This window comes from Niallia taxi (assembly GCF_004005475.1).
GTDB classification, from domain to species: Bacteria; Bacillota; Bacilli; order Bacillales; family Cytobacillaceae; genus Niallia; species Niallia taxi.
The window spans coordinates 115,343-173,013 of record NZ_RZTZ01000006.1; the positions used below are offsets into that span (position 1 = coordinate 115,343).

General features: G+C 35.9%; 58 protein-coding genes and 7 tRNA genes (1 of these 65 cut by a window edge). 13 read left to right on the plus strand and 52 right to left on the minus strand.

Going from position 1 to position 57,671, the window contains the following annotated elements; genetic code table 11:
* Window positions 1-300: 300 nt before the first annotated feature.
* Window positions 301-846 (minus strand): SMI1/KNR4 family protein, encoded by a 546-nt coding sequence (locus tag EM808_RS16170; RefSeq protein ID WP_164849688.1) that lies wholly within the window; start codon window positions 844-846, stop codon window positions 301-303.
* A gap of 238 nt (window positions 847-1,084) precedes the next feature.
* On the opposite strand from EM808_RS16170, the gene EM808_RS16175 reads away from it, so the two are divergent.
* The 3 genes from EM808_RS16175 to EM808_RS16185 all read left to right on the plus strand — a co-directional run bounded on the left by EM808_RS16175 (window position 1,085) and on the right by EM808_RS16185 (window position 4,702).
* Complete coding sequence (locus EM808_RS16175; RefSeq protein ID WP_127739251.1) at window positions 1,085-2,488, plus strand: glycoside hydrolase family 1 protein; 1,404 nt, start codon at window positions 1,085-1,087, stop codon at window positions 2,486-2,488.
* A 24-nt stretch (window positions 2,489-2,512) separates the two neighbouring features.
* Complete coding sequence (locus EM808_RS16180) at window positions 2,513-3,838, plus strand: PTS sugar transporter subunit IIC (RefSeq protein WP_127739252.1); 1,326 nt, start codon at window positions 2,513-2,515, stop codon at window positions 3,836-3,838.
* Window positions 3,839-3,979: 141 nt separating this feature from the next.
* Window positions 3,980-4,702, plus strand: coding sequence for a GntR family transcriptional regulator (locus tag EM808_RS16185; protein ID WP_127739253.1), 723 nt, complete (start codon window positions 3,980-3,982; stop codon window positions 4,700-4,702).
* A 535-nt stretch (window positions 4,703-5,237) separates the two neighbouring features.
* Here EM808_RS16185 and EM808_RS16190 read toward each other — a convergent pair.
* From EM808_RS16190 to EM808_RS16215, 6 genes are all read right to left on the minus strand, one after another.
* Window positions 5,238-5,882, minus strand: coding sequence for a response regulator (locus EM808_RS16190; protein ID WP_127739254.1), 645 nt, complete (start codon window positions 5,880-5,882; stop codon window positions 5,238-5,240).
* Complete coding sequence (locus EM808_RS16195; RefSeq protein WP_127739255.1) at window positions 5,869-7,077, minus strand: sensor histidine kinase; 1,209 nt, start codon at window positions 7,075-7,077, stop codon at window positions 5,869-5,871. The genes EM808_RS16190 and EM808_RS16195 overlap by 14 nt, the downstream gene beginning before the upstream one ends.
* Before the next feature lie 135 nt (window positions 7,078-7,212).
* Window positions 7,213-9,384 carry an MMPL family transporter gene (locus EM808_RS16200; RefSeq protein WP_127739256.1) on the minus strand — a complete coding sequence of 724 codons (2,172 nt, stop codon included), beginning with the start codon at window positions 9,382-9,384 and terminating at the stop codon, window positions 7,213-7,215.
* A gap of 362 nt (window positions 9,385-9,746) precedes the next feature.
* On the minus strand, window positions 9,747-10,346 hold the full coding sequence (locus EM808_RS16205) for a histidine phosphatase family protein (protein ID WP_127739257.1): 600 nt from the start codon (window positions 10,344-10,346) through the stop codon (window positions 9,747-9,749).
* A 487-nt stretch (window positions 10,347-10,833) separates the two neighbouring features.
* On the minus strand, window positions 10,834-12,189 hold the full coding sequence (locus EM808_RS16210) for a TrkH family potassium uptake protein (protein WP_127739258.1): 1,356 nt from the start codon (window positions 12,187-12,189) through the stop codon (window positions 10,834-10,836).
* Between the two features lie 535 nt (window positions 12,190-12,724).
* The gene (locus EM808_RS16215) at window positions 12,725-13,534 is read right to left on the minus strand and encodes a helix-turn-helix transcriptional regulator (RefSeq protein WP_127739259.1); all 810 of its coding nucleotides are present in this window, start codon (window positions 13,532-13,534) and stop codon (window positions 12,725-12,727) included.
* 266 nt (window positions 13,535-13,800) lie between these two features.
* Between EM808_RS16215 and EM808_RS16220 the strand changes: the two genes are divergently transcribed.
* From EM808_RS16220 to EM808_RS16230, 3 genes are read left to right on the plus strand one after another with little or no spacing between them, the layout of a single operon-like run.
* Window positions 13,801-14,961: a Gfo/Idh/MocA family protein gene (locus tag EM808_RS16220; protein WP_127739260.1), complete on the plus strand. Its 1,161-nt coding sequence runs from the start codon at window positions 13,801-13,803 to the stop codon at window positions 14,959-14,961.
* Between the two features lie 29 nt (window positions 14,962-14,990).
* Window positions 14,991-15,728, plus strand: a complete 738-nt coding sequence (locus EM808_RS16225; RefSeq protein ID WP_127739261.1) for a ThuA domain-containing protein — start codon at window positions 14,991-14,993, stop codon at window positions 15,726-15,728.
* Between the two features lie 31 nt (window positions 15,729-15,759).
* Window positions 15,760-16,857 (plus strand): Gfo/Idh/MocA family protein, encoded by a 1,098-nt coding sequence (locus EM808_RS16230; RefSeq protein WP_127739262.1) that lies wholly within the window; start codon window positions 15,760-15,762, stop codon window positions 16,855-16,857.
* A 218-nt stretch (window positions 16,858-17,075) separates the two neighbouring features.
* Here EM808_RS16230 and EM808_RS16235 read toward each other — a convergent pair whose 3' ends face one another.
* Window positions 17,076-18,287, minus strand: a complete 1,212-nt coding sequence (locus tag EM808_RS16235) for an MFS transporter (protein ID WP_127739263.1) — start codon at window positions 18,285-18,287, stop codon at window positions 17,076-17,078.
* Window positions 18,288-18,388: 101 nt separating this feature from the next.
* Here EM808_RS16235 and EM808_RS16240 point away from each other — a divergent pair, with 101 nt between their 5' ends.
* Window positions 18,389-19,204 carry a MerR family transcriptional regulator gene (locus tag EM808_RS16240; protein ID WP_127739264.1) on the plus strand — a complete coding sequence of 272 codons (816 nt, stop codon included), beginning with the start codon at window positions 18,389-18,391 and terminating at the stop codon, window positions 19,202-19,204.
* Between the two features lie 272 nt (window positions 19,205-19,476).
* Here EM808_RS16240 and EM808_RS16245 read toward each other — a convergent pair whose 3' ends face one another.
* From EM808_RS16245 to EM808_RS16365, 26 genes are all read right to left on the minus strand, one after another.
* A complete protein-coding gene (locus EM808_RS16245; protein ID WP_127739265.1) occupies window positions 19,477-19,911 on the minus strand; it encodes a VOC family protein in 435 nt (144 codons plus the stop codon).
* 297 nt (window positions 19,912-20,208) lie between these two features.
* Entirely contained in the window at window positions 20,209-20,997 is a 789-nt protein-coding gene (locus EM808_RS16250; protein WP_235856629.1) for an AAA family ATPase, read from the minus strand.
* A gap of 161 nt (window positions 20,998-21,158) precedes the next feature.
* Complete coding sequence (locus EM808_RS16255; protein WP_127739266.1) at window positions 21,159-21,470, minus strand: hypothetical protein; 312 nt, start codon at window positions 21,468-21,470, stop codon at window positions 21,159-21,161.
* 172 nt (window positions 21,471-21,642) lie between these two features.
* Complete coding sequence (locus tag EM808_RS16260) at window positions 21,643-21,984, minus strand: hypothetical protein (protein ID WP_127739267.1); 342 nt, start codon at window positions 21,982-21,984, stop codon at window positions 21,643-21,645.
* 699 nt (window positions 21,985-22,683) lie between these two features.
* Window positions 22,684-22,920 (minus strand): hypothetical protein, encoded by a 237-nt coding sequence (locus EM808_RS16265; RefSeq protein ID WP_127739268.1) that lies wholly within the window; start codon window positions 22,918-22,920, stop codon window positions 22,684-22,686.
* A gap of 363 nt (window positions 22,921-23,283) precedes the next feature.
* Entirely contained in the window at window positions 23,284-23,847 is a 564-nt protein-coding gene (locus tag EM808_RS16270; protein WP_127739269.1) for a CBO0543 family protein, read from the minus strand.
* A gap of 219 nt (window positions 23,848-24,066) precedes the next feature.
* Window positions 24,067-24,882 (minus strand): lipid II flippase Amj family protein, encoded by an 816-nt coding sequence (locus tag EM808_RS16275; protein ID WP_127739270.1) that lies wholly within the window; start codon window positions 24,880-24,882, stop codon window positions 24,067-24,069.
* A gap of 309 nt (window positions 24,883-25,191) precedes the next feature.
* Window positions 25,192-25,824: a trimeric intracellular cation channel family protein gene (locus EM808_RS16280; RefSeq protein ID WP_127739271.1), complete on the minus strand. Its 633-nt coding sequence runs from the start codon at window positions 25,822-25,824 to the stop codon at window positions 25,192-25,194.
* A gap of 292 nt (window positions 25,825-26,116) precedes the next feature.
* Window positions 26,117-27,589 carry a phytoene desaturase family protein gene (locus tag EM808_RS16285; RefSeq protein WP_127739272.1) on the minus strand — a complete coding sequence of 491 codons (1,473 nt, stop codon included), beginning with the start codon at window positions 27,587-27,589 and terminating at the stop codon, window positions 26,117-26,119.
* Window positions 27,586-28,692, minus strand: a complete 1,107-nt coding sequence (locus EM808_RS16290) for a glycosyltransferase family 2 protein (RefSeq protein ID WP_127739273.1) — start codon at window positions 28,690-28,692, stop codon at window positions 27,586-27,588. Before EM808_RS16290 ends, EM808_RS16285 begins: the two co-directional genes overlap by 4 nt.
* A gap of 14 nt (window positions 28,693-28,706) precedes the next feature.
* Window positions 28,707-29,369, minus strand: coding sequence for a lysophospholipid acyltransferase family protein (locus tag EM808_RS16295; RefSeq protein ID WP_127739274.1), 663 nt, complete (start codon window positions 29,367-29,369; stop codon window positions 28,707-28,709).
* Window positions 29,366-30,100, minus strand: coding sequence for a carotenoid biosynthesis protein (locus EM808_RS16300; RefSeq protein WP_127739275.1), 735 nt, complete (start codon window positions 30,098-30,100; stop codon window positions 29,366-29,368). The genes EM808_RS16295 and EM808_RS16300 overlap by 4 nt, the downstream gene beginning before the upstream one ends.
* A 16-nt stretch (window positions 30,101-30,116) precedes the next feature.
* A complete protein-coding gene (fni, locus tag EM808_RS16305; RefSeq protein WP_127739276.1) occupies window positions 30,117-31,178 on the minus strand; it encodes a type 2 isopentenyl-diphosphate Delta-isomerase in 1,062 nt (353 codons plus the stop codon).
* Window positions 31,179-31,213: 35 nt separating this feature from the next.
* Window positions 31,214-32,092 carry a phytoene/squalene synthase family protein gene (locus EM808_RS16310; RefSeq protein ID WP_127739277.1) on the minus strand — a complete coding sequence of 293 codons (879 nt, stop codon included), beginning with the start codon at window positions 32,090-32,092 and terminating at the stop codon, window positions 31,214-31,216.
* Window positions 32,079-32,510: an FAD-dependent oxidoreductase gene (locus EM808_RS29140; protein ID WP_235856630.1), complete on the minus strand. Its 432-nt coding sequence runs from the start codon at window positions 32,508-32,510 to the stop codon at window positions 32,079-32,081. Before EM808_RS29140 ends, EM808_RS16310 begins: the two co-directional genes overlap by 14 nt.
* A 12-nt stretch (window positions 32,511-32,522) precedes the next feature.
* Window positions 32,523-33,644 carry a phytoene desaturase family protein gene (locus EM808_RS16315; protein ID WP_235856631.1) on the minus strand — a complete coding sequence of 374 codons (1,122 nt, stop codon included), beginning with the start codon at window positions 33,642-33,644 and terminating at the stop codon, window positions 32,523-32,525.
* Between the two features lie 529 nt (window positions 33,645-34,173).
* On the minus strand, window positions 34,174-34,863 hold the full coding sequence (gene alsE, locus EM808_RS16320) for a D-allulose 6-phosphate 3-epimerase (RefSeq protein WP_127739278.1): 690 nt from the start codon (window positions 34,861-34,863) through the stop codon (window positions 34,174-34,176).
* Window positions 34,864-34,954: 91 nt separating this feature from the next.
* Window positions 34,955-36,046, minus strand: a complete 1,092-nt coding sequence (locus tag EM808_RS16325; RefSeq protein ID WP_127739279.1) for a PTS fructose transporter subunit IIC — start codon at window positions 36,044-36,046, stop codon at window positions 34,955-34,957.
* 54 nt (window positions 36,047-36,100) lie between these two features.
* On the minus strand, window positions 36,101-36,550 hold the full coding sequence (locus tag EM808_RS16330) for a PTS sugar transporter subunit IIA (protein ID WP_127739280.1): 450 nt from the start codon (window positions 36,548-36,550) through the stop codon (window positions 36,101-36,103).
* Between the two features lie 20 nt (window positions 36,551-36,570).
* Window positions 36,571-36,888, minus strand: coding sequence for a PTS fructose transporter subunit IIB (locus tag EM808_RS16335; RefSeq protein ID WP_127739281.1), 318 nt, complete (start codon window positions 36,886-36,888; stop codon window positions 36,571-36,573).
* 11 nt (window positions 36,889-36,899) lie between these two features.
* Window positions 36,900-37,337, minus strand: coding sequence for a PTS sugar transporter subunit IIA (locus EM808_RS16340; RefSeq protein ID WP_127739282.1), 438 nt, complete (start codon window positions 37,335-37,337; stop codon window positions 36,900-36,902).
* Window positions 37,327-38,814: a BglG family transcription antiterminator gene (locus tag EM808_RS16345; RefSeq protein ID WP_127739283.1), complete on the minus strand. Its 1,488-nt coding sequence runs from the start codon at window positions 38,812-38,814 to the stop codon at window positions 37,327-37,329. The genes EM808_RS16340 and EM808_RS16345 overlap by 11 nt, the downstream gene beginning before the upstream one ends.
* 407 nt (window positions 38,815-39,221) lie before the next feature.
* Window positions 39,222-39,962, minus strand: coding sequence for an oxygen-insensitive NADPH nitroreductase (gene nfsA / locus EM808_RS16350; RefSeq protein ID WP_127739284.1), 741 nt, complete (start codon window positions 39,960-39,962; stop codon window positions 39,222-39,224).
* A gap of 90 nt (window positions 39,963-40,052) precedes the next feature.
* A complete protein-coding gene (locus EM808_RS16355; RefSeq protein ID WP_127739285.1) occupies window positions 40,053-40,640 on the minus strand; it encodes a TetR/AcrR family transcriptional regulator in 588 nt (195 codons plus the stop codon).
* 277 nt (window positions 40,641-40,917) lie between these two features.
* Window positions 40,918-41,148, minus strand: coding sequence for a hypothetical protein (locus EM808_RS16360; protein WP_127739286.1), 231 nt, complete (start codon window positions 41,146-41,148; stop codon window positions 40,918-40,920).
* Window positions 41,149-41,273: 125 nt separating this feature from the next.
* Window positions 41,274-41,489 carry a hypothetical protein gene (locus tag EM808_RS16365; protein WP_127739287.1) on the minus strand — a complete coding sequence of 72 codons (216 nt, stop codon included), beginning with the start codon at window positions 41,487-41,489 and terminating at the stop codon, window positions 41,274-41,276.
* 508 nt (window positions 41,490-41,997) lie between these two features.
* Here EM808_RS16365 and EM808_RS16370 point away from each other — a divergent pair.
* Complete coding sequence (locus tag EM808_RS16370; RefSeq protein WP_127739288.1) at window positions 41,998-42,183, plus strand: hypothetical protein; 186 nt, start codon at window positions 41,998-42,000, stop codon at window positions 42,181-42,183.
* Between the two features lie 63 nt (window positions 42,184-42,246).
* Here EM808_RS16370 and EM808_RS16375 read toward each other — a convergent pair whose 3' ends face one another.
* Window positions 42,247-42,462 carry a hypothetical protein gene (locus EM808_RS16375; protein WP_127739289.1) on the minus strand — a complete coding sequence of 72 codons (216 nt, stop codon included), beginning with the start codon at window positions 42,460-42,462 and terminating at the stop codon, window positions 42,247-42,249.
* A gap of 285 nt (window positions 42,463-42,747) precedes the next feature.
* Here EM808_RS16375 and EM808_RS16380 point away from each other — a divergent pair, with 285 nt between their 5' ends.
* Together EM808_RS16380 and EM808_RS16385 are read left to right on the plus strand one after the other, a co-directional pair.
* Window positions 42,748-43,578, plus strand: coding sequence for a YitT family protein (locus EM808_RS16380; protein WP_127739290.1), 831 nt, complete (start codon window positions 42,748-42,750; stop codon window positions 43,576-43,578).
* A gap of 164 nt (window positions 43,579-43,742) precedes the next feature.
* Complete coding sequence (locus tag EM808_RS16385) at window positions 43,743-44,156, plus strand: hypothetical protein (RefSeq protein ID WP_127739291.1); 414 nt, start codon at window positions 43,743-43,745, stop codon at window positions 44,154-44,156.
* A gap of 87 nt (window positions 44,157-44,243) precedes the next feature.
* On the opposite strand, the gene mnhG is transcribed toward EM808_RS16385, so the two are convergent.
* Genes mnhG through EM808_RS16420 form a run of 7 tightly spaced genes read right to left on the minus strand, consistent with a single transcriptional unit; the run spans window position 44,244 to window position 49,969 of the window.
* A complete protein-coding gene (mnhG, locus tag EM808_RS16390) occupies window positions 44,244-44,597 on the minus strand; it encodes a monovalent cation/H(+) antiporter subunit G (protein ID WP_127739292.1) in 354 nt (117 codons plus the stop codon).
* Entirely contained in the window at window positions 44,581-44,850 is a 270-nt protein-coding gene (locus tag EM808_RS16395) for a Na(+)/H(+) antiporter subunit F1 (protein WP_412759260.1), read from the minus strand. The genes mnhG and EM808_RS16395 overlap by 17 nt, the downstream gene beginning before the upstream one ends.
* A 14-nt stretch (window positions 44,851-44,864) precedes the next feature.
* A complete protein-coding gene (locus EM808_RS16400; RefSeq protein ID WP_127739294.1) occupies window positions 44,865-45,341 on the minus strand; it encodes a Na+/H+ antiporter subunit E in 477 nt (158 codons plus the stop codon).
* A gap of 4 nt (window positions 45,342-45,345) precedes the next feature.
* Window positions 45,346-46,827: a Na+/H+ antiporter subunit D gene (locus EM808_RS16405; protein WP_127739405.1), complete on the minus strand. Its 1,482-nt coding sequence runs from the start codon at window positions 46,825-46,827 to the stop codon at window positions 45,346-45,348.
* Window positions 46,820-47,161, minus strand: coding sequence for a Na(+)/H(+) antiporter subunit C (locus EM808_RS16410; protein WP_127739295.1), 342 nt, complete (start codon window positions 47,159-47,161; stop codon window positions 46,820-46,822). Before EM808_RS16410 ends, EM808_RS16405 begins: the two co-directional genes overlap by 8 nt.
* Window positions 47,161-47,583 (minus strand): Na(+)/H(+) antiporter subunit B, encoded by a 423-nt coding sequence (locus EM808_RS16415; RefSeq protein WP_127739296.1) that lies wholly within the window; start codon window positions 47,581-47,583, stop codon window positions 47,161-47,163. Before EM808_RS16415 ends, EM808_RS16410 begins: the two co-directional genes overlap by 1 nt.
* The gene (locus tag EM808_RS16420) at window positions 47,570-49,969 is read right to left on the minus strand and encodes a Na+/H+ antiporter subunit A (protein WP_127739297.1); all 2,400 of its coding nucleotides are present in this window, start codon (window positions 49,967-49,969) and stop codon (window positions 47,570-47,572) included. Before EM808_RS16420 ends, EM808_RS16415 begins: the two co-directional genes overlap by 14 nt.
* A gap of 183 nt (window positions 49,970-50,152) precedes the next feature.
* Here EM808_RS16420 and EM808_RS16425 point away from each other — a divergent pair, with 183 nt between their 5' ends.
* Both EM808_RS16425 and EM808_RS16430 read left to right on the plus strand, forming a co-directional pair.
* Entirely contained in the window at window positions 50,153-50,371 is a 219-nt protein-coding gene (locus tag EM808_RS16425) for a hypothetical protein (protein WP_127739298.1), read from the plus strand.
* 622 nt (window positions 50,372-50,993) lie between these two features.
* Window positions 50,994-52,445, plus strand: coding sequence for an alanine/glycine:cation symporter family protein (locus EM808_RS16430; protein ID WP_127739299.1), 1,452 nt, complete (start codon window positions 50,994-50,996; stop codon window positions 52,443-52,445).
* Window positions 52,446-52,505: 60 nt separating this feature from the next.
* On the opposite strand, the gene pdxT is transcribed toward EM808_RS16430, so the two are convergent.
* Window positions 52,506-53,093, minus strand: coding sequence for a pyridoxal 5'-phosphate synthase glutaminase subunit PdxT (gene pdxT / locus EM808_RS16435; protein WP_127739300.1), 588 nt, complete (start codon window positions 53,091-53,093; stop codon window positions 52,506-52,508).
* 7 nt (window positions 53,094-53,100) lie between these two features.
* Complete coding sequence (gene pdxS, locus EM808_RS16440; RefSeq protein ID WP_127739301.1) at window positions 53,101-53,982, minus strand: pyridoxal 5'-phosphate synthase lyase subunit PdxS; 882 nt, start codon at window positions 53,980-53,982, stop codon at window positions 53,101-53,103.
* 151 nt (window positions 53,983-54,133) lie between these two features.
* Between pdxS and pdxR the strand changes: the two genes are divergently transcribed.
* Window positions 54,134-55,555 (plus strand): MocR-like pyridoxine biosynthesis transcription factor PdxR, encoded by a 1,422-nt coding sequence (gene pdxR / locus EM808_RS16445; protein ID WP_127739302.1) that lies wholly within the window; start codon window positions 54,134-54,136, stop codon window positions 55,553-55,555.
* Window positions 55,556-55,657: 102 nt separating this feature from the next.
* Here pdxR and EM808_RS16450 read toward each other — a convergent pair whose 3' ends face one another.
* The 8 genes from EM808_RS16450 to EM808_RS16485 form a co-directional block, all read right to left on the minus strand.
* Window positions 55,658-56,695 carry a glycosyl hydrolase family 18 protein gene (locus EM808_RS16450; protein ID WP_127739303.1) on the minus strand — a complete coding sequence of 346 codons (1,038 nt, stop codon included), beginning with the start codon at window positions 56,693-56,695 and terminating at the stop codon, window positions 55,658-55,660.
* A gap of 427 nt (window positions 56,696-57,122) precedes the next feature.
* A tRNA-Asn gene (locus tag EM808_RS16455) sits at window positions 57,123-57,197 on the minus strand.
* A gap of 25 nt (window positions 57,198-57,222) precedes the next feature.
* A tRNA-Ile gene (locus tag EM808_RS16460) sits at window positions 57,223-57,296 on the minus strand.
* Window positions 57,297-57,305: 9 nt separating this feature from the next.
* Window positions 57,306-57,379: transfer RNA gene (locus tag EM808_RS16465), tRNA-Gly, on the minus strand.
* A 17-nt stretch (window positions 57,380-57,396) separates the two neighbouring features.
* A tRNA-Trp gene (locus tag EM808_RS16470) sits at window positions 57,397-57,470 on the minus strand.
* Between the two features lie 8 nt (window positions 57,471-57,478).
* A tRNA-Asp gene (locus tag EM808_RS16475) sits at window positions 57,479-57,555 on the minus strand.
* A gap of 3 nt (window positions 57,556-57,558) precedes the next feature.
* A tRNA-Met gene (locus EM808_RS16480) sits at window positions 57,559-57,632 on the minus strand.
* A gap of 25 nt (window positions 57,633-57,657) precedes the next feature.
* Window positions 57,658-57,671, minus strand: a tRNA-Ser gene (locus tag EM808_RS16485) (it continues 79 nt past the right edge of the window).

The window sequence follows — 57,671 nt, forward strand, 5'->3', positions numbered from 1 at the left end:
CTTTGTTTATGTTTGCAATTTTTATTTTGCGTAATAAATTAATGTTTTAAGTAACATATTAATAATTAACTATTAGAAGCGTTTCACATAGATAAACAAAACGTTGCAATTAATCGGACATAAAATGTATATATTACAAGAATTCTATCCCTAGAAAAACAATAAGAATTATATAAAAAAACTGCAAGTTTAAGCTGTGAGTATTAGAGTATAAGTGCCTCGATAAGTAAAGAGCCACTTGTAACTAGATAACAAATTACCGGCAAAAACAGCGATTTGAATACCAATTAATTTCAATTTTTATTCCTCTATTTTTAAAACCTTATCAGATGAATCTAAACCCCAATTCCAATAATCAGAGCCGTAGCAAGATAAGAATCTATTCAAAAACTCGGTAAAATTACTTTTTATACTCATAAAGTAATCATCAGCAATCGGATCAACAACGTATATATTATTATCATTTTCACTGGAAAGGAGATTAATAGCTATATGGAGCTGTGAACTCAAAGATGTTGCGATAATTATCATATGCTCTGGATAATCAAAAATTTCGTAACTTTCAAGTATCTCCTTAATATCCAAAATTTTAGCATCATCATTTTGGAATTCTAATCCATTAGTATACTGAAGAAATTCCTTGTAATCATTCGGAATTTTATAGCCTATTTTCGTTTCGAAGTTTCTTAATTCTGTATCTGTTGCACCCTCTTTAAAATTAAATCCATATTTAACCTTTGATCCATAATAATAGATTTCCGTGTTATTTGTGTTATTTGCTTCTGATAATGACTTAAGGATACTCTTAACAGTTATCTCAAAATAATCTTCTATTTCGTCTAACATCATGTAACCTCCCTCATACTATCCATCTTTATCATTTTCTTCAACGAAAACCGATTTTCCTTCTATACAGGTCTTTAGTGAAGAAATTCCTTAGCAATAAAAGTAGTTTCGCTGATAGAAAATTAGTTAGACAAATTTACATAATATATGTTTACAAATTTTAAAATTTGTATTTACAACTTTATTTAAAGCGCTTACAATAGACATGTAAAACCAATATTGAAATGGAGGGTAAAAAATGACAGACAAGTTAAAAGACGGTTTTTTATGGGGAAACTCTGTTTCTAGTATGCAGACTGAAGGTGCGTGGAATCAAGGCGGAAAAGGATTATCCGTTTATGATATTCGTGAAGCCTCCGAATTTGCTTCAGACTGGAAGGTAGCAACTGACAGCTATCATCGCTATGAAGAGGATTTTGATTTTATGCAGCAGCTTGGCATGGATTGTTACCGCTTCCAAATTTCGTGGAGTCGCGTTAATCCATTGGGTGACGGTACTTTCAACGAAGAAGGTATTGCTTTTTATGACAAATTTATTGATGGTTTGATTGAACGCGGAATTGAACCGATGATTTGTCTTTATCATTTTGATATGCCGCTTCATTTGGCGGAAAAGTACAATGGCTTTGTCAGCAGAGAAGTATTGGATGCCTTTGTCCGTTACGGTAAGGAAATGGTTGACCGATTTGCCCACAAGGTAAAATATTGGATTACGTTTAATGAACAAAACCTCTATCACATCCCTGAAGCTTTTAAAATCAGTGGTTATCTTACTGGTGAAAAGACATTGGATGAACTATATAAGATACAGCATCATGTTATGATGGCACACGCCAACATTGCCAATTATATTCATGATAACTATAAGAATGCTTTAATTGGCGGCATGCTTGCTTATATGGAAGTATATCCGGCTACCTGCAAACCAAAAGATATCCTCTATGCCAGAAAAGTTGATGAATTTTTCAACCACAACCTCCTAGAAGCATTTACATTTGGAAAATATTCAAAAGAAGTTTTGACATATGTCCGACGTGAGAACATTGATATGGGCATTCAAGAAGGCGATTTGGAAGAGCTGGCCAAGCTTCGAAGTGACTTCCTTTCGTTTAGTTATTACGCCAGCACCACTATTAATACTGACTTGGTTCCAGAGGAAACGTCCGTCAATTATTATATGCATTACGGGAAACAAGATAATCCGTATTTAGATACAACAGAATGGAATTGGCAGATTGATCCGCTTGGATTTAGAGATGTTATCAATAAAATGTATGACAGATACAAACTGCCTGTTTTCCCAATTGAAAATGGCATTGGTGTGATTGAGTCATGGGATGGAGAAAATGAAATCCAGGATGACTATCGTATCGCTTACCATAAAGCACATTTCCAAGCAATGAAGGACGCAATTTTCATTGATGGAGTCGATGTCATTGGTTATTTAGGCTGGGGGTTAATTGATATCTTGAGCTCACAAGGCGATATGCGCAAGCGCTATGGCGTAGTGTATGTCAACCGTGAGAACCATGATTTAAAGGATATGAAACGAGTACCGAAGAAAAGCTTTTGGTGGCTGCAGAAGGTAATCAAGAGTAATGGGGCAGATCTTGAGGCTGTGGAGAATAAAGTGAATCAATAAAATTACCAAGAGGGTGAATACAGTATGAGTAAAGGTCAAACGGACAATGCTGAGAAACTGTCATTTATTGATAAATTCACCATGTTTGCCGCTAAATTAGGCGGCCAGATACATCTGCGATCGTTAAGAGATGCATTTGCTGTAATCATGCCGCTGTTTATTTTAGCAGGAGTTGCAGTGCTTGTTAACAATGTTATTTTCCCTTGGTTTTTTGACGGAGATACTCTAGTAAATGCCCAATATTGGGGAACTACCATTACGAATGGAACACTAAATATAGCAGGACTTTTGCTTGCTCCGATGATTGCTTATTGCTTATCAAGAAATCGCAGCTTTAAAGATCCTTTAGCAGCTGCTGCTATTGCATTGGCAACACTAGTGATTATGATGCCTAATACTGTATCGATGGTTCCTGTTGGTGCACAAACAGCAGTCGATATTACAGGTGTATTAACATTCGGCAATCTTGGCACGACTGGAATGTTCGCCGGTATAATTATTGGGTTGCTTGCGACTGAAATTTTCATCAAGGTATCAAGTATTAAAAAGTTAGAAATTAGTCTTGGAGACAATATCCCTCCTGCCGTAAGTAAATCGTTTAATGTTATGATCCCAGCTATCCTAGTTTTATCTTTCTTTGGAGTCATTTCATTAATTCTGGCAGTGGCATTTGATACTAACTTAATCTCGCTTATTTCTACGATGATTCAAGAACCATTACGGAAGATTAATACGAGCTTGATAGGAACAGTCGTCATTTACAGTATTGGAAACTTTCTCTTCTCGATTGGTATCCATCAAACTGTTGTCAATGGCGCCTTACTTGACCCACTGCTATTGGCCAATATGAATGAAAATATGCTGGCATATGCAAACGGTCAGGCAATCCCGCATATTATCAACAGCTCTTTTGTTCCGACCTTTGGTATGATTGGCGGCACAGGCAGCACGATTTCACTCATACTAGCTATTTTCCTGTTTGGAAAAAGCAAACCTGGAAAGGATATAGCCAAGTTAGCGACTGGACCAGGGCTATTTAATATCAACGAGCCAGTTATTTTTGGCTATCCAATTGTTTTTAATATTCCAATGATGATTCCGTTTGTCCTTCTCCCTGCTATTGGCATTATAGTTGGTTATTTTGCAACAGCTATCGGATTTATCAGCAAAACGGTTGTTTATATTCCCTGGACCACGCCGCCACTGTTAAGCGCATACTTGGCGACAGCAGGCGATTGGAAGGCTGTTATTTTACAAGCTCTCATTATCGTCGGTGGTGCCTTCCTTTACTTGCCTTTCATGAAGATCAGCGAACGGGTCAGCCAGATGAATAACGATAAAGCAGCTTAAGAAACTTAACGGTATACTTTTTAGTCATGTTATGATATTAATAGAAGGAAATCGTCTTGAAATTTTAGGAAAAGACGATTTCCTTTTTTTTAAAACGTACAAAATGCCTTACTATACACTAAATTTTTTGAGGTGCGAATAATGGTTAAGTATAAGTGGATTGCAGAACAAATTCGAAATAGAATCATCAACAAAGAATATGATTCATCAAAGCCCCTTCCTGATCAGGAAAAATTGGCTAAAGAGTTTGAAACAAGCAGAGTGACCATTATTAAAGCACTCAATTTATTATCTATAGAAGGCCTCATTTATAGTAAACAAGGCTCTGGAACATTTGTAAGAAAAAATGCCTTACAAATGTCTCAGCTTGATTCAAAAGCTGATGAATATATTGGATTAACAGAGCAAATAAAAGGGAATGGCAGTATTTCGAGTGTCATTATCTCCTTCGATGTCCGGTTTCCAAACGAGGATGAAGCAGAAAAACTAATGATTTTGAAGAACCAGCCTATTTATGATATTGTTCGCTTCCGGCTGTTAAACGATGAACCTTTTTTAATGGAGCATACGATTATGCCTGTACATGTCATCCCCGATATTACAGAAGAAATTTTACAAAAATCGATCTATCATTACATAAAAAATGATCTCCAGTTTAAAATCCTCGGAGCAAATAGGCGCATCCGCGCAGATCAGCCAGATGAACTTGATAAACAATATTTACAGTGCACAGAACGTGATCCGGTTTTAGAAGTAATTCAAGTCGTGTACTTGGACAACGGCGTTCCATTTGAATATTCCCGGACTCGGCATCGATATGATATGGGAGATATATTAGTGGTCGATATGAAGTATAAAAATTAACAAGTTTAAACTCTAAAAAAAACAGAGCACATATCCTGTGCCCTGTTTTTTCCCTATTGAAAGAGTCTCTTTTATTATCTCCGCTTGTTTCTATATAAGCATATTTTCAAATTGCAGGTATTAAAATTAAGCTATCCTGTCCATTCACTTCGCTTTCAAATGCATAAACCGGCTGGTAATAACCCTTTGAATCTTATTGTTAGCTTACTTCTACATCACTAGTGAAATTTAATGCTTGTAAAAAAACCTTCTCGGCAGTTTAAGTACAACTTTGCTCGTCTATTCTTTCGCTTGTTTTTTTGAGTTTTTTTTATATCTTCTCTCTGCAAAGAATAAAATGAAGCCGGCCAAGATTGATAAAGTATAAAGAATCCCATAGATTAGTTTGTTTTTCATTTTCGATTTCCTCCTTTATCTTTTCAACTTTCTTTCATAAAAAATGCAAAATTTATTGATTTATAAATTCATTATAAGTTAGTTTTAAATAAAAAAAATCGTACATAAGAGCATAACCACATGTACGATTAGGCAAATATTATTGAAAGTATCCTCTTTCTATTGCGACTGCTACTGCCTCTGTTCTGGAGTTAACCCCCATTTTATTAAAAATGTTTGTAAGATGTGCCTTTACTGTTCGTTCTGAAATTCCAATATCAAAAGCAATATCTTTATTTCGATAGCCCTTTGCCGCTGCTTTCAGGATAAACAGTTCCTTTTCAGTAAGATTTGTTGCATTGTTGGATAAAGAAACTTCATTTGCTGTTTTTGCTTTTAGTACTCTTTCTAATATTTCAGGCTGTAGCAAGGTTTCTCCTCTTACTGCAGTTTCAATGGAACGAAATAAATTTTCTCTACTCGTATCCTTCAATAAATATCCCTTAGCACCTAATTCTAACCCTTTTATCATCCACTCGTCTTCATTATAAGTAGTTAAAATAATGATTGGTATACTAACCTTTAGCTCATTTAACTTGGTTATCGTGTCCAATCCATTAAGGACAGGCATATTTAAATCCATGAGAATGACATCTGGTTTCTTAGCTTTTAGAATGTCTAATGCTTGGCTTCCATTTTCAGCTTCACCAATTACTTGAAATTTATCGTTCGTTTCCAAGATTAACTTAAGGCCTTCTCTAACAACTAAATGATCGTCTACGATAAGTACATTATACGCTTCCATAAGCTTCCCCTTTTATTGGTACTTTCATTGTTATTTCTGTTCCTATTCCAATATCTGAATTAATTTGTATTTCTCCACCTATTAGGCGTGCCCTTTCAAATAGTCCTATAAGACCATATCTTCCAGCATGATTACCAATGGATTTCTTCTTAAATCCAATCCCATTATCTCTGATTTTGATTACTATCTCACTGTTAATTATTTTCATTTCCATTCTTACTTTTTCAGCATTAGCATGCTTCTTAATATTAGCTAAGCACTCACTAATAATATAGAGACAATTCTCCCTGACTAAATAGGGGATATTAACAATTGGTTCTTCTAATAACTCCACATTAATCCGCGTCTCTTGTTTAAATACTTCCAGCTGTTCTAAAACCTGCTTATTAAAACTATTTTTTTCAACTGGTACTGATCGCAAATCATCAATGACTGTTCTAGATTTTCGTAAGGTTTCTCTAGCTTGTGACATTGAATGCTGAATAATTTCATGTGCTCTCTCTGTATTTCCATTATGCAAATGCGAATCTACAGCCTCTAATTGCATAATTATACCTGCTAACCCTTGTGCTAACGTATCATGTAAATCCCTTGCCATTCTTTGTCTCTCATTAGCTAAGGTTAACTCTTCGACTCGCTTATGAACTCGTTCTAGGTCTTTTAGATAGTATGCCATTCTTATTCTGGCATTAACTTGCCGATTGTACATGACGGAATAAAATACTACTAAGGTTAAATTAAAAAAGAAAACCAGAATGAAAATTGGTAATTCACTTGAACCATAATTGAGCCATATGGCATTACAGTAAACTGCATATATTGCTATAAAAGCAATAAACACTTTTTTCCAGCTATTAAAAATGGTTATACTTTGAGCGATTAACATTGGTAATATCCCAACTAATAAAATCGGTATCCTAGTATGTAAGAAAAAAGACGATAAAAATAATAAAGAAATTTGTAGCATTATATAAAACCAGCTTTGTTTCTTCGACAGTTGTAAGGAAACAGACAAATAGTACAGAAAAAAGTGAATGGCAGAAAATAAAGTTAAAAGTACTATATCGTGTACAGTAGCATTTTCATACACCTGAATCGCAATTGCTGCTACATATACTAGAACTATCCAAACCATATATGCAATTTTCGACAGTCCTATCCCCTCTAATCTGTCATTAAAAGTAGTATTATCCATGAGCTAATTACCTCTTTCTATGAAGGAACAACACATCTCATACATTTAATATAGAAGTATCTACAACATATTCCTCCATTCTACTGCATTTGTACTAAAAGAAACAGCAGACTTGCGACTGCTGTTATCTCTTTATTATTTGACAGGATGTTCATGAAATACCTCTGTATTCTGAGGCTTCATAAGTCCATGTCCTTCTATATCCACATTTGGAATTCCTTTATTTAGCCACCTTGGCAAATACCACGCCTTATGCCCCATTAGTTTCATAATACTTGGAACAATAGTCATCCTAACTATAAAAGCATCAAATATAACGCCAAAGGTCATTGCTAATCCCATGGATTTGATCGTCTCCTCGCCAGAGAAAATAAAACCCGCAAAAACAAATATCATGATGAGCCCAGCTGCGGTAACAACAGGACCACTATGCTTTAACCCTGCTTGGATTGCTTGAACCGGATTTTTTGTCCGTACATATTCCTCCCTCATCCGACTGACAAGGAATACTTGATAATCCATGGCTAGACCAAATAGTATACCTATTGATAAGATTGGCAAAAAGGCTAGTATTGGTCCTTCTTGCGGAATACTAAATAAATCGATCATATTTCCATCCTGTAAAATAAACACTGATAATCCTAATGTTGAAAACATCGTTAACAAGAATCCTAATACAGCAACAATTGGCACTAACAAAGAACGGAAAACAATTGTTAGTAGTACAAATGCGAATCCAACTATTAATACGGCAAATATAGGGATTGCATCATTAAGGCGGTCTGAAATATCGATATTTACAGCTGTCGAACCAGTAACCAATAATGTAATATTTTTATCCGAAAAGTCACGGACCTCTTGAACTAAATCTTTTGTGGCTGCATCATTAGGACCCGTTTTTGGGGTAACCGTAATAATTGCGTAATCTCCTTTTTCGTTAGGAATTGCTGGAGAAACACTTGATACATTGTCAAGCTGCTCAATATCTTTTACAGCTTTCTCTATTGTATTTTCCTTCTGTTTATCATCGACATTTGATGCATCTGCAACAATTGTTAGTTGACCATTAAACCCTGATCCAAATCCTTCAGCTAATAAATCATAGGAACGACGTTCAGGTGTATCTTGTCCTTTCATTCCATCATTAGGCAATCCTAATTCCATATGAAGAGAGGGAATGCTGATAAATAAAAGCATCAGAATACCAGTTAAGCTTAATTTTATCGGATGCTTTGTTACTAAAATCCCCCAGAAGTTACTATTTGCACTTTGTTTCTTTTCATTTTTCACTTTTTGATTTTTCGGAGCCATTCGCTTTCCAGCCATAGATAATACCGATGGAACAAGCGTAATAGATACCAATACTGCCATAAGAACACTTAGTCCTGCTGTTAAGCCCATTGCAGACATAAAGGGAATGCCCACTACTGTCAGTCCACAAAGAGCAACGATAACCGTTAGCCCTGCAAATACTACTGCACTTCCTGCTGTTCCTGTTGCCCTTGCGATTGATTCAATCTTTGAGATGCCCTCCCCCAAAAATTGGCGATGCTTCGTAAAAATAAACAAAGCGTAATCTATTCCAACTGCAATTCCAATCATACCAGCTAAGGAGAGACTGACAGACGCTATATCGAAAATCTTTGTTGCCATCATTGTCAATCCAACACTAACACCTAAACCTAACAGCGCTGTTAGTATAGGTAAGCCTGCTAGTAAGAAAGACGCAAAAGTAACTGCCAATACTACAAAAGCCAAGGCAATACCGACAACCTCAGACACACCGCCTATTTGCATCTCAGACCCTTTTACATCACCAGTTAATTCCGTTTGTATTCCATTGTCTTTAGAAAAGGCAATACTCTCCTCGAGATGCTTATAGGAAGCATTTGATATATCATCCGCTCCTTGATTATAAGTGATATCTGCATATGCTACCTTCTCATTTTCAGAGATTGTCCCCATATCAAAAGGATTAGTAACTGTCTTAACAGACTTATCCTCTGTAATTTTCTCTAATGCTGTTAAGATGGTTTTTTCAGTGGATTCAGAAGTTACCTTATCACCGTCTTTTGTTCCAAATATGACACGAATTTTTCCATTGTCCGGACCTTGAGGAAATTCGGCCTTTATTACAGTTAACGCCTTTTCAGAAGGAGTATCAGGTATAGACATATCCTCAGAAAAAACAGGCTTCATTCCAATAGCAATAGCCATTCCACCGACCAAAATTAGACCCCATAATAACAGAACCTTTATTTTATTTATCGCAGACCATTTTCCTATTTTATATAATAGTTTCGACATAAATTTCTCCTTTCAATTAACTACTAGCTAATCATAAAGAAGAAAGAAGCAAATAAAATCGTCCAAAAGGGCAAGAAGTACATGTACTTTAGGGCAAGAATTATATTATGTAAAAAAATCATTTATGGCTTCTACCCTTCCCTGTCTACAACACGTAGGGATTATTCACAGATATCCAAATCGCAGTTAAAAATGTACCTTTTAATGGAACAACGCTTTCTTAACAATTACTACAAGTTACATTTAGACTCAATAGTAATTTCATTTAATTTTTATACCTCTGACTTAAAGTGATTTGACTTTTAAATACATAAAAAAAACACTCAAAGGAGTGTCTTAGAGTGCAGCTTATTAAATTTAGTCTAAGAAACAACGGAAATTCCAGCTTTTCTATCATTAAAATCATGATTAATAATCTCAACTAATTTAAATTCTTTGTTCTCATATTCGAATTTTAAAATGCAGCAATTTCCGATTTTCGCCTCTTGAGTAATGGTGCTAGTATGCTTCCAATATCTCATAAAGTTTCTGCAAGATGCTCCATGTGATACAGCTAATGCTACTTCATTATCTTCTTCCATTATTTTTTGACAAGTAGCATTCATTCTTAGCTGCACTTCTTTTTGATCTTCGCCTCCATACTTAACAAAAAAATCATTATAAGGAAGTGGTGGGTTTAAATCTTCACTTTCTCCTTCAAATGTCCCAAAATTCCATTCCTTTAATCCTTTCAGTCTTGTATATGGAATTTTAGTTACAATTTCTAACGTGTCACACGCTCTTTCTGACGTGGAACAATAAGCTTTATCAAAGATAATATGCTGATCATTAAAGTAATTTGCGGCAGCCTCTGCTTGTTTTATTCCCAATTCCGTAAGTGGAGAATCACACCAGCCTTGAATTTTTCTTCTTTTATTAAATAATGTTTGTCCATGTCTCATTAAATATAATGTCTTTTTCATCCATATCCACCTCTCCGAACACTAAAAACAATTAATTTACATGTAAAAGGAAGAAATTCACTTATGCCTTTTTTGTTTACTCAAAATTTATTTCCTTACCTCCATTATCCATTAAATATTAAGAGAGCGTTATCATAATCCTCTTAAATCCTTGCCTTATTCTCTCAAGTAAAAAAAAGAGACTGGGATAAAAGTATGTGAATATGCGAAAAACCGAACTACTTAATCAATCACTGATTAAATAGTTCGGTTTTTTGTGTTTATTAGTATTAATACAATGATTAGAAATTCTTCCTCCCCGCGGAAAGCGAGTGACTGTAGCGCAATGAAACGAACTAATTTTAAACCCCTATTCTATTTAGTCACGTGCTTCATTTTTCAAATTTAGATGTAATTTTATTATTCGTGTTTAGAAAGGTTATCTTTTGTTTTGTCCCAGCCTCTCTTTTGAAAGCTGGAACTTTTAATACTTAACCAAGCATTATATTTATCCTATAATGATGCGCTCTTTTGGATAGTTATAAGGCTGTTTCATTGGTTTCCCTCCCATAAAGAACAAGAAGGTAAACATTCCGATTTTCCCTATAAACATTAAAATCATGATGACACTCTTGCCAATAATACTCAATTCTGGTGTAATTCCAAGCGAAAGGCCAACGGTACCAAACGCAGAGGAAACTTCAAATAATATCTCCATTAAGGAAAAGGCTGTTTCGAAATAGGCAAGTATGAATACTGCCAAAACACAAAGTATCATCCCTGTTGTGAATACGATGAAAGACTTGATGATATCCTCTTCTTCAATCTCTCTTTTGAATATTTTTATGGTTCTATTGCCCTTCGCATAATTATAAATGGTTAAAAGCATCACAGCAAAAGTCGTTGTTCTAATCCCACCACCAGCACTGCTTGGAGATGCCCCTATGAACATAAAAATACAAAGCATTAAAATGGTTGGTACGGATAGCTCGTTCACATCGCTAATCGCCATTCCGCCAGTCCGTGAAGATATGGAATAAAACAAGGAATGGAAAAAGGATTGATGCCAATTCTTGTCTGTAAAGAAATGACTGTACTCGAACAAATAGAAGAAAACTACTCCGATCACAATCAGAATGAAAAAAGTTGCGGTTGTAACTTTAGTGAACAAGGAGAATTGGAATGTGCTTTTTCGCTTATGCCTGAGCCACTGAATGACCTCTATTAATACTGGAAATCCAAGTGATCCGATGATAAAGAGTACTATATTAATGATGATGACAAAATAATCATCTGCGAACGGAATAAGAGATTTTCCTGTAATATCAAAACCAGCATTTGTCGTTGCAGCTACAGAGGCGAAAAAACCTTGTAAATAAGCCTCTTGCCATGTAGAAAAATACTTTAAAAAATAGGTACCGAAAACAACAGCCCCAAATAGCTCAACAATAACAAAAACAAAGAAAATCATTCGAATGAGCCGAACAATTCCAGAAAAAGTCGGGCTGTTTTGTTCAGTCGTCATAAGTATCCTTGCTCTAAGTCCTATCTTTTTTCCAGATACAAGCCAAAGAATTGTACCGAAAGCCAACACCCCAATTCCACCAAATTGGAGGATGATTGCAAAAATAAACGTACCGGGAACACTAAGGAGCTGACTCACATCTACCGTAGATAATCCTGTAACAGTTACCGCACTGATAGATATGAATACGGCATCAATAAATGCGAGCTCTGTATTCTCTTTTTGAGTGATAGGCAGCAGCAATAAAATGGTTGAAACCATCACAGCTACTAAATAATAAAATACAATTAACTGAGCTGCAGATAGTCGTTTTGTGAAAATCTTTATTTTACTATTCATTTTTCTCCAACTTCTTTATGTTTTGTACCATATATTTTGTCCGTTTAAAAAGATAATAAACGAAACAGGATGGGAGATTAGAAAGGTTTTCTTTTTTTTCTTTTAAATATAGCATTTTCCACTCAGTCGAATTTATTCAAATGTGAAACAGGTTATTAATCCTATAGGTATTCTTCACTTGAACAGTTACCTAAAAAGTAACAAGTTGTTCAATAAAAATGTAACATACTTCTTCATCTGAATTTTTGAACATTCCGAAAAAGTCCGATATTACTACGTAATTTTTGGTCTTAATTGACTAAATTCTATGACTTTTTTGTGTATTAAATAATGTGGTAATCTCCCTTTCTATCCAAACATGCAGAAAAGAGAAAGGATGCAGTTAATAAGAACCTAACCCTTTCTCTGGATTTTTTTATAAAGTTTTTGTAAGTCCTCTGTAATTAAAATAGTGATAAATAACCTTAATCAAACAGTTTAAAAAAATAATGTAATTTATATCTTTTAACTTATATTCAGCTGCCATTAGTTTCTCTCAGGATTTTTTATTATGAATGGGTTGCTGACTAACTAAAAGCGCTGGAAGTGTATGTCGGTATTCTTTTGGTGTACATAATGTTTTTTTGATGAAGTTCCGATTAAATGAGCGTATGTTTTCATATCCACAAAGATAAGCAATCTCCGTTATATTTTTTTCTGTTGTTCTGAGCAGATGGCAACCATAGCTAATACGAGTATCATTTAAAAACTCGGTAAAAGATGTTTTAACATGGGCATTAAAATATTTGGAAAGATAATTATAACTATATCCAAGTGTGACGGCTATACTTTGTAAAGTAATAGGTTCTGTAAAGTGTTCCTGTATGTAGGTTAGCAGGGTGTGAAGTAAAGCTGAGTCTTTTTTTTCTGTTTTTATGAGGGTCGTTTGTGCCATTAGCTCGGCTAATAATAAGTAAAGACTGGCTTTTTGTTCTAAAAGGTTGAAGTCATCTTTAAAGAGTGTTTTAGAAACGAGCATTTTTGCCTGTACAGAAAGGTCGAAAACGGGGTTTTCAAGGGAACGATTTTCTATCATGCTTTGAAAGGTCGTTACATAATCGGGTGAAAAGATACATATTTTGGCTCTGGATTGTGATACTGTCGCAATGGAATGAATTTCATTCGGTAAAATTAGTAAATATTGTCCAGTATGTAAATGATAGTTTTTTTGTTCAATCATGACATCCATTTCACCACCTACGACAAAGATTAATTCAAAACAACGATGGAGATGGCTAGGAAAGTTTAAATTGGCAGAATCATAGTTTGAAATGAAATCAAAATGGTGGGACTCATATAATAACATGGTAGATTCACCCTTTCCTAATAGGATAATTTTTGTCTAGGATTATATAAGTTTTATCTTGTTGTGTCAAATGAAAAAGTGATACATTTACCAATAATAGACATACATTAAATAAGATTTGTCTATTTCTCGCGGGTATCCCCCTATTCACTGCTGTGACAATTCGTATTACCGCTTTTTCTTAATGCTTTAAGATTGGAAGAGCGGGAATGATTTGTTTATCATTCTATATCTTTCCTAGTCTAATATTATCAAAGGAGAATACTATGGAGAAAATTAGAATTGGAATGGTCGGTTATAAATTTATGGGGAAGGCACACAGTCATGCATACCAGGATCTTCCTATGTTCTTCCCGGATATCATTCATCCTGAAATGAAGGTCATTTGCGGTCGTGATGAAAAAGCTGTCTCTCTTGCCGCCAAACAATTTGGCTGGGAAGAATATACAACTGACTGGAAGTCCTTATTAGAAAGAGACGATATTGATTTAATCGATATCAATGCACCAAGTGATGTACATAAAGAAATAACAATTGCTGCAGCAAAAGCAGGCAAGCATGTTTTTTGCGAAAAACCGTTAGCGCTTACATTAGCGGACTCTAGAGAAATGCTGGAAGTGGTGGAGGCAGCTGGGGTAAAGCACTTGGTTGGCTTTAACTATCGCTTTGCTCCTGCTGTTATGCTGGCGAAAAAGCTGCTGGATGATGCTAGACTTGGTGAAATTTATCATTTCAGGGCCTGTTTTTTACAGGATTGGCTTGTCGATCCTAACTTTCCCCTTGCCTGGAGATTGCAAAAGGAAGTTGCCGGTTCAGGTTCACACGGAGACCTCGGAGCTCATTTGATTGATTTGGCCCATTACCTTATTGGTGATATGACAGAAGTAATTGGTATGAGTGAAACCTTTATTAAAGAGCGGCCAATTCCTTCCCAAATGTCCGGTTTAACTGCAAAAGGCAGCAATAGTGATGAGAAAGCGCCTGTAACAGTGGATGATGCTACCCTCTTCCTAGCTCGTTTTGCCAATGGGGCATTAGGAAGCTTTGAAGCTACTCGTTATGCTGCAGGTCATCGTTGTACAAATTCATTTGAAATCAACGGAAGTAAAGGCAGTGTTATTTTTGACTTTGAGCGAATGAATGAACTGCAGGTTTATTTTACTGATGACAAGGAGGATGTACAGGGATTTCGCCGAGTGTTAGCGACTGATCCAAGCCATGCTTTCGCTCAAAATTGGTGGCCCCCGGGACATACGATTGGCTATGAACACACATTTATTCACGAAGTAGTAGAACTTATGGAGTCTTTTCGCGAGAATCGTCAGCCTGTTCCAAACTTCCGTGATGGCGTAAAGTGTCAAGAAGTATTGGAAGCGGTTGATTTATCGATTGAGAAACGTCAATGGATACGAATATCTGAAGTTTAAAATACATTACGGAAGTGTGGGGTGGAACTATGAAAAAATCGGCTTTAATTGTTTGGGGCGGATGGGATGGCCATCAGCCTGAACAAGTAGCAGACATCTTTAAAGAAATTCTGGAAGAAGAAAACTTCCAAGTAGAGGTTTCAAATTCACTAGATTCTTATGCAGATAAGGAAAGGCTAAAGACATTTGACTTAATTGTTCCTCACTGGACAATGGGTCAAATTGAAAGAAAGTACGTCTTAAATATTTCTGAAGCAGTGGCTGCAGGTGTCGGCTTAGCTGGCTGTCATGGTGGAATGTGTGACTCTTTCCGTAACAATGTTGACTGGCAGTTTATGACAGGAGGAAATTGGGTCGCTCATCCTGGCAATGACGGGGTGGACTATACTGTTAACATTAAACACTCCTCCAGCCCGCTATTAAAAGGTATTTCTGATTTTAAAGTTGTAAGTGAGCAATATTATCTTCATTATGATCCGGCTGTAGAAGTGTTAGCAACTACGCGTTTCCCAGTGTTTGATGGTCCTCATTCTGCAAACAAAGCAATCGATATGCCAGTTGTCTGGACAAAACGCTGGGGACACGGAAATGTATTTTACAATTCATTAGGTCATCAGGCAAATATTGTCGCAATGCCGGAAGTCTCCCTTATTATGCGTCGAGGGTTTTTATGGGCCGCTTCTGGAAAGGCACAGGCCGAGAATTCAGCTGTAAATTCGACCTACAAAAATGTACGTACCTATACTGGTATGGGAGACAGCCAATAAAAAACCTTTAAACTGAATCTGGAGGAGTCTTATGAAAAAACTTAAAGTTGGCATCATTGGATGTGGAAATATTAGTTCTATTTACATGGAAAACTGTCCAAAATTCCCCCATCTTGAAGTTGTGGCCTGTGCTGATTTAGATTTACAGCGGGCCGATTCTCAAGCTGAAAAGTATAATATTCCTAAAGCTTGTTCAGTAGAGGAGCTCCTGAATGATCAGGAAATTGAACTAGTAATTAATTTAACCATACCAAAAGCACATGCCTCTGTCTGTATACAAGCGCTTGAAGCAGGAAAGCATGTATATACGGAAAAACCGCTGGCCGTTACGCGCGACGAAGGCAGTCAAATTTTAGAAACAGCAAAAAAACGAAATCTCCTTGTTGGCAGTGCGCCTGACACCTTCTTAGGTGCTGGTATTCAAACGGCGATTCATTTAATAGAGCAAGGTGAAATTGGTGTGCCTATTGGAGCATCTGCTTTTATGATTTGCCGTGGTCACGAACATTGGCATCCTGACCCAGCCTTTTATTATGATGTCGGCGGTGGGCCAATGTTTGATATGGGACCATACTACTTAACAGCCTTGGTTGCTCTATTAGGACCAATTAAGCGAATATCAGGGTTCACACGAATCAGCTATCCTGAAAGAACGGTGCTAAGCACACCAAAAGCAGGCACTAAAATCGATGTGAAAATACCAACTCATATCGCAGGTGTGATTGATTTTTCTTCAGGAGTAATTGGAAACATTACTACGAGTTTTGATGCAATTGGCGGTACATCCCTTCCACCTATTGAAATATACGGAAGTGAAGGAACATTACTAGTTCCTGATCCAAACACCTTTGGCGGACCTGTTAAGCTTAGAAAACGTGACGAAAATGAATTTAAAGAGGTACCACTTGAATACGGGCACGCTCAAAACAGTAGAGGACTTGGTGTGGCAGATATGGCTCAAGCAATTATTGAAGGCAGTCACTTTCGAGCAAATGGCAAGTTAGCCTATCATGTGTTAGAAGCAATGCATGGTTTCCATGATTCCTCAGATAGCGGCAGACATTATATGATGGAAAGTACCTGCGACAGACCTGAACCAGTCTCCATCAAAATCCAGAAGCAACGATAGTTTAAAGGTTGAATATTTACAAGGGCTGCCTTTTAGGACAGCCCTTTTTTGCGTGTTAAATTGATTTTGCTATAGATGTTGCTGATTTTTTTAAGAATTACATAGAAAAAGGTCAATTGGCAATATCAAAGAAGTCTAAAACCCACCCTATAAAAGAGGTATGGGTTTTAGACTTTTAGCTTATTTAGAATATAACTTTACCCATGTGCAGTCGTATATTAGTTAGTTCTAGGAGCAGCTTTTTTTAATTGAAGCCGACTTGTCAAAATAATACATGAAAGTGTCAACATGGCTGCAAAAATATAAGCACCAATTAAATCCACTTTAAGGACTATAAACCCTGAACTAGCACTGCCCAAAAGCAAACCTGCCATCATCAGCGGCATTATAATACCATTTGTTCTTCCAATGTAATCAGCAGCAACCTCCTTCATCATCATTGTACTAAATATTACTTGAATAAATGCTGCAGAAAGTCCTGATAATATCCGAGCAGCTGCAGTTAACAATGGCCAGAATGACATTATTTCAATAATGGTAATAAGAGAAATAGCTATTATTGTCGTTGTTAGGATATATTTGCTATTTTTTTCAACAAATGATGATAATGTCACCGCAAGTCCGCCCCCGAGCAACATGCCTATTCCCTCTGCAGCAGCAAACCACTGAACAGTTTCTTTTGGTAAACCTAACCTTTCCATTATCAAGAACACATCTAACGGTTGGGTAATTCCAAAGGAAATACCCACAATAAAAAATATACACGCAATAAATTTTAAATTGTTATGCTTAAATACATATATAAGGCCCTCTTTTACATCTATTAATGCCGATTTTGTTTCGTTTCTTGATTTGTTTTTCACTGTTTTTGGTAAAAATAATTGTAGTCCAGATACTATGGTAAATATTACAAACAGCGTCCAAATAGATGTTTCTAATCCCAATTGTGTATATATAAATGTTCCCAAAATCGGGCCTAAAATAGTAAATATCGCCATTAAACTTTGGCTGATCCCTATAGCACTTCCCACTAAATTTACTGGAATATGTTTTTTATAAAGGACAGCCGAAGATGGCTGTGAAAACTGACTAATAATTGCAGATATCACAGTTGCTGCAAATACAGATTGCCAAACTCCATTAGAGATGAGGATTAATATTAATAGCATGGAAAGAGCACTTAATGCATCTCCATAGACCACAGTCTTTTTTGGGTTCCATCTGTCAGCATATGTTCCGCCAATTAAAGAAAATATAAATATTGGTAAATATTCTAATGTTGTTAGCAAGGAGACTGCAGTAGGATTGTTATTTGTCATTTCCATAATATAAAAAAGCAAAGCCATATTACGAGTCCAAATTCCAATCTGTTGTAACAGGTCTGCCCCCTGTACGATTAGAAATACCCTATTCTTTAGAAGTTCCTTCATTTATTTCAACACCAATCCTTTTATTTAAAAATGAAATTCACTTTACTGAGTGTTATTATAAAGTGTGGAGTAACTCCATAGTAAAGAAAGGATTTAATAATGTGAAAAATAATCATATAAAAACATTTTCTACAGGAGAATTTGCAGATTTATTTGGAGTTAAAAAAGATACTTTACTGTATTACAATAAAATTAATTTATTTAATCCAGCAGGTATACACTCAAACGGCTATCGGTATTATACTTTACCGCAACTAGATACCTTTAGTGCGATTCAATCACTTCGTTCCGTGAACGTTCCCATAAAAGAGTTGAAATCTTATTTTGATTCACCCTCCTCTACTAGATTGAATGAACTTGCTTCAAGACAAGTGGAAAATATTGAAATGGAGATTAATAAGCTAAAAGAGAATCAATTATTTCTTTCTCGATTGATGGAAATAACAAATGAGTTGCAGACAGTAGTTATAGGGGAGTTGATACTAAAAGAGCTACCTGCAGAATCTGTCTTATATAGTACATCGAAGAATATTGATTGGGATGCCTCTGTGGAAGCTTTATCACATATCTATGATGAATTCTTGATAGAAGTAGGCGTAAATGGAGCATCATTTGGTTCCGTCCTAAATAAGAACAACCTATTAAATGAAAACTATCTCCAAGCTGATTGTTTATTTTGTCGGATGGAAGGACCAGGAACTATTAAGAAACCTGCTGGTTTGTATGCAATCTATTATTATCAAGGGTCGTATGATAATATAAAAAATGCTTATTCTTATTTGTTAAAGGAAATATCATCTCAGAAATTAATTATAGCTGGGGATGCCTATGAAGAGTACCTACTTCATTCCTTGGTTTCAAAACATGAAGAAGAATATATTACTAAAATAAGTATTAAAGTGATTCCTCAAGAATAATGAGTACCGCTGCAAAATTAGCTTTGAGGACATAATTATCAGAATTAAAAGCTACGATTTTAACGAATTGTAAAAAAACGGAGTAGCATAATATTGATGCTGCTCCGTTTTTGATCCTCTTTAAAGTTATACTAACTAAGAACTTACAAAACTTGTGTATGCAACATACTACTTTCTAATTCTGATGCATAAATATATATACCATTATTCCCCTCTTCTAAATCTCAGCAGCAATAGCAAGACAAATGTCGGATTAATTTAATTTAAGTTTTTTATTTCATTTCCTCAGCCAACTCCAAAATAATTCCCTCTGGGCCACGAACGTAGCATAATTTATAACTTTCTTCATATTGCTGTATCTCACTAAAGATATAAGTGCCCTTTGTCTTCAATTTGAAAATAAGTGCTTCAATATCTTCAACAGCAAAAGCTATATGGCGGATACCAAGTGTGTTTGCTAAGGGTTGCTGAATATCTTCAGCTGAAGGAGAATAAAATTTGATTAGCTCTAGCCACGTCTGACCGTCTGCTGCTCCCATTCCAACACACGCTACTTTCACATCATCAAGGCCAGTTGCATATCCCATCAAATCTCCTTCCATCTCCCACTCCCCCTTCACCTCAAGTCCAAAATCGCGAAAAAATTCTTTCGCTGCTGGAAGATCATGAACGATTACACCAATGTGATCTATTCTTTTAATTTTCATTTCCCTTGACTCCTGTGTAATTATTAAGTTAAACACTTTCTTTGTTTCCTCTATTCTATGTTGTCTTTCGCAATTCCTTCCTGCCCTTCATTACTATTGATTTTTCTAAAAGGCGGAACAATGTTTTTATAAGAAGCTGGACAGAAAGTATCGTATTTAATAATAGAAAAAAGAAGCATTAATCAATGTTTGATTAACACTTCTCACCATTCCTTCAGGATCTTTTAACTCTTCAATAAAGACCCTATTTAAGCAATTACCTTAATCTCACAGAATCCAAATCCTAATTATACTTATTTAGGTATCAACATAACTTATATCACTTCTAATGAAAAGATGGTGCAGTAGACGATCCTTATTTTCAAAGAACTGCTTCATAATGGAATAATGTTGAGTGTCTTCTAATGTCGACTCACTTATCCCTTCTTCTGTAATCTCGAATATTTTAGAATTTGGATAAGCCATAATTATCGGTGAGTGAGTAGAGATAATAAATTGAGATCCTTGAGAAACTAGTTCGTTGATTCTTGCTAGCATCGATATTTGCCTTAAAGGAGACAAGGCTGCTTCTGGCTCGTCTAAAATATATAAACCATTTCCTTGAAAACGCTCGTTAAATGCGGCAAAGAATGATTCCCCATGAGATTGTTCATGCAGTGATTTTCCGCCATAGGAATCTATAATTTTCGGACCAAAACCAGGTTCTTCTTTATCTAATTCTTCTATATTTGTTGCTACATTATAGAAGGTTTCAGCTCTAAAGAAAAAGTGTTCCTCTGCTCGGTTTGCTCCTTTAACTAAACGGAGATATTCATCTAAATTCGAGTGGGAGTCATAACTCGAAAAATTAAAATTTAATGTGCCACCTTCCGGATTAAATCCTAATGCAATGGCAATTCCCTCAAGTAAAGTGGATTTTCCCATTCCATTTTCACCAATAATATAAGTAACATTAGGATGAAGCTTTAATTCTTTTAAGTTCTGAATAACAGGCAAATTAAGTGGAAACTTGTCATAGGATAAAATCTGGTCTCTTTTAAGACTCACAGACCTAATGTACTGAGAATCTTGCTTTAAAATCTTCAATGAAACAATCACCTCTTACCTTATAAGTAAAAACTATCTTAATTTAGTCATAACACTTACATTCCAGTAAACACCCTTATTTTACTATCTTGCCACATTAATGTGAGGAAATGCTACCACGTATGTAATAAATGCAAGGATTTAATTAGTCTGCAGAACGCTTATTCTGCTATTGCCTTAATATAGTTGTCTCCGCCTTTAATTGCGATGGCATTTGAGATTTTAACCCCCTTTATTGCCCATAGAGTTGTTCCTTTCTTAAAGTAACTCGAATAGTTATCAGGAGTATTCATCATTTCTTCGGTTGAAGAATGTTGAATTTCACCGATTTTTTCTTTTATCGTATCAACATTAATATTTGTTATTCTGTAAATCTGGTTATTCCATTTAACGACTGGAAATGCTAAGGAGTCTTCAGTGTGGACTATTTCCTCATACTTACTTTTATTAGTACAGCTTCTTTCTGTAAGCAACCACCAACTATCATTAACTTAATTAATAGCGATATATAAGATTTAAAGATTACACTCACCTCAAGTCTTCCTAAACTTTTTCCATAGCCAATGCCTTACCTTAAGTCAATCGTATCCATATGAAATATTCCATCTTTCTTCCATGTAACAACAACTTGGTACATATGTCCCTTTATTGGTCCGTCTCCCAAAAAAACTCAGTAGAGAAAGGGTGAAATGTTGTAACAGAACCGTCTATATCTCTTCCCTCATTAAATATATCTGTATCTGTAATTGTCTTGCCATTATCCTTGAATTCCAACTTCTCCACTTTTACTTCTTGTTTATCTAACTGTTTAATTTTTCCCTGCCAGCCAGTTGGCTCACTTGCATCAAGATTCATTTTATATGTGTATTTCCACATACCATTTTCCGATTTCTCAGAAATAGAAATACTAGAAGTATAGGCATACACCACTGAAAGAAAAACGATAAGTGAAACAATAACCGGGATTACATATTTCTTTTTTCCCACCTAATGACCCTACCTTCTATTCAATGATTAAAAATATGCATTGCAAAAGAAAAGTTCGCTTTTCAATTTCCTCTATATTGTTAGACTGTATTTTTTTAAAAAAGTTCCCATTTTTATCCATTTATACAACTAGTAAGATTCCAAAGTTACCTTCCCTCTATATAAGAAAGGAGGACTGAAGATCCTTTAAGAAAATTTATATACAAAAATAAAATCTTTAATTTATGAAAATCGATTATTAGAAGTAATCTATTCTCAACCACGTTTGATATTTACATTTACACTTATTGATTTAGTCGTTTATTTTTACTTAAAGTGATTGTTGTTATAATAAAAAAATGTCTCATTTCTAATAAGACTTTTTTCAGTACGTAATATTTCTAATTTAAATAACGATTTCACACTTCTGTCCTAGCCTCTTCCATTATATAGGCTAGGGAAAGTAAAAGGTGCGATATTCTCGCACCTTCGTGAATCTATTTAATTTGGTATTACTTGTTTGACGGCACTTAAATGTTTTTGCCAAATTTTCAACTATGTATGTCTGTTAAATGGTTTTCATTCTAAAGATAAAACAAATCTTTAAAATTCTTCTGTTTCTTCTAAAATCCACTGTTTCTTATCAAGTGAACAATTTATTTATGCGGTGTCAAATAATTCAGCCTTTTACTTTACTTCCTTTTCCAAACAATTCCTCTTTTATAATTCTTCAACTGCAGGTCCCAGGTTATCAAGGTCCTGTAAAATATTGATAATTATAAGGAATTTATAATCCTTACCGAACTTACCTAGTTTAACCACTTGATGAACTTCAACGACATCATTTGTATATTGCTTAACTGAATCACAAATTTCATACAATAATTGTGCAAAGTCAGTTTTTTCCCAATTTCTAATATCCAAGGGTACATATTGCTGTATTTTATTTATATTCATTATTACCTCCTAATTTCCGATATATATATTCCTAAATTATCCAATCCCTCCCTTTATTCTAGATTAGTTTGAATTTCCCTTCTTTTCTAATCTGATATGGAGAAAAACATCTCAGTTCTATCTTTTAATTTCTCTTCTGCCGTTAAATTCTTCTCAAAAACATCCTGTTCAAACTGATTATTTGAGTATTACTATCAGTCAGCTATAAGAATAAGAATATTTGTTTCATTTCATTATTTAAATGGAGGGACAATCGGAGGGGCATTACCTATTGGGTCACGACTGTATAGAAAACTCTATTTATTAAACAAACTTTTTAAGAAATAAATCACAAGGTTGATATGACTGTCTAGCTCTTAGAGTTCATCTCAGCGGCTTAGTCGCCTTACTATTAGCCAATAAATGAGCTATTATATATATTATTAAAAATCCAGGAAAGGAAAAAATCGGATTCCATCCTGGGTATTTTGTATATCCTAATTTTAAAAAGAGAGGTTCTGCTAAAAATGCTGTCATACTAGCAAAAATAATTGCTTTGATTAGTAAATTTGCTTTGGCTTTTATTTGGAGAAAAAACATGATTGTAACTGGCATTAATGCAAAATCCCATGGTATATAATCTGGCATTAGAGGGACTAATTTATTATAATATCTCCATAGACCCAGCGTTACCCCCACATAGTCTAACCAGGTGGAAATGAACATTGCCCAAAGTCCAGCTAATAACAGCCTAGCGCTGCTCTCCTTGTTTCTAAAGATAAGCCATATTATCCAAGGAATGATCGTCATAAATAACGAAGTCCACCATCCAAAGGAAAATAAAATATTATCTGCCCAAATGTCTTGTAAATGTGAATGAGCTTTATCTAGTAATACGTATTGTTCATCAATTAATCTTTTTATGTTTTCTGGGGGACTAAACTTCATACAAATTTTGTCCTCTCATCTAAAAATATTTCTTCTATTTTCCCCTTTACCAATATATCTATTCCATTCCTTTCAGGGCGCAAATACAAATAATTGCCTATACATTGCCCAATTGTTACTCAGACGAGAAGTCAACAAAATGAAACTAACCTTCGTTGTTGCAAATTCTTACTTAGAATTTTCTTGCCCACAAAAAAAAGCTGCCATTAGCAGCCTGTTTTATATCAACTTAACAAACCAAGCTACATAATATGCAGCTGGAATAAATAGTAATTGAGCAACTATTGTACCGATAAACTTAGAAGATATCATTGTTAAAGAGTAGCTTTTCAGATAAATGTAATCTATTTGTTTCTTCATGACTTTATCTGCTAAAACAGAAGCTTTCGGGTCAATAAATAACGTAAGTAATATTGTTGCTATACCATTTATGATACCAGATGACATTAACGCAGCTGGGGCATATTCCTTAGGAACTAACATAGACGCGTAGATGGAAGATAAAACGCCAATAGTAAATACGGCTGAAATAATTACGTTTATGATAAAAAGCCGTTTAGGAATTGTCTTGAGCGTTATCCCTTTTAAATACTGAACTCTTGGCAAACGAAAACATAATAGCACCTTTTTGATACCAGTTTTGTTAAAATTAGTTAAAAATAACCCAACAACTGAACCACTTTGTTTAGAGAGCTGCACGATGCCTCTTGAAAAAATATTAATGAATGTAGGAAATAGAAATATACCTAATAATACGCCAAAGGATGTGACTGCTATTAACACCCTGTATTGTTCTTCAATAAAGTGCATTGGATTAATACTTGGTGCTTCAGCAATTAGTTTTGCTGTTAAAGGCTGTTGAAACATAGTAGAAAACCTAGAAATAATAAGCAATGTACTAAATAATGATAAGGCTGTTGCTATCAACTTTACCCTAGCTCCTGAAATTCTGGTCGAATAAGCTAATGTTTCAATCATCGTTATTAGCAATAAAAACAATGATATTAATATGACTTTTCCTGTAAATAAATCCATAAAGACTCCTTAATAGTTGACTTCACTTTATTTTAATTATTTTATATTATACAATAAAAATTGGTAATATATAGATTTTAAGTTTATAGGGAAATTTTTTACATTATGTATGGCAGGAACGCTTACCCTTTATACATGTTTTTCAATATAAAAACAGCCGCTCACTAGCAGCTGTCTCCACGATAAGGTTTATATTGTTATTCATTTAACTTTATATTGTAGATAAGTGAAATTAAATGAAGCAATGATACCTATTCCAGTGGTATTTCTAATAAACAAGCTTTGAACGACTAGAATAATTTAGTATCTTTATACTGCTTTTTCCGTATTAGATGCTTGTCTTTTCGGCCTTGGAATATGCCATTTAAACCGAAGGGATAACATCCTTAAGACAACTATTATGATAAATAATACGTAAGTATCAATTATGCCATTGATAAAGTTAAGACCTATTAATGCACCTGTAATAATGGTCCAAAAAGCATATAATTCATATTTAAAAACAAATGGCTGTCTTTTCGCTAGGGCATCTCGAATTATACCGCCACCTACACCTGTTAATAAGGCAGCAGCAATACTAGCACTTGCCGGCAATCCTAAATTCTTCGCGTATAGAGCACCTTGAATAGCAAAAGCTACTAATCCCACTGCATCTGTTAGACCAAATGAATAATACCAATGCTTCCAACTAACAATTTTATGAATAGGTATAAAATACAGGACCGTAATCAATAGGAATGTTAGTAGAAATAATGTGTTTTGTTCCCATAATGCCGAAACCGGCACCCCTATTAACAAATTTCGTATAGCTCCGCCTCCGAAAGCAGTAATAAACCCTAATGCATAGTATCCAATCAGGTCATAATCTTCTTCCGAAGCAATCAGCGCCCCACTTATCGCAAAGGCGATAGTGCCGAGATAATTCCAAAAGTCCCAAGACATAACTCTTCTGCTCCAATCTTCATGTCGTTAATAACCTATATAATTATAAATACTGTTTAGGCATTTATACAACCTAAAATTGTTTTTTTAGGTACTTGACAATTAAAAATTTTCAAATTTCACCATGTCTATTCGAAGTATTCTGACGACTTTAAAGAAAAAATAAGGCTTCAAGTTATTAGGAAAGTCTCCTACTGTCTAAAAAATAGTGTCAGCCACAGCAATTCCATGTATTTCACTAACAAAAAAGGCTAAAGAAACAAGCTGGAGCTCGCTTCTCTAACCCTTATCGCTATTTTTCTGCATTCATAATTAAATTGGCGGTATTCATGCCGCTCAATGTTACGATTGGAGAACCGCCTCCAGGGTGTGTGCTTCCACCTGCGAAAAAGAGATTAGCGATATCCTTGCTCGCATTTTTAGGACGCAAAAAGGCATCTCTTTTTCGATTGGAGGATAGACCATAAAGCGCACCACGGTATGCACCGAATTGAGAAGCGATATCAGAGGGTGTATAAACTTTTTCCTCCACTATATTCTCCTTCAAAGATAGTCCGAAGGTTGAGAGCTTTTGATAAATAAGCTCTTTATACATTTCTGGATTTACCTGCAGATTCCCATCTGCAGGAAGAGCTGGAGCATTTGCCAGTATAAACAAATTGCTTCCCCCAGGTGCACGGCCAGGCTCTGTATAGGAAGAGTTACTGATGTAAATGGTTGGCTCACTGCTGTATTGCTTATGTTGGAATAAATCAATAAATTCCTGCTGATAATTAGTTGAAAAATAGACATTATGGTGCCTCAGCTCTGAAAATCGTTTATTAACACCTGCAAGCACGACAAAAGCTGAAGTGGACGGTGTCAGTCCTGCTGCCTTTGAATCTGAAAAGGAGGGACGGTCGCTTTCGCTCACCAGTTCAGGATAGGCTTTAAGCAAATCTGCATTCATAATAATATAATCCCCCTGTATTTTCTCCCCATCTTCAAGCTCAATGCCTATTGCTTTTTTGTTTTTTACGATGATTTTCTGGACAGGTGCATCAGCATAAAGCCTGGCACCAAGCTTTTGTGCAACTTTTGTATAAGCCTCTGCAATTTTAACATTGCCTCCTTCCACATAATAAACACCGCCAATCATTTCTAAATAAGCAATCATGGCAAATGTGGCAGGAGTCTTATAGGGAGACGATCCAATGTAAGTCGAATAGCGATTAAAAGCCTGCAGCACATGTGGATGAGCAAAATACTGCCGAAAAAAGCTGTCCAGGCTTTGCAGCGGTCTTACCTGCATAAGTGCAGCTCCAAGTGATGGCGATAAATAGTCCTGCCATGAATGAAATGTTTTTGGCAGAAAGTGCTTCGCTGATAACTTATATAATCTTGTAATCTCTTTTAAGAAATTATCATATTTATGGCTAGAATCAATGTGATTTAACTGTTGCAGCATATATTCCCTGCTGCTTGAAAGATCAAAGGAGGTTCCATCTGAAAACACATTTCTTGTATGATGCTCAAGCTTGATCATTCGGAAGTAGTCTTCAGCCTTTTCACCTGTCTGTTCAATCACCTTCCGGAATACCTCTGGCATCGTGATAGTATTCGGCCCGAAATCAAACGTATAATCTCCTAATGCGACAGGCATTAATTTACCTCCCAAATGCTTGTTCTTTTCAAACAGCTCTACTTGAAATCCTTTATTGGCAAGCGTTATGGCTGCTGACAATCCTGCCAGTCCACCGCCAATGATTAACACTTTTTTCTTCATGAATACTGTCTTCCTTTCCAGTTATAAGGCTTTTTCCTGATCCATCTCCACATAGAAGCATTCATGATAATAACTAATGTTGCTGCAGATAACGGCATGAAAAAGGCTAGAGACAAACGCTGACTTGCTTTCCAGTCTACTGCCAAACGCTGCAGAACAATAAGAATATAGGGAAGCACGAAAAGCGGTCGGAACATCGATAGTCCATACACCATTAGAATCCCTGGGAGGACATAAAAAAAGCCATAAAAAACGCTTAAGAGCAAAACCAGCGGGACAGAACGGCCAAGCCCTGAAAAAATATTCTTTATAAACCCTTCCCATACCTCACTATTCTGCTCATACATCCGACATGAAACGTTCGTACTTATATTAGCCAAGCAGACTCTGCATCCAGATATCTTCATTTGTTTTGCCAGATGAACATCCTCGACTATGGAAGTCTGGACGGTACGATGACCGCCTATTTTTTGATAGGCGTTTCTTTCAAAAAACATAAAAACCCCATTGGCAGCCGTTGCAGCAGGCATCTTGCTTTTATTTGCAAGATGGAGCGGAAGGTGAAATAGTACTACAAAATGCATCATCGGAATTAGAATCTTGCTCAGGATCCCCGGGACCTCAAAGGAAGGAAACCCGGTTATCAGCTTAACCTTTTCTTTTTTTAACAGTGTAAGTGTCTTTTCAATCACTTCAGATTTAAGCCGAACGTCTGCATCAATGAAAAGGATGTACTCACCATTTGCTTCCTTCTGGAGCTGATGACAGGCGTGCACCTTTCCAGCCCAGCCTGCCGGAAGCTCTCTTCCTCTTAAAATCTTAAAGCGGCAATCTCCTGACGTTTTTTCCTGCAGCAAGGGCAAAGTTTGATCTGTTGACCCATCGTCCAGCAAAAGAATTTCCAAATGTGGGTATGTTAGGGACCTCAGGCTGTTAATTAGTCCAGCAACATTTCGTGCTTCGTTTCTTAATGGCACCAAAACGGACACAAGCGGCTGAAATTTTTTAGTTAAATTAGGAGCTGGAAGACTAGGCAATCCGCTCATATTCCATAATGTCCATAGGAAAAATAAAAAGAGACTGATGGTTAAAAAAAGAATCATTTAGACATCGCCCCTTAAAGTAAGTTTACGAAGTGCTTTGTTTCTTCGCTGATCACCTGGTTTTTCACTACATCTAATGCATCTGTACATATCTTTTCAAGTGATAATGTTTTTTCCATCCTGGTATCTCCATGTAGTTCTGTGCTAAATAATGGATTACCTGACTTTATCCATACCTCAGGCTTTCGTTTGTGTGCAAAAGAATAGTAGAAGCATACCGGTATGATAGGTATTTCAGGAAGCTTCTCCTGCAGGTACAAAGTGCCGGGCTGAAATTGCAGCGGACGTTTTTCCAGGTGATATTCATCCCCCTGAGGAAAAATCCATACACTTTTCCCCTTTTTCAACAGCATCTCAGCATACCTCATAGTTTTTACTATTCCTTTTGGGCTGGAACGGTCAATTGAGAAGGCTCCAAGCTTCTTGAAATAAGGAAACTGCTTTAGACCCTGTTCATGCATCATGATATACAAATCCTGCTGTATAACGGTCTTCGTCAGCTTATAGTAAATAAGCCCATCCCACCAAGACGAGTGGTTGCAGACATAAATGCAAGGACCTGTGTGCAATTTGCCTGGTGCTTGCCAATAGACTTTGTCAAAAGAGAATGCAAGCAATCTCTTGTGGAAAGTAGAAAAAAGTTTTTCAAAAACAACATCTTTTTTAGCATGAATCATGATGATTTCCTTCTTCTAGCAGCATATAGTGTCAGTCCGGCCAAGCAAGCTGTCAGGATGCCTGCAAGCCACAGCTCACCTGTTGCTGCAAGCAAAACAAACATCGTAATTGTTAAGACAAATAGATAAAACATCCGCTTTTCCCATAGAATGTTTTTTTCCTGTGAGAAAAATAAGATAAATACATGAAGGATAAGTGCGACAATAAACCACCCTAAAAAATTGCTGAATGGAATGTCATAGTACACCCCGTCCTCCTCCCAAATCCAATATTGCTTCAGTTTAAATGCAACCGGATCGATAACTAAATCAATAATCACAGCAATACAGGCACCAATAATCGGCTGCATCCATTTTTTAGCTGAAATTGAATTTGCTAGGGCATGTGATGTCCCCATTACCATTAGCCACGCAAAACCAATGGCAATTGGTACGTCAAATAAATTAGGAGCAAACCGATTGGTATAATAATACTCCCCAAATAAAATGCCATAAGACGAGCCAATAAATTCTGCAATATAGGAAAATAGAAAAATAACCATGCTGATTACATATCCCGCTTTTCTTCCAAAGGCTTTAGAGAAATAAACAATTGCCAAAAGGCCGCTTAAAATCAAAAACACAGCGTTCGCCCATTCAAGCCAGGCAGGCAGCAGATCAAAGGTGAGAAGAATCACTCCGCAAATATACCAAATGATAAAAAAACGAAATAGGACATTTTCAAATTTCATTAAACTCTCCTTCTCCTTACAGCTTCCTTCTCGCAAGACTTTGCCAGTCAATTTCCCTTACTTCGCACCATTCTCTAACCTTCCCGCCTGCTATCAATGGACAGTGCTGGAGATCTGGAAGAGATTTCGCCCCTTGGAGAAGAAGCAGCATCTTTAAATGCTCCTTCCAAACCTCCAGCTCCATTATTAATTCATCAATTCCTTGGTCATGGAGAGTTTTTAAAAATGGTCCAGCAATTCCCGCAGCAGCAGCACCTAAGGAGAATGCTTTAACTGCATCAAGCGGATTACGTATTCCGCCAGATGCGATGATTGTCAGCTCACCTAATACGGACTGCGCTTCTAACAACGAAATGACAGTCGATTGGCCCCAATCTTTTAAATACGCAAAATCGCGTTTACTTCTGCGCTCATTTTCTATATGAATGAAATTGGTGCCGCCTTTTCCTCCTAAATCAACATATTGAATACCAGCATTATGTAGCTGCCTGAGCGTTTCTGTACTCATGCCGAATCCTGTTTCCTTAACGATAACTGGCACCTGCAGTTTTACCGATAATTTTTCTAATTTAGCAAGAATATTAGTGAAATTACGCTCTCCTTCTGGCATAACCAGCTCCTGTGGCACATTCAAATGAACTTGGAGCGCATCAGCCTCCAGCATATCGATGGCTGTTAATGCATAATCGAGTGGTGCATCTGCCCCAATATTTGCAAATACAAGACCGTTCGGATTTTTCTTCCGAACAACGTTAAATGTATGTGCAAGCTCTTCATTTCGAATGGCAGCATGCTGAGAACCGACTGCCATTGCAATACCTGTATCCCGGGCAGCTTCTGCCAGAGATGCATTAATTACTGCTGATTTCTCACTGCCACCTGTCATCGCATTGATAAAAAATGGATAATCAAGCGTTAAAGGACCTATATTGGTCTGGAGCTGAATGTCATCCACCCCTATTTCCGGCAAGGAACGGTGAATGAATGACAGCTCATCAAAATCAGAACTAAGTGAAAATGGTGATGTTAATGCAAGGTTAATATGCTCTGTTTTTCGATTTTGTCTAATTGTGTCCATAAACTAATACAGCTCCCAAATCCTTTAATTATGAGTTACAAACCCACTGTTAATCCTTCTACCGCTTCCTTTAATCGCACCATATTTTCTTCAGATACATAGTTTCGTGTATGCAAGCAGTCATATCCGTTTTCTCGGACAACTTTTAATATTTCTTTATAAATAAGTGCTGATAAAAGAACATGTAATTGACTGTCTTTATCAAAATAATCGATTCCCTCTTGAAATAACGTATAAAGCTGTTCTGATCGATTCGCAATTCTCTCCCAAACCCTTATAAAGGCTGGATTAATATTGCTAGCTTCCAAGTCCTGTTGTTTGTAATCTTCCATTTCAAGCAAATCAACTGGTAAATAGATGCGGTTATTCTGATAATCCTCGCCAACATCTCTAAGAATATTAGTCAATTGCATTGCTACACCTAATTGAACAGCATACATATGCAAATGCTGATGGTTTTTAGTTGCTAGAATCGGTAGGAGCATTAAGCCAACCGTTCCGGCAACATAATAACAATACCGCTCAAGCTCTGCTAATGTATTAGGCTGATTAAAGTGTATGTCCATCCTCTGTCCTTCTAATTGCTCGTAGAAAGGTTTAATATCCATCTCATAACGGGTAAACACATCTCGCAACGCTCTCCAAAGCGGTGATGAAATTTCCTCGCCCTTTTCAAAAAGATTTAGCTGATGATACAGGTTCTGCCAATTTTTTTCTTGCACAGATTTATCTCCAGTTTCATCAACACTGTCATCTGCATAGCGGCAAAATGCATAGATGGCATACACAGCATTAGCCTTATCTTTTGGCAGCTTTTTAAAGGCGTGATAAAAGCTTGCCGAATTGTGCTTAATCACATTTTCACAGTATTGATAGTCATTTTGAAGCGAATCAATAGTTTTAGCTTCCCTCATTTGCAACCCCTCCTGCTGAATGGACTGTCTGTGCTTTCGTTGCTTTCATAGAAACAGAATCATCTAAAATTAATTCATCACTTGCAATTTTCGCTGATAGCAATACAATTGGAACGCCTGCTCCAGGATGTGTGCTGCTTCCAGTGAAATAGAGGTTTTCACAATTTTTGGCTTTGCTTTGCGGTCTTAAATGGTTACTTTGAGTTAATGTAGGACGTAATCCAAAGCAAGCGCCGTTATATGCATGGAACCTTTCTGCGAAATCCACTGGCGTCATATAGGTTTCGGAGATTATATCCGCTTCTATTCCTGCTAGCCCCTCGACTTGACTAAGCGTTTGAAGGACTTGAGACCGGTAATAGGAAATTGTTTCATCTGTCCATTCATACTTAGCTGTAGATAAATCAGATACAGGCACAAGTATATATAGTCAATCCTTCCCTTCTGGTGCTAATGTTGGATCTAGTTTGGAAGCAGTGTAAACATAAAAGGATGGGTTCTCCAGTTTTTCCCCTGCAAATATATCATCCAGGTTCTTTTTCAGCTCCTCTCCAAAGAAAAAGCTATGAGCGGTTTTTAATTCTTCATATTTTTTATTCATGCCTAGGTACATGATGAAGCAAGAGCAGGAATAATCCATACTATCAATCTTTTTATCTGTATATTTCCCTTTTGCTTTGTCTTCTTTTACGAGATTTTTCATGGCATAAGGAAAATCAGCATTACATATAACCTTGTCGGCAGGAATCTCTTTACCATTCACCTTAATACCTGTTGCGACTTGATTTTCAATCCTAATTTCTTCTACAGAAGAATGATAGAAAACCTTGCCGCCAAGCTCTAGAAATAATCGCTCCATTGACTTAGCCATCGTATACATACCGCCTTTGATAAACCAAATGCCATAGAAAAACTCAATCATCGGAATCATCGAGTACAAAGATGGACCGTTATATGGAGACACACCGATATATAATGTTTGAAAACTAATCATTTGCTTTAACTGCTCATTTTTGACATATTTACTAATAAAATTGTCGGCACTGTCAAAGGTCTTTAGCTTTAATGCCTGATACAATGTTAACGGATTATAGAAGTCCCGCTTATTTCGGAAGGGACGCTGCAGAAAATGATTTTTCGCTACCATAAAACGTTCATAAATCAACTGCAAGTATTTTAAAAACCCTTCTGCATCCTTTTCACTAGCATGTTCAAAGGTCTTCATTAATTCCACTAAATCAGAGGAAACCTCATGATACCCCTGCTTTCCACTTCCAAAGAAAACGGAATACATCGGATCCAATCTTTCCATCGGTATATAATCATCAGGATTGCGTCCAGCCAGTTCAAAGATTTCTCGATATAACTCTGGCATCATCACAATGGATGGTCCTAGGTCAAATTGAAAGCCATCCTTTTCGATGCGATGCATTTTCCCTCCCGCAATAGCTTCTTTCTCATATATTTCAACCTCGTATCCAGCATGCTGCAAACGGATAGCACTTGCTAATCCAGCAACACCTGCACCAATAATAGCCACTTTTTTAGTCATTTTCGTAAATTGCCCCCATTCATTACTTCTGGTAAAAATTTAAGTTTTTTCAAGAAAATCCTGATTTAATCTACCTTATCAAGTGATAAATCAAATCAATAAACTACTTACTTATCAACTGATAAGCTGGGTGAATATATCACTTATCGTTTGATAAGTGTGACTGCAAAATATTTCACCTTATCAAGTGATAAGGTGAAATACAAACAACTTTATTATCAAGTGATAAGGGTTCTTTGTCAACATGCAGCTATCTAAACTATCCATTCGGGTAAAATCGATAAGTTAAGCTTTTCAAACAAAAAAAATCTGGATAAGGATTTATCCATTATCTTTTGACGTTTGTCTGACTTAATATATAAGTGCATTTTTACTTATTACCCTTTTTTTATTCTCTTGAAACCTTTTTGTGATTTTTTTTTTGATATCTTTAAAATTGATTGGTTTTACAATAACATAACTAAAAATAGTATAAGTAATTTAGACCATAAAAAAGAGGTGGGTATCCTCTCCCAGCCTCTTTGAATCTTTATTCTACTACTTTCCCAGTCATGTCCTCATAATCTTTACACATTATTTCCCATGATTTTTGAATATCTTCATCTAATCCAAATAGACCGCTTCGACCGATGATATAAATATCAGGATCTGCTGCATCAATTCTTTTAAATGTTTTTCTACTAGATGATCCGTCCATTTCAATCACATATTGATAACCCTTTTCGTCACGTAATTCTCTTAATGCGACAATTTTATCTAGTGTGCTTTCAATAAAACGTTGTCCAGCAAAACCTGGATCAACTGTCATGATAGTGATTTTATCCACTAAATCAATATAAGGGAAAATGGTTTCAATAGGAGTTTCAGGATTTAATACTATCCCTGCTTTAAGTCCAGCATCATGGATTTGATCAATTAATCGGAAAGCAAGGCCATCCAGTACTTCTGCGTGCATACAAATCCATTCACACTTTAAATCCACTAATTGTTGGACCCAAAAGCTTGGATTTGTTACCATAAGATGGGCAGACATAGGTAAGTCACTTATTTTTCGAACTTCTTGCATAAACCATGGGGATAATGTGATATTAGGAACATAATGTCCATCCATAATATCAATATGATAAGAACCTACATGATCGTTTAAAAAAGTAATTTGCTCTTTAAACTTATCTAAATCCATTGTCATTAGTGATGGTGAAAATTCTACTTTTTTCATACTCTATTAATCCTCCATTAGAACTCTAATTTCTTTAGGAATAATAAAAGGTATCGTTTTATTATTCCTAAATTTGACACGCTTACATTTTTTATAGAATTTGAATATCATCTAAATCGATATCTTCTTCTTCTACTTCTATTTCCTCATCTTCTTTTACATTTTTCTTAATTAATGCCAAGGCTACCCCTGTCACAACAACGTTTACTAAGATAGCTGCAACACCAGCCCATGGATTAGACATCGTTGGCAGCATAAATACGCCACCGAATGGTACAGTTGCATCTGCTCCTAACACCATCGTTACTGCTCCACCAGCTGCTCCACCGATGGCTACAGCAGTTACAGTACGGACAATATCATTCATAACAATTGGTATTACACCTTCTACAATGTTAACAACACCCATTGGCACTGCTGATTTCAATGTTTCTACTTCTGATCTTGTATAAATATTTTTTCTAAAGATTTTAGCAATAAAGTAAGCTAATCCAAACCCGATTGGAGTTGCTGTATTAACTAATTGTAAAGCTGTGATAGGTCCATTAATTCCTTCTGCTTGCATTGTCAATACGAAGGCAAATACCGTTTTGTTGATTGGTCCACCAAAGTCAACTCCACTCAATAGACCTACGATTCCACCAAATACAAGTAAGGAAGAGGTTCCTAAGCTGTTTAATCCATCTGTTAATAAGGATGTAAGAGCAGCAACAGGAATGCCAATAATGTAAACCATGATTAGTCCACCAATAATAGAGGTAAAAAATGGCACAATTAATGTCGGCATTAAGCCTTTAGCCCAGCTAGGAACTTTAAAATGTTTAATAATAGCTACAGCAAGATAACCAGATAAAAATCCTCCTAAAATACCACCAATAAAGCCAGCACCAATTGCATTAGCACTTAATCCAATAATGAATCCTGGAGCAATACCAGGTTTACCAGCAATAGAATAAGAAATTCCTGTTGAGATAACGACAGGCAGTAAACCTAAACCTGCTCCACCCATTGTTGCTAACGCATCCCATAAGGAAAACTCTCCTTGTACTAAAGAACCTTGACTAGTTCCTCCAAAAGCCATACCAATTGCGATCAAGAAACCTGCTCCACACACAATTGGAATCAAGTATGAAATGGCTGTTAATAAATGGCCTTTAAGATTTAATTTTTTTAATGCACTCACTTTTACCCCTCCTATAAAAGACCTCATTCAATAAATCTACTACTATTAGCTTTTTTAGCTACATAAAGCCTCTTTAACATCTTCCGCGTTTTTGGATTGCAGCATCTTCTCAATCACTTCATCATTTCCTAGCTTTCTAGCAAATAATGATAATAATTTCAGATGACTTTGTGCTCCATCATCGTTTCCTACCGCAAACAAAATGATTCCTTTAACTCCCTTTCCGTCGAGCGTTTCCCAAGCAATTTCTTCTTGAGTAATTCCAATCGCTACTCCTATTTTTTCTACAGAATCACTTTTTCCATGAGGAATAGCAATATAATTTCCGATTCCAGTTTGTCCTATCGCTTCCCTAGCATAGATATCCTTTGTAAATTCTTCGATATCCTTAATGTATTCGTTTTCAAGAAGGACCTGAGCTAATTCCTGAATAGCTTCTTCCTTACTCTTAGCAGTCATATTCGTTTTAATTGTGTTTAAATCTACAATATTTTTTACTTCCATGATTATCTCTCCTTTTTTGTTTATTTCTGTTGGTTGATAACCTCTGCTGCTTTTTCAATTAGTTTATTTGGTGATTTAACCGCTATTTCTGTTGTAACTTGGATAATTCTTTTCCCGTCGAAGCGTTCTCTTCCTGCAATTTTCACATCTGTCGCTAAAATAACGATGTCTGCTTCTGCGATTTGTTGTTGGCTCAATTCATTTTCTGTTCCAATTGTTCCTTGTGTTTCAATATGAATTTCATGACCTGCTTTTTTACCAGCATTCTCTAATTTCTCCTGTGCGATATATGTGTGTGCGATCCCAACTGTGCAAGCTGCAACTCCTACTATTTTCATGATTATTCCTCCTAATATTTTATCATTTCATTTATAAAGGCTTCTTTATCTTGACTGTTTATTAAGCGGTCAAGATATTCTTCATCTGCCAAAGATCTAGTAAATAAGGCTATTCTTTTCTTCATATTAACGCTTTCATTTTTCTTTAATAAAATCACAATTACGAGACAAATATTTTTTGTCTGAAAATCCCAATTCTCGATTGGTTTTGCTAAACGAATAAATAAAATTTGACTTCTCTCTAGTTGATCGCTTTCAATATGAGGCAATAAGACATGCTCCGCGATCATTGTACTGCCGATTTTTTCTCTATCCTCTAATTGCTGGATGACTTCCTCTGTTGATAAAGAATTGTCTCGACCTGCAATTTCTGCAATAAAAGAGTGTACTTCTTCTTTTGTATTTAACTCACAGTTAAAATACATTTGATAGAGTGAATTAGTTTCCATGATATACTTCCTCTATCTTTCCCTGAAGTCTTTTTTGGTCATCAATGGTAAACATCGCACTCACTAATAGGAAAGGAATAGGTACATCCTCCTTAATATGAACAGTGCTCAGAATCAATTCAGCATCTGTATATTTCTCTTTTAGCATTTGTGTATCTCGGGACGCTACCACATCAACGATTTCCAACTCTGGAAATTTCTTAGAAACTTTTGCTCTTAAAAGCTCTGAAGTTCCTATTCCTGTTGTACACATTATCAGTGTTTTTATCGGACGGTGATGCTGACCTGTTTCAATTGCCTTTGCAAAATAGAGGGTGATAAACCCAATCTCATCTTCGTTTATGGCTGATAGGTTGAATTTCTCACTAACCAATTCCGAAACCTTCTTTACGCCCATAAAAACATCTTCATACGTTACCTTAATCTGACTTAACAAACTGTTTTTGACCCGAATCTTATGCTCTAATCTGTTAAGCATCGGTTTAATATGGTTGGCTAAATCGATAAATATTGACTGACTGTCAATGTCGATTCCTAAGTTAGTACTCATTCCTTCAATATACGCTTTTGTTACTTGAATCACTTCTGATGAAAAAGTGGAAGTAATAGCATGAGATCCCTGCATTCGCGATGACACCAAATATTGATAAAGAAAATAAATCTCAATATCTGGCAAAGGACTGTTTAAATATTTCTCAATATTAGCGACAATCACTTTAGCAACCGGATACAAAATATCGCGCTTCATATTTTCCATTTCTTCTTTAGAAATCTCAGCAAACCTTCTAGTCGGAACTATTCTTGATCTGCTTAGCAGTATATATAAGTGTGAAAAAATGTTTACATTGTATGGGTAAGGAATCGTTATGTTTAAATCTTCTTCAATCTTTCTTAATTGATCCAAGATAAATAAAACATCGTACTGATTGAAATTCAGTTTTGGATTCCTCTTTAAATCATCAATATCGATAATATTAAAGATTTCGATAATATCTTTAATAGCTTTCCGAATATTAACTTCTTCCCCAAGGATCGCTAATGTTCTATTTTTTCTCTCTAAAACCAAATTATATTTTTTTAGCTCTTCACTCATTATTTGCTCGTCATTGAATGTTGCAGAATCGCCAACATAATAGTGACTAAATAAATGATATACATTTATAGGCTTGGGCGAAGACAACAATAATTCTTCCATAATTCGTTTACGTCTCTCACTTGGAGAAAATTGCATTTCTTTATCTTTAACATTACTTTTTTGTGAATTAATAAATTTCTCGTAGTCTAGTCTGTATCCTCTCCCTCTTTCAGATATGATTAAAGGACCATCCTCGTACTCATTATTAATTTTATTTATTAAACGATATACAGTTTTTTGAGAAACATTAAGTACTTCAAGGAGTTCCTTCGATGTCACATATCCTTGATGTTTGGAAAGAAATAATAACAGTTCTTGTTCATGATTGCTTTTAGAACTCATCTCTTTGCCTCCTTGATTTGATATTAACACAATATTTAAAAAGCATTTCACTGAAAAATGACCGTTGCAACGGTCACTTTTGTCCATTTTATAGGGTTTTTCTTGAGAGCGTCAAGGGTAGGCAGGTAGTTAGCCGTTTAATTTATACTAAGGAGTATTGAATGTAAATGTATATCATAATGCAGTAAATTAAGTAACATCCTCCCAAATTTTAAATAGAATATGGTTTCGAAATCAGTTCGTTCCATTATGCTACACTAAGATTTCTAATTATTGAATTAAAGTTAAAAACAAAAAAACCGAACCATTTAATCAATAGATGATTAAGTAGTTAGGTCTTTACGCTGGTTCACATACTTATGTCCCAGCCTCTCTACTGAAAACGAACCTTATACCCAGCTAAAATATTAACGCTTTGCCCATCCCTTACCATTCAAGAAACCCTTCATAAATGACCTTGGAAGGCGAGCAAAACTGCCAATTGCTGTTTCCGACCAGGTGCGACTTGATTTTCTTCCTGAACGATTTTCATAATATAATTTAGTCGTTTCATCATACTGTTTTAGTATCTCTTTCGTATTGCTGTTATAACGATTTGTATGGTAAATACCTTCAAATGGGATTCTTGGTTTACTATCATTTCGTTCATTTGGATAGCCTACGACAAGTCCAAATACAGGGAAAACATATTCGGGAATATCTAGTAACTCTGATATTTTTATTATGCCATCTCGAACTCCACCAATATAACAAACACCTAAGCCCATGGATTCTGCGGCAATCACCAGGTTTTGAGCTGCCAAAGTAGCATCTATAGTCCCTACCAGTGCAGCATCTATCCCCTCAATTGTCTCTGAAATATCCATATTTAGGTCTTCTGCCAATTGCTTATGGCGATTTACATCTGCACAAAATACGAAAAAGTGACCGCCCTCTGTTATAAATGGTTGATTTCCAGCATGTTCTGCTATTTTTTGTTTAAGGTCAGGATCAGTTACACCAATTATCGAATACGCTTGTTGAAAGCTTGCGGATGATGCTGCTTGTGCTGCAGTAACTAATTGTTTTATTTGCTCCTCTGTTAAAGCTTGTTCTGTAAAGGAACGGACAGACACATGATTTAAAATCGTTTCGATAGTTTGGTTCATATTAAATTTCTCCTTCTAATTTGGAATTTTAACCTCACTTACTTTTTGAACGAACAGTACAAAATTATTGCAAAAAAACGGCAAACTTCATTAATAGATGCTTGCCATAGTACCCTCGACGATTTGTTCCGCCATATCACGATTTCGTGTAGTGACGTTGAGAGTTCGGAGACCATAGTAACTACATATAAATGTTCTTGCCAACTCGAGAGCAGTTCTAGTAGATGTAATCTCTCCAGCCTGTTTCCCATCCTCTATCACACAAAGCAGAACACTTTCCAGACATTCTACATGACGATTCGACCAAATCTCAACAATGGAATCGCTTCGACCACGCTCCATCGTGGCATTAATTAAGAAACACCCTTTACTCGAATCCTCAAAATCCTTCTCCACAGCCCATTCCAGCAGACCGCGCAATCTTTCTTTAACAGGGACAGGACGTTCCAGTATGGATGTCTGCACCTCGATCCAGTGCTCATGATAACGTTGGAGTGTTTGCTCATACAATTCATGCTTACTTCCAAACGTATTATATAAGCTTCCTCTACCAAGCCCTGTACTGCTGCATAAATCCTCCGTGGAGCATGCTTCATACCCTTTTAACCAAAAAACATTCATTGCTGCATCAAGCACCTCAGGCTTATTAAATTCACGAGGTCTTCCACTTTTACTCATACTGTCTCCTTACATAAAAAGTAATAATAAACACAGTATATATATTTTGTAACGAACAGTCAATAATTAATCATCACTTCTTCATTTTGCCGCCAAATAACATTTTTCAGTATTATCATAAGTATAATAATATTCCTTATTGCGCTATTCTGCCCTGATAATTACACAGTTTGCCTGATGGAGATACTCAATTATTCAAATTGTTCAAGATCAAGACACTTCTTATCTTAAACACTTTAGAAGCAGTTATATGGTTTCCCCTTTATATCTATATTTATTACGGGATAAATAAGACAATAAATAATATAAACAAGATTGCCCCTAAAAATAAGGATCCTAGTTTAAACCACCATTTCTCTTTTGAAATGGCTAACCAAACCATTATTGGTATAGTGAACAATATTTTTGATAGATTCTCATTGATATGTAGATAATCTGGTAAGAGAATGACGGTAATTAAAAGCATTATGATGAATGTTAAAGAGCTGCCAATTAACCTTAAAGCCATAAAACCTCCTAAATTCATTATTGTATAATTAGAATCAATCACATTTGAAATTAAAAAACGATAGGAGTAACAAGAGCATTATCCCTTCTTAGATGAATACCCCTGCTACATACATAGGTTGAATTCTATTTTATAGGCATAGTGAATGTCACAGAAAAACCACTGTTTTCTTCTATTTTAGTGTAAATCTCATGAAGAATTACTAATGCTCTATCATTTGAATCATACTTGCCTAAAGCTTTATTCCATTCATTTGAAGTACCTACTATCTTTTTCCCTTCAACAGAGACTTCTTTAACATTTATCAAACTTTGTTTATCTTGAGACATAATCCATAACATAGCATAACCATTCCTTTCCTTCTATATCATCAGCCTTATTAATGCCTGTACCATTTATATACGCTTGAGATGTATGAAAGTTCCCTTATTAACTTCCCGTTTAGTTAGTGACAGTAAATGGGCTGCACTTATAATAAGGAAATTTATGGATTAAACACATGGGAAGTGCGATAATAAAGAAAAGGAGTTGATTAACCATGGAGTTACTTATTGGACTTTTTACCTTTGTAGGTAATGTTTGTGCAGCCTGGGCAATGTCTGCTTGGAGTTACTTCAATGATAAAATCGGACCCAATTAACTTCTTTTTCTAAAGAGAACGTGACAAAAGTAAGTCATCAAATATAAAACCAAGCTATTTAATTCTTTATTGATTAATAGTTTGGTTTTTTTTGTTGAGAATCGTCTCACGAGAAATTTTAAAAATATTTATACCCACAAAAAATTACATTTTTTGAAACTTTCTCCTGCGTAAATCGTATTTAAATAAATTGGAAAGGGAGTGACAGTATGAACCAAAAAAATAAAGCATGCTTAGAATGTGGTGGTACTTCTTTTGCTCAAGGAACTGATTACATAAACTTAAGGCCACTTGATAATAAACTTACGATTGGTTCAGAAAAAATCTATACATTTTGTGTTGATTGTGGGGAAGTTAATTCAATTAAAATTGTAAAGCCAAGTAAATTAACTTAATATCCTCTACTTCTCGTACCTTCTTGAAGGTACTTTTTTCATGCATCTCACCTGGTTTTCATTTTATCCATTTCTTTCTATAAAAGATTTTTTTATAACTAAAATTATAAAAACTACAAAGAAAATAGATACTAATGCGATAAGGTATCCTGTTAATTCAAACCAAAATTCCCTCTTAAATTGATTGATAGAATGAATTGGTCTTGTAATGAATCTAATAATAAGATTAAAAATAACTATAAATAAACTAATAATGCCCGCTACTTGAACGGTCTTCACTACTATCCACTCCTTTAATTACTGAGCAACGAACCGAAGCTTTTTAGTAATCTATTATTATACGGAATTTTTCAGAGTTTTGTTTCAAAAAAATATACTTTCATACTTAGCTGCCACTGTTGTATAAAAATATAAATATAAAAACCATCATAATCCCTTCAAAATCACTCCATGTAATAATACTAGAATATTTTTTCAAAAATGATTATTTCTCCTTAATAGGTCTGTTATACTTTAGTATTGCAACATTTATTATACATATGTGATTAGATAAGGAGAAACAACATGAAGAAATATTCAGTTGACATACTTTTACTTGCGTTAGGATCGCTTCTTTTTGCTATTGCGGTAAATGTATTTGTTATCCCAAATGATTTAGGTGAAGGTGGAGTAACAGGGCTTACGATTATTAGTTATTATTTATTCGAATGGTCTCCAAGTATCGTTAGTTTCCTGTTAAATGCTGTATTAATAGTGTTAGGATTAAAATTCTTAAGTAAACAAACAGCGATTTACACGATTATAGCGGTTTGTTTTAATTCCTTGTTTTTACATGTAACAGAATCATGGTCTATTCCATCCGAAGAGATTATTGTACATGCTTTATTTGGTGGTGTGCTTACTGGAATCGGTATTGGTTTAATTATAAGAGTGGGAGGAACTACAGCAGGTTCTACCATATTAGCGAAAATCATCCACAAATATTTAGGATGGAGTGTAAGCTACAGTTTACTTATTTTAGATTTAATTGTCGTGTTCTTGTCTTATTTTATTATTGGCATCGAAGGAGTTATGCTGACAATTGTTATGCTATATGTCGCAACGAAAACGATGGAATTCATTCTTGAAGGAGCTAATCGCCAAAAAGCTGTTACCATTATTTCTGCCTATTCGAAGGAAATTGCTTTTGAAGTCAGCACTAGAATGGAGCGAGGAATAACAGTTATATCTGGACATGGGTATTACACGAAAGAGAATAAAGAAGTTTTGTATATAGTAATTAACAATCAAGAAATTATTAAATTAAAGAAGATTATTAAGCAAATAGATAATGAAGCTTTTATTACCATTCATGATGTAAGAGACGTCTTTGGTGAAGGGTTTAGTGCAATATAAGGTCTCTACGTAAGTTTTATTGTCGCCTATTTTGGCCATACATTCGTATGAAAGTAACTTTTATTAACTTATAGAGGATATATTTCAGCCCGTTCGTAGGCTACTAGTAATGCTTATAAACTGGGCTACATCCAGGATTGTCGAATGGAGTCTCTTTATGTATTATGAAGACAGTAGTTATTTTTTACGCTTTGGGGGAACAAGAAATGAGGAAGCTATATTCCTTTGCATTGGATGAAGAAAAGTGCATTTTTTTTGTGAAAGTAGACGGTTTTTTTAAAGAGGAAGATGCAAAAATATATTTAAGTGAGTTTCAGACTGTCGTTAATAGTATTAACCCTTCAATATTTACTTTAATTATAGATGGACGCGGACAAGAGGAAGTACCTAGTGATGTGGTGGATGATATCATCTTCGTTTTAAAGCTATATTGGATGGCTAATTTTAAAACGCTGATAATTATTAGTCCTACCTCTCCTGCTTCAAGAATACAGGTTGAAAATTGCGCTCATAAAATTAACTTTCCTGGAGTTTTTGTTGATTCCGTTGAGGAAGCCTACAACCTACTAAATAAATAGTGATAACTAGAAAACCTTCCGCTAATTTGTGAAATCGGAAGGTTTTTTAACATCAATTCATTATTTTTCTACGCACTATATCATAAATTACTCTTCTTTGCTGGTTCTACTTGTCTTTAAATCATCGCGCACACTTTTATCCCATAATTTCACGCCTGAATTGTAGGCTGCTCTGCCGATAAGATGCCCGGCAACAGGTGAAGTCAGGAAGAAGAAAGCAATTCCAAGTAAAATTCTTGAATTAAACTGACCATTTATTAAATAAAAATACAAAAAAGTAGCAAGGAGAATGAGCATTATTCCAAGTGTTGCTGCTTTAGAAGCTGCGTGATTTCTCGTATAAACATCCGGAAGTCTGATGACTCCTAAAGCAGCGACTAAATGAAGAAGAACTCCGGCTGCTATTAATAAGCCAACAATTCCCTTAACGATTTCGGTCATTTTCAATCACCTCTCCCTTCTCTAAAAATTTAGAAAAGGCTACCGTTCCAATGAATGCGAGGATGCCAATTACTAAAATTACTTCAAGAAAAGCACTTGTGTTAAGGACAATCGATATTAGAGCAGTCAAGCCTGCTAAGCTAATACCAATTGCATCTAGTGCAACGACTCTATCAGGAGTTGTTGGGCCTTTAATTGCTCTGTAGGTAAATCCTATCATCGCAATGACGATGACCAGGATCGCCATATACATAAACGTTTGAAACATTACCTGCCCACCTCCAAAATTGCTTTCTCAAATGTATCTTTAATAGAGTCAATAGATTCCTGTGCATCATTAATATCTAAAGCATGAACATATAGTATTTTATTATCTGAAGATACCTCAATCACTAGTGTTCCAGGTGTCAAGGTGATCAAATTTGCCAGAAGGGTTATCTCCCAATTCTTCTCTAAAATTGTCGGGTAGGCAAAAATCCCTGGCTGCATATTTAATTTTGGCTTTAAGACTGTTTTTACAACAGCTATATTTGAGCCGATTAATTCTCTAATAAAAATATATGTGAGCTTTAGTACAGCAACTATTCTTAATAGGTAAAAACGAGAAGAAAAGAAATTCCTGAAAATATAGATGATCAGTAAACCAAAAAGGTATCCTTTAAGAAAAGCTACTGGTTCAAATGAGACCGTCATAACCATCCACATAAAACCAAGAAACATATTTAACAATATTTGCAAAGCCATACGATCACTCCTTTAAGACTGCATCAATATAAATTTCTGGTTTAACCAATGTTTCAGCCGCCTGTGAGATATACGGATAAACGGCTTCCGCTCCTACCCCCAAAAGAATGGAGATAATAATTAGGATTATTGGTGCAATCATTAAAGTTTTCACTGATGCCTTCTTTTCCCCTTCATAGGAACGAGGTGTACCCCAAAATCCATTTATAAAGATTTTCATTATGGAGAGTAATATAAGAAGACTTGAGATTAATACAATAGCTGCACCAAGGTAATTGCCTGCTTCAAAACCACCTTTTACAATTAACAGCTTTCCGATAAAACCACTTAGAGGAGGAATTCCTGCAAGGGACAATGCACTTAAGAAAAAGGTCCATGCTAACCCAGGATATTTTTTGATCAATCCGCTAATCTCTTGTAATTTACTCGTGCCAGTAATACTTATGATAATTCCTATTAATAAAAATAGAGTCGTTTTTATAAGCATATCGTGGATTAAATAAAACACAGAACCAGTTAGCGAATCTGTTGTCATCACAGAAATACCGAAAAGAATTACTCCCACAGCAACGATTATATTGTAAATAATAATTTTTTTGATGTCTGCAAAGGCAAGTGCGCCAATCAAACCAAAGATAATACTCAATATAGCTAAAGTGGCTAGTATTTTGCTAGTGTAGCCAGTATCATGATAAAAAAGTAACGTGTATGTTCTCATAATGGAGTACACCCCTACCTTTGTCAGCAACGCACCGAATAAAGCCATTACTGGAATCGGCGGTGCATTGTAAGACCCCGGGAGCCAGAAGGATAACGGGAAAACAGCTCCTTTTAGACCAAATACAACTAAAAATAAAATGGCAATGACTGTTATAATTCCGGGCTGATCCACTTCATTAATTCTTTGTGATATATGTGCCATGTTAAGTGTACCAACAACTGAATATAAATAAGCTACTGTTATGACAAATAATGCGGAAGAAATAATATTCACAAGAAGATATTTAATAGATTCACGCAGCTGTATTTTTGTTCCTCCAAGTACGATAAGTGCATAAGATGCCATCAGCATTACTTCAAAAAATACAAAAAGATTGAATATGTCCCCTGTTGTAAATGCACCATTAACACCAACAATAAGAAAGTTAAAACATGGGTAGTAATAAAACCTCTCCCTCTCTTGTCCGATGCTCCGGAAAGAGTAAATGAGAGTAGTACATGCAACAATACTGGTAGTAAGTACTAGTAATGCTGATAGCATGTCAGATACAAGCGTAATCCCAAATGGAGCGTCCCAGCTAGAAACATCCATTGTTTGGATGCCATCCTGTCTAATCTTTTGGACTAATATGGCTGATACAGCAATAGTAGAAAGCGAGGATATTCCAGAAATCCACCTTTGGGCAATAATATTTTTTGAAAAGAAAATTAGAATAACTCCAGTAATTAACGGAATTAGTATTGGTAAAAGTAAAAAATTAATCATTGCCATCCATTCCTCTCAATTTTTCCATATTGTCCGTGCCAAGCTCTTGGTAGGCACGATAGGCTAAAACTAAGAAAAAGGCTGTCACCCCAAAGCTGATGACAATAGCTGTTAAAATCAATGCTTGTGGGATTGGATCTGTATAGGCTTCTGCATTTTCCCCAAGCAATGGTGCAGCTCCCTTTTTTAAGCCTCCCATTGTTAGAATAAGCAAATGGGCTCCATGACTTAATAACCCAGTTCCAACAATAATCCGCAGCAAGCTTTTGGAAAGCATTAAATAGGTTGCACACATAAACAGTATCCCAATAACAAAGATCATGATTATTTCCATTATTCATCTCCTCCAATCGTCTGAATAATCGTCATTGTGACTCCAACAACTACTAAGAACACGCCTAAATCAAATATCGTAGCTGTATGGAGCGAAAGTTCGCCCAGGATTGGAATATCTATATGCGTATACGCATGTGTTAGGAATGGCACATTGAAAAGCATCGCCCCTGCTCCCGTTCCAATGGAAAAAAGGAGACCTGCCGCAATCATGTACATATAATTAAAGGGCAATATCTTCTTAACTGTCTTTAAGTCAAAAGCCAATAGTAATAACACTATTGCACCAGATGTTAATAGTCCCCCGATAAAGCCTCCTCCTGGTGTGTAATGACCTGTGAAGAAAATAAACACAGAGAAGATTAGGATAATAAATAATACAATTTTCGTTGTCGTTTGTAGGATGACATCATTTGTTTTCAGTTTTCTTCCCTCCCTGTTGGCGAAGCTTGATTAATCCAAATATCCCAATTGCTGCAATAGCAAGGACCGTAATTTCAAACATCGTATCAAGCCCACGGAAATCAACTAAAATGACGTTAACCATATTTTTTCCCGCTGCCTCTTTATAGGTGTTTTCGATATAATAGTGTGAAATTGATTCAAATAGCTTATTACTGTGTGCCGATAATCCAATTAGGATGACAATCGCTCCGACACCAACAGAGATAAGGGCATTTGTTAATTTAAAGGAAATTCGTTCTTCACGCTTTTTCAACTTAGGCAAGTGATAAAAGCACAGCAAAAATAACGCAACGGAAATTGTTTCGATAACAAGCTGAGTTAATGCCAAATCTGGTGCTCTGTATATAACAAAAAATAAAGACACAGAGTAGCCAACAGCTCCCAATAATATAATAGAGGTTAACCGTGATTTAACGAAAAGAATACTAATTGCTACAATGCATATTCCAACTGCGAGGATGACCTCCGCAATATGAATGCTTGAGATATTACTTGTATTGAACGTAAAGGCATCTTTTATAAATAAAGTGGAGCCTAACATGATAATAAAAAAGACAAATAAATAGAGAAGATACGTTCTAGAAGATCCCGTTAAGATACTGTTGGTTAATCGGCGAGATCCTCTTTCCGTATTAGTTAATGCATCATCATAAAGATGATTCAGTGATAGCTTCTCAGGAAAAATCTTATAAACCGCTCTCCATTTTGGATAAGTCTTATATAGCAAGAATCCAATCGCAATCACACCAAAAGTCATTAAAAGCTCTGGAGTAAAGCCATGCCAGAATGAAATATGAACATCCACTGTAAAATCAGGCATGATTGCTGCAACGGCTGGGGCGATAATCGTATTAGCTAAGACATTTGGAAAAAAACCAATCGCAAGAACAAGTGAAGCCAAAACAATTGGTGGAATTAACATACCAATCGGCGCCTCGTGCGGCTTTTTCTTGAGCTTCTCAGGCTGAAGCTTACCAGTGAATGTTTTAAAAACGATAATCATGCTATAAACAAAAGTAAAGACGCTGGCAATCCAAGCGATAACAGGAAACAGAATGCCGATTGTCTCCATATTTAAAATATCCATGTTAAGAACACGTACCATTGCCGTAAAAAACATTTCCTTACTTAAAAACCCATTAAAAGGCGGAAGACCTGCCATTGAAAATGTTCCAATAATCGCAACAGTAAAGGTAATTGGCATGAAAGGCATTAATCCACCAAGCTTCCGAATATCTCTAGTGCCGGTTTCATGATCGACAATGCCAACAACCATAAAAAGAGCACCCTTAAAAGTGGCATGATTAATCAGATGGAAAACTGCCGCTACTGTAGCAACGGTATAATAACTGTCCTTAACAGAGTCGAAGTGTAACGCAGCTCCTCCAATACCAAGTAATGTCATAATCATTCCAAGTTGACTAATGGTTGAAAAAGCAAGGATGCCTTTTAAGTCTGTTTGTTTTACAGCTGAGAAAGATCCCCAAAACAATGTAATAATCCCAAACCCTGCTACTAACCATACCCACAGCGCAGTTTCAGCAAAAACTGGACTCATTCTCGCGACTAAGTAAATTCCTGCTTTCACCATTGTTGCAGAATGCAGATAAGCACTGACTGGGGTTGGAGCTTCCATTGCATCAGGTAACCATATATGAAACGGAAATTGAGCTGATTTTGTTAAGGCACCAAGTAAAATACAAAGCATTGCTGGTATAAATAAGTGATGTGTTATGATTCCATTCGTTTGCTGAATGATTTCTGACATGCTGAAGGTTCCAGTCATTAAATAAAGAAGAATAATCCCTCCCAGCATGGAAAGTCCGCCAAAAACCGTAATCAGCATTGATTTTTGTGCACCATACCGTGACTTTTCCCGTTTATACCAATAGCCAATTAATAAAAAGGACGAAAAACTAGTGAATTCCCAAAAAGTATATAAAACAATTAAGTTATCCGAGAGTACAACACCAAGCATTGCTCCCATGAATAGCAGCAAATAAACATAAAAATTATTTAGCTGTTCTTTATCCTTTTGTAAATAATAAACAGAATAAAGAACAACTAAAGAGCCAATCCCTGTAATTAATAGTGCAAATAATAAAGCTAACCCATCGACTTTAACCGTAAAGTCAATTCCTAGAGAAGGAATCCACGAAATAGTTTTGGTGACCGTTTCTTCGGCAGAGGTGATGGAAATAAAAGAGAAAAAATAAATAAACAAAAGCACTGGCAATATAAGAACAAACCAGCCTGTATGCAATTGCCTAAAATACTTAAAAACAAAAGGTACAAAAATAGCAAATAAGAATGGTGAAATTATTGCTAAATGAAGTAATGACATAGAAATCCCCCCTATTAAATATCTATTTTTTTTGCATTAAATGAATTATGTTTACGTTATTACAAATAGTGTCCTCTCCAGACTTACCAAATATGTGAAATACTCTTATTTTAAATTCATTTAGTTGGTAACCTGTATAAATTACTGCCATTTTACCCACCCTAATATTGGTGGTGTTGCTTAATGAAGATGAAAATTTCTATTTCGCTTTCTATATTCAGTTTACTTTTTCTTAGTTTTTGGCAATTAGACCATAGGGAAAAAAGAGAATTTTCTCCGAACGAACTTGACATAGAAATAGAAGAACTAATCCCAATTAATAATGAACTAGAAAAGACTTTCCAAAATAAAACAGAAGCATTTCAATCTAGAGAATACGTTAGAGTTGATAGAGTATCATAAACTAAAAAAAGCCTGTCATTAGGGCATAGTTATCCCCTAGTGACAGGCTCCTCCAGTTTTTACTCACATTATCATTTAACTAATTGTTATCTGCACCATTTTAACGTAAAACTAAACTCCGTTCAAGTATAAAATTTTTTACCCCTTTTTATGTATACTAAAACCTGCAATAGAAAACAGAAAGGAAAAAACCGGCTAGAACCATTTTAGTTCGGTTTAAAATCGGTTTTTTCTACTTATGCCCCTCTTACTCAAAATTAAAATTTATGCTTCTGCAGTTTTGTTCAGATCTTTTTTACCTGACTTTGTAATTTTTCAATGTTCAACCAGTTATTCCGTTAAGCAAGGAATCTGTTTTATCCCTAAGTGCGGCAGATGTATTGTATATTATTCTGCAACCTTCTAATTAACATACAATGATAGGTTGTTTTATCTCCTTTTACTATTAAACAACTCCTTTTTATTCCTTTTTACTATCACTTTTTTATAATAATTTTAAAAAACAGAATAGAAAGTTCGAATTTTTGGCAAAAGGGCAATAATTTTTATTGTTTTATACCATGTTGTGAAATATAATATAATTCAGAATTTTAAAAATAATATTTATAGAGAGGAGTTTAATATGGAAGAAATAGTAACTTTTTTAAACGGGATATTATGGAGTACACCAGTCATTTATATTGTATTAATAGTCGGCCTTGTTTTTACATTTGTATCTAAATTCCTGCAAATCAGACATGTGAAGGAAATGATTGTCCTAATGTTCCAAGGGAAAAGCTCAGATGCAGGTGTCTCCTCCTTTCAAGCACTTTCCATCGCATTATCTGGAAGAGTCGGGACAGGTAACATCGCTGGGGTTGCTACGGCAATAGCATTCGGGGGACCTGGCGCTGTATTCTGGATGTGGTTTATGGCCTTTATTGGGGCTTCCACCGCATTTATCGAATCAACACTTGCACAAATTTATAAAGTAAAACACGATGGCCAATATAGAGGGGGACCTGCCTACTATATTGAAAAGGGAATTGGCTCTAAGTGGTTTGCCTTTCTTTTTGCAGGAGCAGCCATCATTTCAATGGCAATATTAATGCCTGGTGTTCAGTCAAACTCAATCGCAGCAGGGATGAAAAATGCCTTTAATCTACCAACATACATAACAGGAATTTTGGTAGTCTTACTTCTTGGGTTTATCATTTTTGGCGGTGTCAAACGGATAGCAAATGTAGCACAAGTAGTCGTCCCAATCATGGCTCTTGGATATATCCTTTTATCCATCATCATTGTTGTTCTTAACATTCAAGAACTGCCAAGTGTTTTTGCACTAATCTTTAAAAGTGCCTTTAACTTGGAAGCTACATTTGGCGGCATGATGGGTATGGCCATTGCATGGGGTGTTAAACGGGGTATTTACTCCAATGAAGCAGGACAAGGAACAGGACCACATCCTTCAGCAGCTGCAGAAGTGTCTCATCCTGTCAAACAAGGGCTTGTTCAGGCATTCTCTGTTTATATCGACACATTACTTGTATGCTCGGCTACTGCATTTATGATTTTGTTTACAGGCATGTACAATACAGAATCACCCAACGGAACAATGATTGTCAATAATGTAGAAGGCGTTGAGCCAGGTCCAGGGTTTACCCAAGCTGCGATTGACAGCATCATCCCAGGCTTTGGTTCAGGGTTTGTAGCAATCGCTCTATTCTTATTCGCTTTCACGACAATCATGGCCTATTATTATATTGCAGAAACAAACTTGACTTATTTGCTCCGCAATAAAAATAATCGTTTATTCTCTGACTTGCTGAAACTTGTTATAATGGCTACTACTTTTTATGGAACTGTAAAAACAGCGAGTCTTGCTTGGGCTCTTGGAGATGTTGGTTTAGGTTTAATGGTATGGCTTAACATGATTGCTATCGTAATACTGGCTAAACCAGCCATCATCGCACTTAAAGATTATGAAAAACAGAAAAAGCAAGGTTTAGACCCTGTTTTTAATCCTGAACCATTAGGCATTAAAAATGCAGATTTTTGGGTTAAGCAGGATAAAAAGAACGATAAAGCTGTATGAGGTAAACCACCCGTTTCCACGGGTGGTTTCTTTTATGTGAAACCAACTGTTTTAGCATTTTTAATATACTCTCGCTATTTTAACCATATTTATAAAATAATCCGTGAACCGTGTATCATTTGTTAATTCTGGATGAAAAGAACATCCCAAGAATTGCCCTTCTCTCGCTACGACAATGCGTCCGTTATGTTTTGCTAATATTTCTACATTTTCGCCTGCACTTACGATATGTGGTGCACGGATAAATACAGCTGGGAATTGATCGGCAATACCAACTATGTCTATATTAGCTTCAAAGCTCTCTTTCTGTCTTCCGAATGAATTACGTTCAACCTGAATATCCATAACACCTATATGCGGCTCTTTATATCCTTCGATAGACTTTGCGAGGAGAATCAAACCTGCACAGGTTCCAAACATCGGTTTCCCTGATGCTGCAAATTCTCTAAGGGATTCCATAAATTCATATTTATCTATAAGCCGCCTTATTGTAGTTGACTCACCACCAGGAATAATTAAGCCATCCACATCAACTAATTGTTCTGTGTTCTTCACAACCACAGCTTCTGCTCCACTAGCTTCTAAGGCACGTATATGTTCTCTAACAGCTCCTTGTAATCCAAGCACACCAACCTTTACAGTAGACATTATTCAATTACCATCCGCGTTCTTGCATGCGTTGATCTGGAGCTAAATTGGAGATTTCAATCCCTTTCATGGCAGTTCCTAAATTTTTGGATATTTCTGCAATGAGTTGATAGTCTTGGTAATGCGTTGTTGCTTCCACAATTGCTCTTGCAAATTTAGAAGGATTATCTGATTTAAAAATACCTGAACCAACAAAAACTCCATCTGCTCCGAGTTGCATCATTAATGCTGCATCTGCTGGTGTTGCTACACCACCAGCTGCAAAGTTTACTACCGGCAAGCGTCCTAGTTTTTTTATTTCTAATAAAAGCTCATATGACGCGCCTAGTAATTTTGCCTCTGTCATTAGTTCAGCTTCATCCATATGTACAACTTTACGAACTTGAGCATTTACCTTTCTTATATGACGGACTGCCTCGACAATATTACCTGTGCCTGGCTCTCCCTTCGTACGCAGCATAGAAGCTCCTTCTCCAATACGTCTTGCAGCTTCCCCTAAATCTCGACAACCACAAACAAAAGGAACTGTGTACTCCTTTTTGTTCAAATGATATTCTTCATCTGCAGGAGTTAAAACTTCACTTTCATCGATATAATCAACACCCATTGCTTCAAGCACCCTTGCTTCCACAATATGACCAATACGTGCTTTCGCCATAACAGGAATCGTAACTGCATTCATTACTTCTTCTACAATAGTTGGGTCTGCCATTCTCGCTACTCCACCTGCTGCACGAATGTCAGAAGGCACTCTTTCAAGCGCCATTACTGCTACTGCGCCTGCTTCTTCAGCAATTTTTGCTTGCTCTGCGTTAATAACGTCCATAATAACGCCGCCTTTTTGCATTTCAGCCATTCCACGTTTTACTCTATCAGTACCAGTTTTCATCCTAATGCCTCCAATTATTAAAAAATATGTACTTACAAACCTTTTATTTTGCTAATTTGCATTGTAAACTAATTATAATTATTAATCTGGAACCTTTAAAAGAGCCAGATTTTAAAATTATTCAGGTACCAGTTCAATGGAGGTCAAAAACTTGTTTGAAATAACTCCCATTTTAGATTCCCAAAAAGAAGATCCCGTTTATATGCAGCTCTATCGTTATCTTAAAAATGAAATACAATCAGATACTATTCCTCCTCATAGTAAATTACCTTCTCAAAGGAAATTAGCAGAGCATTTAAGCCTAAGCAGAAACACTGTTAATGCCGCATATCAGCAGCTTCTGGCTGAAGGCTATATTAGAAGCGAAGAAAGAAAAGGTTTATTTGTGGAAGATATTAAGCATGAGCTATATTTAGACAAAAACATCAATGCAGTAAATGCTGAAATCCTGGATAATAACTGTAAAAATTCTGAACACCAATCATCAGAGATTTTTTATGATTTTAAATATGGTGAAATAGACTTAAAGCACTTTCCATTTAAATTATGGAGTCAATTAACAATGAAAAGTATTTTTGCTGAGCAAGGACAGCTTTTATTATATGGCGACCCACAAGGTGATCTTGATCTTCGCAAGCAAATAACAAAATACCTTTTTGAATCAAGAGGTGTTAAATGTTCAGAACACCAAATTATTATCGGCGCAGGTACTCAATACCTTATGAGTATGCTTTGTAAAATAATCGGCAAAGAATACACCTATGGAATGGAAGACCCTGGATACAATAGAGTGCGCATTGTTTTAAAAGAATATGGTAAAGCTGTCCAACCTATTCCTCTTGATAATTATGGTGTCGATATAAAGGCATTAACATCAAGTGAGGTAAGAGCTGTTTTTGTCACACCTGCCCATCAATTTCCCCTCGGAATTGTTATGCCGCTCCAAAGAAGATTAGACTTAATTCAATGGGCAAAGGAAACAGAGGGCTATATTATTGAGGATGACTACGATAGTGAATTTAGATATGAAGGAAAACCGATTCCCGCTCTGCAAAGTCTTGATCAATATGAAAAAGTTATCTATATGGGGACATTTGCAAAATCATTGATTCCATCATTAGACTTTAGTTATATGGTGCTACCAAGACCTTTATTAGCTAAATACCTCGACAAATATATTGGTTATAAGCAAACTGTATCAAGACAGCATCAATATACATTAAAGCTCTTTATGGAAAGCGAACAATGGGCAAGGCATTTAAATAAAGTAAGAAATGTTTATAAAAAAAGACATAATGCCTTAATTACCTCGATTAAAGCAAGCATGAATAATCAGGTCAGAATCATGGGATTAGGGGCCGGATTACACATAGTCCTTGAGCCGCGAAATGACATGTCAGAACAAGAGCTCATCGAAGCAGCTAAACAAAATGGCGTTTTAGTGTATCCCGTAAGCACCTTCTATGAACAAATACCAGCTCTTAAATATCCTCAGGTTTTGTTAGGATTCGCTGGACTTGATGAGAAAAGGATTCAAGAGGGAGTTAAGCTGCTTGCAAAGGCATGGTTTTAAGCAGTAAAAATTATTTAACTGCTAACTCCATTTTTCACACTTAAAAAATGCTCTCCAAAATTAATGGAAAGCATTTTTTTGCTATAGTACTAAACTAATTACTTATTTAACACCGTTCTGAATTGCACCCCAAAAGGTTTCTGTCTCATTGCCGAGTGCATACACACTGACACCACCGAGTTTATACTTTTTTAATAGTTTAGTTTTCTTCTCAATTGTTGTCTCATTTTCATACCAAACAATATGTTCTTGCTTGTTTTTATCCAAATAATTAAACATTACGGAGTCTGTCTTTTTATTATAGGTCGGCTTTATTTTATTACTCTTTATTAACTCCTGTATTTCGTCCCACTGCACCATTCTATTCCTGTTAGCATCTGTCAGATTCCAGTCATAACCATAAGCTGGAATCCCCATTATCACCTTGCCTGCTTTTATATTGTTGGTGGAATAGGACAATGTATCCTCAAGCCACTTCATACTAACTAAAGACCCAGGATTTCCCCATGATCCATGTTCATCGTAGGTCATAACCTGGATATAATCAGCATAATTACCGATTTTTTTGTAATCATACGGCCAAGTCCAGGTATTGTCTTTATCATCATTAGTTTTTGCAGGTACAGATACCATTAATTTTAGTTGTTTTTTATGTAAAACAACAGAAATGTCCTTTATTAAGCTCGATAAATTTATGCGATCTTCTGGATATACTGCCTCTAAATCTATATTAACCCCTGTATAGCCATTGTCTTTGTCTTCAGCAACCTTGGCTACTTGTTTAATAAAGCGGTTTTTAACTAATTTGTCTGTCATCACTTGATGTGCCAAGTCTGCATCAAAATCTTGTTCCCCAAAGTTGGAAATAACCGCATATGTGTTTATCTTTTTCTTTTTAGCATATGAAAGCTGTTCTTTCGGCGCTTCCCCAATAAGATTCCCATTTTTATCAAAGGAAAATGTATCTGTAGCTATTGTATTAAAATACTCGTTAAAGGAAGTTAATGATTTATCCGAATTAGTGCTCCCTAATGTATAGCCAAGTATCATCGGCTTATCCGCTTTAACTACTTCACTGCCATAATTTATTGCAAATAAAATACACAGAGAAAATAATATTACTATAATAACTTTTTTCAACGCTTTACTCCTTCGTGATATTTTTATTTACGCAGATTAGATGAACCACTTTTGCTTAAGTTACCTTTTTGTCGATTTATACTTATTTACAGAAACCGTTGTGAATACAGCCGCTGCATTAAGCTTACTGTAACTAGCAGGAATTGAAATACTAGCAATCTAATTACTTCTTTTCATGTGGATAGCTAATGAGAAATCTATATTCTGGACGCAGGCAGATGGGAAGGTATGGAAGAAGGAGAGATGGATTATGTTATGGAGACTTAAGGATACAATAGAGAAAAATGAAACTAACCTATGCTAACTCAGCACTAAATCTGAAGGTTTCATTACTGATAGACCACTCAAAAGTTGCCTTATTATCATGTACGGTTCAAGATATTTTATCAAGTCACTGAATATTCAGTATTTTAAACAGAATAAAAAATGGCTCCGCAGGTAGGACTCGAACCTACGACCGATCGGTTAACAGCCGATTGCTCTACCACTGAGCTACTGCGGAACAAAAAAGTATGTATTATAAAGGATGGGCCTAAATGGACTCGAACCATCGACCTCACGCTTATCAGGCGTGCGCTCTAACCAGCTGAGCTATAGGCCCACATTATTTTGGAGCGGGTGATGAGAATCGAACTCACGACATCAGCTTGGAAGGCTGAGGTTTTACCATTAAACTACACCCGCATTAAGGATTATATTATTGGCAGGAGTAGTAGGAATTGAACCCACACCGGAGGTTTTGGAGACCTCTGTTCTACCTTTAAACTATACTCCTATAATAAATGGCGGTCCGGACGGGACTCGAACCCGCGACCTCCTGCGTGACAGGCAGGCATTCTAACCAGCTGAACTACCGGACCAGATTGCGGGGACAGGATTTGAACCTGCGACCTTCGGGTTATGAGCCCGACGAGCTACCAGACTGCTCCACCCCGCGATAATAATATTTAAAATGAGTTATATGGAGGAGGAAAGG

Bases quoted from the DNA above. Each gene is read 5' to 3' on its own strand.
- EM808_RS16215 (WP_127739259.1), bottom strand. From the start codon at position 13,534: ATGTTATTATATGAGTCCCACCATTTTGATTTCATTTCAAACTATGAT.
- EM808_RS16270 (WP_127739269.1), bottom strand. From the start codon at position 23,847: ATGAAGTTTAGTCCCCCAGAAAACATAAAAAGATTAATTGATGAACAA.
- EM808_RS16180 (WP_127739252.1), top strand. From the start codon at position 2,513: ATGAGTAAAGGTCAAACGGACAATGCTGAGAAACTGTCATTTATTGAT.
- EM808_RS16315 (WP_235856631.1), bottom strand. From the start codon at position 33,644: ATGACTAAAAAAGTGGCTATTATTGGTGCAGGTGTTGCTGGATTAGCA.
- EM808_RS16230 (WP_127739262.1), top strand. From the start codon at position 15,760: ATGAAAAAACTTAAAGTTGGCATCATTGGATGTGGAAATATTAGTTCT.
- EM808_RS16285 (WP_127739272.1), bottom strand. From the start codon at position 27,589: ATGAAGAAAAAAGTGTTAATCATTGGCGGTGGACTGGCAGGATTGTCA.
- EM808_RS16275 (WP_127739270.1), bottom strand. From the start codon at position 24,882: ATGGATTTATTTACAGGAAAAGTCATATTAATATCATTGTTTTTATTG.
- fni (WP_127739276.1), bottom strand. From the start codon at position 31,178: ATGGACACAATTAGACAAAATCGAAAAACAGAGCATATTAACCTTGCA.
- EM808_RS16420 (WP_127739297.1), bottom strand. From the start codon at position 49,969: ATGTCATTACTTCATTTAGCAATAATTTCACCATTCTTATTTGCTATT.
- EM808_RS16405 (WP_127739405.1), bottom strand. From the start codon at position 46,827: ATGATTAATTTTTTACTTTTACCAATACTAATTCCGTTAATTACTGGA.
- EM808_RS16400 (WP_127739294.1), bottom strand. From the start codon at position 45,341: ATGGCTTTGCAAATATTGTTAAATATGTTTCTTGGTTTTATGTGGATG.
- EM808_RS16310 (WP_127739277.1), bottom strand. From the start codon at position 32,092: ATGAGGGAAGCTAAAACTATTGATTCGCTTCAAAATGACTATCAATAC.
- EM808_RS16295 (WP_127739274.1), bottom strand. From the start codon at position 29,369: ATGATTCATGCTAAAAAAGATGTTGTTTTTGAAAAACTTTTTTCTACT.
- EM808_RS16170 (WP_164849688.1), bottom strand. From the start codon at position 846: ATGTTAGACGAAATAGAAGATTATTTTGAGATAACTGTTAAGAGTATC.
- EM808_RS16185 (WP_127739253.1), top strand. From the start codon at position 3,980: ATGGTTAAGTATAAGTGGATTGCAGAACAAATTCGAAATAGAATCATC.
- EM808_RS16235 (WP_127739263.1), bottom strand. From the start codon at position 18,287: ATGAAGGAACTTCTAAAGAATAGGGTATTTCTAATCGTACAGGGGGCA.
- EM808_RS16245 (WP_127739265.1), bottom strand. From the start codon at position 19,911: ATGAAAATTAAAAGAATAGATCACATTGGTGTAATCGTTCATGATCTT.
- EM808_RS16290 (WP_127739273.1), bottom strand. From the start codon at position 28,692: ATGATTCTTTTTTTAACCATCAGTCTCTTTTTATTTTTCCTATGGACA.
- alsE (WP_127739278.1), bottom strand. From the start codon at position 34,863: ATGAAAAAAGTAGAATTTTCACCATCACTAATGACAATGGATTTAGAT.
- pdxT (WP_127739300.1), bottom strand. From the start codon at position 53,093: ATGTCTACTGTAAAGGTTGGTGTGCTTGGATTACAAGGAGCTGTTAGA.
- EM808_RS16425 (WP_127739298.1), top strand. From the start codon at position 50,153: ATGAAGATGAAAATTTCTATTTCGCTTTCTATATTCAGTTTACTTTTT.
- EM808_RS16175 (WP_127739251.1), top strand. From the start codon at position 1,085: ATGACAGACAAGTTAAAAGACGGTTTTTTATGGGGAAACTCTGTTTCT.
- pdxS (WP_127739301.1), bottom strand. From the start codon at position 53,982: ATGAAAACTGGTACTGATAGAGTAAAACGTGGAATGGCTGAAATGCAA.
- EM808_RS16345 (WP_127739283.1), bottom strand. From the start codon at position 38,814: ATGAGTTCTAAAAGCAATCATGAACAAGAACTGTTATTATTTCTTTCC.
- EM808_RS16280 (WP_127739271.1), bottom strand. From the start codon at position 25,824: ATGTCTTGGGACTTTTGGAATTATCTCGGCACTATCGCCTTTGCGATA.
- EM808_RS16265 (WP_127739268.1), bottom strand. From the start codon at position 22,920: ATGAATATAAATAAAATACAGCAATATGTACCCTTGGATATTAGAAAT.
- EM808_RS16360 (WP_127739286.1), bottom strand. From the start codon at position 41,148: ATGGCTTTAAGGTTAATTGGCAGCTCTTTAACATTCATCATAATGCTT.
- EM808_RS16395 (WP_412759260.1), bottom strand. From the start codon at position 44,850: ATGTATATGGCGATCCTGGTCATCGTCATTGCGATGATAGGATTTACC.
- EM808_RS16365 (WP_127739287.1), bottom strand. From the start codon at position 41,489: ATGTTATGGATTATGTCTCAAGATAAACAAAGTTTGATAAATGTTAAA.
- EM808_RS16410 (WP_127739295.1), bottom strand. From the start codon at position 47,161: ATGGAAATAATCATGATCTTTGTTATTGGGATACTGTTTATGTGTGCA.
- EM808_RS16385 (WP_127739291.1), top strand. From the start codon at position 43,743: ATGAAGACAGTAGTTATTTTTTACGCTTTGGGGGAACAAGAAATGAGG.
- EM808_RS16335 (WP_127739281.1), bottom strand. From the start codon at position 36,888: ATGAAAATAGTAGGAGTTGCAGCTTGCACAGTTGGGATCGCACACACA.
- EM808_RS16195 (WP_127739255.1), bottom strand. From the start codon at position 7,077: ATGGATAATACTACTTTTAATGACAGATTAGAGGGGATAGGACTGTCG.
- EM808_RS16355 (WP_127739285.1), bottom strand. From the start codon at position 40,640: ATGAGTAAAAGTGGAAGACCTCGTGAATTTAATAAGCCTGAGGTGCTT.
- EM808_RS16205 (WP_127739257.1), bottom strand. From the start codon at position 10,346: ATGAAAAAGACATTATATTTAATGAGACATGGACAAACATTATTTAAT.
- mnhG (WP_127739292.1), bottom strand. From the start codon at position 44,597: ATGACCGAAATCGTTAAGGGAATTGTTGGCTTATTAATAGCAGCCGGA.
- EM808_RS16220 (WP_127739260.1), top strand. From the start codon at position 13,801: ATGGAGAAAATTAGAATTGGAATGGTCGGTTATAAATTTATGGGGAAG.
- EM808_RS16210 (WP_127739258.1), bottom strand. From the start codon at position 12,189: ATGAATAGTAAAATAAAGATTTTCACAAAACGACTATCTGCAGCTCAG.
- EM808_RS16190 (WP_127739254.1), bottom strand. From the start codon at position 5,882: ATGGAAGCGTATAATGTACTTATCGTAGACGATCATTTAGTTGTTAGA.
- EM808_RS16380 (WP_127739290.1), top strand. From the start codon at position 42,748: ATGAAGAAATATTCAGTTGACATACTTTTACTTGCGTTAGGATCGCTT.
- nfsA (WP_127739284.1), bottom strand. From the start codon at position 39,962: ATGAACCAAACTATCGAAACGATTTTAAATCATGTGTCTGTCCGTTCC.
- EM808_RS16340 (WP_127739282.1), bottom strand. From the start codon at position 37,337: ATGGAAACTAATTCACTCTATCAAATGTATTTTAACTGTGAGTTAAAT.
- EM808_RS16430 (WP_127739299.1), top strand. From the start codon at position 50,994: ATGGAAGAAATAGTAACTTTTTTAAACGGGATATTATGGAGTACACCA.
- EM808_RS16200 (WP_127739256.1), bottom strand. From the start codon at position 9,384: ATGTCGAAACTATTATATAAAATAGGAAAATGGTCTGCGATAAATAAA.
- EM808_RS16370 (WP_127739288.1), top strand. From the start codon at position 41,998: ATGAACCAAAAAAATAAAGCATGCTTAGAATGTGGTGGTACTTCTTTT.
- EM808_RS16300 (WP_127739275.1), bottom strand. From the start codon at position 30,100: ATGAAATTTGAAAATGTCCTATTTCGTTTTTTTATCATTTGGTATATT.
- EM808_RS16330 (WP_127739280.1), bottom strand. From the start codon at position 36,550: ATGGAAGTAAAAAATATTGTAGATTTAAACACAATTAAAACGAATATG.
- EM808_RS16225 (WP_127739261.1), top strand. From the start codon at position 14,991: ATGAAAAAATCGGCTTTAATTGTTTGGGGCGGATGGGATGGCCATCAG.